Genomic DNA, 57,671 nt, shown 5'->3' with positions numbered 1-57,671 from the left:
GCGGTACGCCCCTGGGCGATGTCCTGCCGGATCTCGTCCACCGTGAGCGCGTAACCGGTGTCGGCGTCGTCGAGGGACTTGGCGAACACCACGCCGTACACCTTGCCGTCGGGCGTGAGCAGCGGGCCGCCGGAGTTGCCCTGACGGACGGTCGCGTACAGCGAGTAGACGTCACGGCGGATGGTGCCGCGGTGGTAGATGTCCGGGCCGTTGGCCGCGATGCGCCCGCGTACCCGTGCGGCACGGACGTCGTAGGGCCCGTTCTCCGGGAAGCCGGCGACGATGGCGCTGTCACCGCTGTGCGCGTCCGTGTCCGTGAACTGCAGGGCGGGCGCCTTGAGGTCCGGCACGTCGAGCACGGCGATGTCGCGGCGCCAGTCGTACAGGACGACGGTGGCGTCGTACTTCCTGCCCTCGCCGCCTATCTGGACGGTGGGCTCGTCGACGCCCCCGACGACGTGCGCGTTGGTCATGACACGGCGTTCTCCGAAGACGAAGCCGGTGCCCTCGAGGACCTTGCCGCAGCTGCGCGCGGTGCCCATGACCTTGACGACGGACTGCTTGGCGCGCAGGGCGACGGCGCTGTCGGCCAGGGCCGGGTCCGGGGGCCGTACGTCGGTGATGGGCTCGTCGGCGAACGGGCTGAAGACCTGTGGGAAGCCGTTCTGCTCGAGGGCCGAGGTGAAGTGCGTGAACCAGTTGTCGGCCTGGTCGGGCAGCACGTCGGAGATCCCGATGAGCACCTTGGAGTTGCGGACCTCCTTGCCGATGGTCGGTATCGTCGTACGGCCCAGGAGGGAGCCGATCAGCCAGGCGACGAAGAGCAGGGCGGCGACGTTGACCAGGACGCCGCCGGTGGCGTCCAGGGCGCGGGCCGGGGACCAGGTGATGTAGACCCGCAGCTTGCTGCCGAGATGCGTGGTCAGGGCCTGGCCGACCGAGGCGCAGACGACCACGACGATGACCGCGACGGCCGCCGCGGCGGTGCCGACGGGTGTGTTGTCCGTCAGGACGTCCCAGATGACTGGGAGCGCGTACACGGCGACGAGTCCGCCGCCCAGGAAGCCGACCACCGACAGGACGCCGACGACGAATCCCTGACGGAAGCCCACGACCGCGAACCACGCGGCGGCGATCAGCAGCAGGATGTCCAGCACGTTCACCGCGTCGAGCCTCGCCTCATCATGTTCCGATCGCCGCAGGCCGGCCGGGGACCCGGCGGCGGTGCCCACCCTGTCATGACCGCCAGTCGAGCGGGACCTGCTTGGCGCGGTCCCAGGGCCGCTCCCAGCCGGCGTAGTGGAGGAGACGGTCGATGACCCCGGCGGTGAACCCCCACACCAGGGCCGATTCGACCAGGAATGCCGGACCCCGGTGGCCGCTGGGGTGGACGGTCGTGGCCCGGTTGTCCGGGTCCGTGAGATCCGCCACCGGGACGGTGAAGACGCGGGCGGTCTCCGCCGGGTCGACGACGCCGACCGGGCTGGGCTCGCGCCACCAGCCGAGCACGGGGGTGACTACGAATTCGCTGACCGGGATGTACAGCCGGGGCAGCGCGCCGAACAGCTGGACGCCGCCCGGGTCGAGCCCGGTCTCCTCCTCGGCCTCGCGCAGCGCGGCCCGCAGCGGGCCCTCGCCCTGCGGGTCGCCGTCCTCCGGGTCGAGGGCACCGCCGGGGAAGGACGGCTGGCCGGCGTGTGAGCGCAGGGAGCTCGCACGCTCCATGAGCAGCAGCTCGGGCCCACACTCGCCCTGCCCGAAGAGGACCAGGACGGCGGACTGGCGCCCCGCGCCGTTCTCCGGTGGCAGGAAGCGGCTCAGCTGGACGGGCTGGACCGTCTCGACGACCCGCACAACCGGCTGCAGCCAGCCCGGCAGCCCCTCCGTACTGAGCCCCGCGGAGCCGCCCCGCGTGCCGCTCGCCGTCTCACTCGCCCGCGTCATCGCCACCCCCGTACCCGTCGCCGTCGTCCGGTCCCGTGGTCCGCACTCGTCGCCGTCCACCCGCCGTCCTGTCGTGTCCAACGCCCGACGGCACCGAGATCATTCCGCCCGCCGCGGGTCCGTGCGGGCCCCGTCGGCGTCATCCCGCCCCCAGCGGCGGTGCCGGCCTGCCGCCCGCGTCCAGGTAGGACTGCGGGGGCTTGAGGCGCTGGCCCGGGAAGCCACCCTTCTCGTACTTGAGCAGTTTCTTCGCCTTCTCCGGGTCCGTCTCGCCCTCGCCGTACGCAGGGCACAACGGGGCGATCGGGCAGGCGCCGCACGCGGGCTTGCGGGCGTGGCAGATACGGCGGCCGTGGAAGATCACGTGGTGCGAGAGCATCGTCCAGTCGCTCTTGGGGAAGAGCGCGCCGACAGCGGCCTCGATCTTGTCGGGATCGGTCTCCTCGGTCCACTGCCAGCGCCGCACCAGCCGCTGGAAGTGCGTGTCCACGGTGATGCCGGGGCGGCCGAAGGCGTTGCCGAGGACCACGAAGGCGGTCTTGCGGCCGACGCCGGGCAGCTTGACGAGGTCCTCGAGCCGGCCCGGGACCTCGCCGCCGAACTCCTCCACCAGCACCTTGGACAGGCCCATGACCGACTTGGTCTTGGCCCGGAAGAAGCCGGTGGGCCGCAGGATCTCCTCGACCTCCTCCGGGTTGGCGGTGGCGAGGTCTTCGGGGGTGGGGTACTTGGCGAACAGCGCGGGTGTCGTCTGGTTGACCCTCAGGTCCGTGGTCTGGGCGGACAGGACCGTGGCGACCAGCAGCTGGAAGGGGTTCTCGAAGTCCAGTTCGGGGTGGGCGTAGGGGTACACCTCGGCGAGCTCGCGGTTGATCCGGCGGGCGCGGCGGACCAGGGCGGTGCGCGACTCGTTCCGCGGCGGCTTCGGGGCGACGGTCTTCGCGGACGGAGCCTTCTTGACGGTGGCAGTGGCCTTCTTCGGCGCGACGGTCACCTTCTTGGGAGGCGCGGCCTTCTCCGCGGAGGCCTTCTGCGCGGAGGCCTTCTTCGCGGAGGCCTTTTTCACAGGAGCCCTTTCCGCCGCTTCTGCCGCATTCGTTCCATCGTCGGGCTCTTGTTCGCCCAAGGCGGAACTTTGATGTACAACCACCCGCGCAGCCCCCTCGACCTGTGCTCTCACCGGCGACTTGGACACCCGGCCAGCCTAGAGCCCGGCACCGACATCCGCCCCGGAGCCCGGGGATCGGGCCCCGATTGGCCCCCTGCCGCGTACCCCGGGACACCTGTGCGGCATCCTTGTGACAGATCACACTGTTTGGACCGTCCGGCAAAATGGGGAACACGGACCCCTGGCACACAGGGGTGCAGACTCCCCTGAGCAGGTCGACAAGGAGAGAACTCGTGGACGACGTTCTGCGGCGCAATCCGCTCTTCGCGGCGCTCGACGACGAGCAGGCCGCGGAGCTCCGCGCCTCCATGACGGAGGTGACCCTCGCACGTGGCGACTCGTTGTTCCACGAGGGCGACCCGGGCGACCGTCTCTACGTGGTCACCGAGGGCAAGGTCAAGCTGCACCGCACGTCCCCGGACGGACGCGAGAACATGCTGGCCGTCGTGGGCCCCGGCGAGCTCATCGGCGAGCTGTCGCTGTTCGATCCGGGCCCGCGCACCGCGACCGCGACCGCGCTGACCGAGGTCAAGCTGCTGGCCCTGGGCCACGGCGACCTCCAGCCCTGGCTCAACGCCCGGCCCGAGGTGGCCGGCGCCCTGCTGCGCGCCGTCGCCCGGCGCCTGCGCAAGACCAACGACCAGATGTCCGACCTGGTCTTCTCCGATGTGCCGGGCCGTGTCGCCCGCGCCCTGCTGGATCTCTCCCGCCGCTTCGGCGTGCAGTCCGAGGAGGGCATCCACGTCGTCCACGACCTCACCCAGGAGGAGCTGGCCCAGCTGGTCGGCGCCTCCCGCGAGACCGTGAACAAGGCCCTGGCCGACTTCGCCCAGCGCGGCTGGCTCCGCCTGGAGGCCCGCGCGGTGATCCTGCTGGACGTGGAGCGCCTCGCGAAGCGCTCGCGCTGACGGCGGCCGTACGGCGTACTTCGACGGGCCCCGTCCCCTTGGTGGGACGGGGCCCGTTTCCGTGCCGCCGGAGGAGCCCGTGCTCCTCCGGATCAGCCCGTCAGATGAGCCCGTGCTCCTCCAGGTAGTCCAGCTGGGCCCGTACCGACAGCTCCGCCGCCGGCCACAGGGTGCGGTCCACGTCGGCGTACACGTGGGCGACGACCTCGGACGGGGTGCGGTGGCCGTTCTCGACGGCCGTTTCGATCTGGGCGAGCCGGTGGGCGCGGTGGGCGAGGTAGTACTCGACGGCGCCCTGGGCGTCCTCCAGGACGGGGCCGTGGCCTGGCAGGACCGTATGGACGCCGTCGTCGACCGTGAGGGACCTCAGGCGCCGCAGGGAGTCCAGGTAGTCGCCCAGGCGGCCGTCGGGGTGCGCCACGACCGTCGTGCCGCGGCCCAGGATCGTGTCGCCGGTGAGGACCGCCCGGTCGGCCGGGAGGTGGAAGCAGAGGGAGTCGGAGGTGTGCCCGGGGGTCGGTACGACCCTCAGCTCCAGACCGCCCACCTTGATCACGTCCCCGGCGCCCAGGCCCTCGTCGCCCAGCCGCAGGGCCGGATCGAGCGCACGCACACGCGTGCGGGTCAGCTCGGCGAAGCGGGCGGCGCCCTCCGCGTGGTCGGGGTGGCCGTGCGTCAGCAGGGTCAGCGCGACGCGCTTGCCCGCCCTCTCCGCCATGTCGACCACGTTGGTCAGATGGCCCTCGTCCAGCGGCCCCGGGTCGATCACCACGGCCAGGTCGGAGTCCGGCTCCGAGACGATCCAGGTGTTGGTGCCGTCCAGGGTCATGGGGGACGCGTTGGGCGCGAGGACGTTGACGGCCCGCGCGGTGGCGGGACCGGTGAGGACACTGCCCCGGGGCTGCCCGGGGAGCGCTGCTGCGTCCGTCATGCGAAGAGACCTTCCTGGACGTCTGCCGTGCGGGATCCGCGGCTCACGCGGGAGCCGCCCCGATCGGGATGTGCTGGGTGAACTCGTCGTGGCCCGGCCAGGACAGGACGATCCCGTCGTCCGCCAGGCGGGCCTGCGCGAGGACGGGGGCAAGGTCGCGTTCCCGCGCGGCCGTGAGCGCCCCGGCCGGGCTGCCGCAGGGGATCAGCTGGCGCAGGGTGGCGATGGTGGGCGGCATCATCAGCAGCTCACCCTTGTCGTACGCGGCCGCCGCGTCCTCGGGGCGGATCCACACCGTACGGTCGGCCTCCGTGGAGGCGTTCCGGGTGCGCTGGCCCTCGGGGAGCGCGGCCACGAAGAACCAGGTGTCGTAGCGGCGGGCCTCGAACTCCGGGGTGATCCAGCGTGTCCAGGCGCCCAGCAGGTCCGAGCGCAGCACCAGGCCCCGGCGGTCCAGGAAGTCCGCGAAGGACAGCTCACGGGCGACCAGGGCGGCACGGTCGGCCTCCCAGTTTGCGCCCGTGGTGTCGCCGACGACCGAGTCGGCGTCGGGTCCGGCGAGCAGGACGCCGGCCTCCTCGTACGTCTCCCGGACGGCCGCGCAGACGATCGCCTGGGCCGCGCTCTCGTCGACGCCGAGCCGGCCGGCCCACCACGCGCGCGTGGGACCCGCCCAGCGGACCAGGTGGTCGTCGTCACGGGGGTCGACGCCACCGCCCGGGTAGGCGTACGCGCCTCCGGCGAAGGCCATGGAGGCGCGTCTGCGCAGCATGTGCACGGCGGGACCGGCGTCGGTGTCCTTCAGGAGCATCACGGTGGCCGCGCGCTTCGGCGTGACCGGGACGAGGGTGCCGTCCGCGAACGCGCGGATGCGTTCCGGCCAGTCCGGGGGAAACCACTGCCCATTCGCCATGGGCGGAGGCTATCCCGTGGTGGGCGAATGTTCGAGAGGGGTCCCGAGGTCAGGGCCTGTTCCGGGCCCTGCCGAGCCTCGCCGGTCCCTGCCGGGTCCTGACGGCGGGGCCTACGGCTCCAGCTCGACCTGGATCTCCACCTCCACGGGCGCGTCCAGCGGCAGTACCGCCACGCCGACCGCACTGCGCGCGTGCACGCCCTTGTCGCCGAGGACCTCGGCCAGCAGCTCGCTGGCACCGTTGACGACACCCGGCTGGCCGGTGAAGTCCGGGGCGGAGGCGACGAAGCCCACGACCTTCACCACACGCGCGACACGGTCCAGGTCGCCCGCGGCGGACTTGACGGCGGCGAGGGCGTTCAGCGCGCAGATACGCGCCAGGTCCTTGGCCTCCTCCGGGGTGACCTCGTGGCCGACCTTGCCGGTGACCTGCAGCTTGCCGTCCACCATCGGCAGCTGGCCGGCGGTGTAGACGTACACGCCGGAGCGCACGGCCGGCTGGTAGGCGGCCAGCGGCGGCACGACCTCCGGCAGCGTCAGGCCCAGTTCGGCCAGCTTCGCCTCGACCGCGCTCATCCCTGCTTCTCCCGCTTCAGGTAGGCCACCAGCTGCTCCTGGTTCGGCCCGGGCACGACCTGGACGAGCTCCCAGCCGTCCTCGCCCCAGGTGTCCAGGATCTGCTTCGTGGCGTGGATGAGCAGCGGCACGGTCGCGTATTCCCACTTCTTGGTCATGTGGCCGACTGTAGCCCCTGCCGGACGCCCGGCATGCGGCCGACCACGACAGCGGTTGTCCACAGCCTCCCGCGTGTGAGGAGGGCGGACTGGTTAGGCTCGAAGACGTGAGCAGGCTCCAGGTCGTCAGCGGCAAGGGCGGGACCGGAAAGACGACGGTCGCCGCCGCTCTCGCGCTGGCCCTGGCCACGGCGGGGAAGCGGACGCTCCTCGTCGAGGTCGAGGGCCGGCAGGGCATCGCACAACTCTTCGAAACGGAGGCGCTGCCCTATGAAGAACGGAAGATCGCGGTCGCTCCCGGGGGCGGGGAGGTGTACGCGCTCGCCATCGACCCCGAGCAGGCCTTGCTGGACTACCTTCAGATGTTCTACAAGCTGGGCAGTGCCGGCCGGGCCCTGAAGAAGCTCGGCGCCATCGACTTCGCCACCACCATCGCGCCCGGACTCAGGGACGTCCTGCTGACCGGCAAGGCGTGCGAGGCGGTACGGCGCAAGGACCGCGGCGGACGGTTCGTCTACGACTACGTCGTCATGGACGCGCCGCCCACCGGGCGCATCACCCGCTTCCTCAACGTCAACGACGAGGTGGCGGGCCTGGCGAAGATCGGCCCGATACACAATCAGGCCCAGGCGGTGATGCGGGTGCTGAAGTCGGCCGAGACGGCCGTGCACCTGGTGACGCTGCTGGAGGAGATGCCCGTCCAGGAGACGGTCGACGGCATCGCCGAACTGCGCGCCGCCCGGCTGCCGGTGGGCCGGGCCATCGTCAACATGGTGCGTCCGCAGGTGTTGGACGCGGAAGACCTGGAACTCGTACGGACCGTTCCGCGCACCGCCCTCGCCCGGTCGCTGTCCTCCGCCGGACTCGGCGGCGCGCGGCGCGGCGGGAACGCCGAGCGGCTGGTGGAACCGCTGCTGGAGCAGGCCGAGGAGTACGCCGAGCGGTACGCGCTGGAGCAGGAGCAGCGGTCCGTGCTGGGCGAGCTGGGTCTGCCGCTGCACGAACTGCCACTGCTCGCCGAGGGCATGGACCTGGCGGGCCTGTACGAACTGGCGACCGAGCTGCGGAAGCAGGGGATGTCATGAGCCCGGACCCGGCACAGGCACATGAGACGTCACGCACGCACGACGGCTCCCGTGCGCACGACGGCCCACGCGCGCACGAGAGCGCCCGTCGCCTCGCACCCGCGCGCATGCTCGACATCGACCCGCTGCTCGACGACCCCAAGACCCGGATCGTGGTGTGCTGCGGCTCGGGCGGGGTCGGCAAGACGACCACCGCCGCCGCACTCGGACTGCGCGCCGCCGAACGGGGCCGCAAGGTGGTCGTCCTGACCATCGACCCGGCCCGCCGGCTCGCCCAGTCCATGGGCATCGACTCGCTCGACAACGTGCCGCGCCGGGTCAAGGGAACAGAGGGTGATGGCGAGCTGCACGCCATGATGCTCGACATGAAGCGCACCTTCGACGAGGTCGTCGAGGCGCACGCGGACTCCGAGCGGGCGGCCGCGATCCTGGCCAACCCCTTCTACCAGTCGCTCTCCGCGGGCTTCGCCGGCACGCAGGAGTACATGGCCATGGAGAAGCTGGGCCAGCTGCGGGCCAAGGACGAGTGGGACCTCATCGTCGTCGACACCCCGCCGTCCCGCTCCGCACTGGACTTCCTGGACGCCCCCAAGCGGCTCGGCTCCTTCCTCGACGGCCGGCTGATCCGGCTGCTGACGGCCCCGGCGAAGCTGGGCGGGCGCGCGGGCATGGCGTTCCTGAACGTCGGGATGTCGATGATGACCGGCACGCTCGGCAAGCTGCTGGGCGGTCAGCTGCTCAAGGACGTCCAGACGTTCGTGGCCGCGATGGACACCACCTTCGGCGGTTTCCGCACGCGCGCGGACGCCACGTACAAGCTGCTGCAGGCGCCCGGGACAGCGTTCCTGGTGGTCGCGGCCCCGGAGCGCGACGCGCTGCGCGAGGCCGCGTACTTCGTGGAGCGACTGGCCGCGGAGAGGATGCCCCTGGCCGGTCTGGTGCTCAACCGGGTGCACGGCAGCGGCGCCGGCCAGCTGTCGGCCGAGCGGGCGCTGGCCGCCGCGGAAAATCTTGAGGAATCCCGCATTGTGGATCAGGAGGACGGGAAAGGATTTCGTAACTCTCCCGACACGTACGGCAGTTCAGACTCTCCCGCTTCTCATCCCGATCCCGGTGCGCCTCGCGTCGACACCGACGCGCCCACCGGCACCGATGCACCCGCTTCCGACGGCTCCCCTGACTCCGACCCTGGCCCGGACGCCCCTGGCCCGGACCCGGACCCGTCCGTCGACCAGGTCACCGCGGGTCTGCTGAGGCTGCACGCCGAGCGCATGCGGCTGCTCTTCCGCGAGCAGCGCACGCGTGACCGCTTCACCGCCCTGCACCCCGAGGTGGCGGTGGCCGAAGTGGCCGCGCTCCCCGGCGATGTGCACGACCTCGCGGGGCTGCGGGACATCGGAAACCGGCTCGCGGACAACCGCCGCGAGCTACCCGAGCCGGGTGCCTGACGCACGCAGCCCAGGAGAATGCCTCAGCCCGCCCAGCCCGGCCCAGGGGGACGTCTCAGCCCACCGCCGCGTAGTTCTCGTACACCTGGTCACCTTCGAGGGGCACCATGCCCGCCCCACGCTCGTACTCCATGCGCGCCGTCTCCAGCAACCGGCGCCAGGACGTGACGGTCGGCCGCCGACGCAGCAGCGCACGGCGTTCACGCTCCGTCATGCCTCCCCAGACACCGAACTCCACGCGGTTGTCGAGCGCGTCGGCGAGACATTCAGTGCGAACCGGACACCCGGTGCACACCGCCTTGGCCCTGTTCTGCGCTGCTCCTTGAACGAACAGTTCATCCGGATCGGCAGTGCGGCAGGCCGCCTGCGCACTCCAGTCGGTTACCCAGCCCATACCGGCGCCGTCCTCTCCCGAATCGAGGCTCCCCCACGGCGACAGCGGCATATTCACCGCCGCCAGTTGAGGACGTTACGGAAGGTGGGCACGGCGCAACACCCCCAACGGGCCCAATCTTGAATGGTCCGAACGGACTATGGGGAAGCGGCAGATCACCCGGGGGAGTGAGCCGGCGACATATGCGACTTCACCGGCACCACGGGGCAATTACGGTGCTCCACAACGGACGCCAGGTGGCACACAAGGCGAATTCGGACACGCACCCCACACATCCTCGCAGCGCGCCCCGACACACCCCGGGACCACCTCGCCCAAAAAATCGAGCGGATCCGGAACGTTCCGAGGCCGCCGGACGTATTGATACGTAGCCGCACAGCTGTGACAGTGAGAGCAGCTTAGGCCAAGGCATATACGCGTGTCCGGCGAATGAGAACGTAGGCTGCCCTCATGCCAAAGAAGCGCTCGGGTGGAGGCCTGTCGCCCACGCAGCAGGCCGCCAAGTTCCTCGGTGTCAGTGTGCTCGCGGGAGTTGTGATGGCCGGTATCGCGCTGCCCGCGGCCGGCGCGCTGGGCCTTGCGGCCAAGGGATCGGTCGAGGGGTTCGACGAGATCCCGGCCAACCTCAAGCGTCCGCCGCTCAGCCAGCGCACCACGATCCTGGACAACCGCGGCGGCCAGATCGCCCAGGTCTACTCCCGCGACCGTACGGTGGTGGAGCTGAAGGACATCTCGCCGTACATGCAGAAGGCGATCGTCGCGATCGAGGACTCGCGCTTCTACGAGCACGGCGCGATCGACCTGAAGGGCGTGCTGCGCGCGCTCAACAAGAACGCGCAGAGCGGCGAAGTCACCCAGGGCGCCTCCACCCTCACCCAGCAGTACGTGAAGAACGTCTTCGTGGAGGAGGCCGGCGACGACCCGACGAAGGTCGCCCAGGCCACCCAGCAGACCCTCGGCCGCAAGATCAAGGAACTGAAGTACGCGATCCAGGTCGAGCAGGACCTGGGCAAGAAGAAGATCCTCGAGAACTACCTCAACATCACCTTCTTCGGCCAGCAGGCCTACGGCGTCGAGGCCGCCTCCCAGCGCTACTTCTCCAAGCACGCCAAGGACCTGACCCTCCCGGAGGCGGCGCTGCTGGCCGGCATCGTCCAGTCGCCGAGCCGCTACGCCCCGGCCAACGACACGGCGGAGGCCACCAAGCGGCGCAACGTCGTGCTGCAGCGGATGGCCGACGTCGGCGACGTCTCCCAGGCGGAGGCCGACAAGGCCAAGAAGGAGCCGCTGGGTCTGAAGATCACCCCGCCGCGCAACGGCTGCATCACGGCGGTCAAGGGCGCGGGCTTCTTCTGCGACTACGTCCGCAACGTGTTCCTGAACGACCCCGTCTTCGGCAAGACCAGGGCGGACCGGGCGAAGATCTGGAACCAGGGCGGTCTGACCATCCGTACGACGCTCGACCCGCGGGCGCAGCAGTCGGTGCAGAAGTCGATCCAGGACCACGTCAACCAGGGCGACGACGTGGCCACCGCCGCCACCATCGTCGAGCCCGGTACCGGCAAGATCCTCGCCATGGGCCAGTCCCGCCCGTACGGCTTCGGCAAGAACGAGACGCAGATCAACCTCTCCGTCGACCAGGCCATGGGCGGCGGCGCCGGCTACCAGCCCGGTTCGACGTTCAAGCCGATCGTCGCGGCCGCGGCCCTCGAGCGCGGGATGCCCCCGACGAAGACGTACGCCTCGCCGTACGAGATGGACTACCCGACCCCGGTCGCGGCCTGCGACGGCAAGACGTGGAACGAGCCGGGTGTCTCGCTCACGAACGAGAACGAGGCGGAGGTCGGCCCCTACGGCATGAAGGAGGCGACCGCGAAGTCGGTCAACACCTACTTCGTGGAGATGATCAGCGAGATCGGCATCTGCCCGGTGACGGAGATGGCCAAGAAGATGGGCGTCGAGCGGGCGGACGGCGAGAAGATGACCCAGTCTCCGGCCATCTCCCTCGGCTCCGAGGAGATGTCTCCGCTCACCATGGCGAACGGCTACGCCACCTTCGCCTCGCGCGGCACGCACTGCACTCCGGTCGCCATCGAGTCGATCAGCCGGCGCATCGGCGGCAAGACCAAGTCACTCGCGGTCCCGAAGACGACCTGCTCGCGCGCGATGTCGGAGAAGACCGCCGACACCATCAACACGCTCCTCAGGGGCGTGGTCGAGGACGGTACGGGCACGCAGGCCGGCCTCGGCAGCCGCCCCAGCGCCGGCAAGACCGGTACGACGGACTTCCGCTTCGCAGCCTGGTTCGTGGGCTACACGCCGAACATGGCCGGCGCGGTCTGGGTCGGCGACCCCGCGCACAAGCGGAAGATGATCAACATCTCGATCGGCGGTGTCTGGCACTCCAAGGTCTTCGGTGGCCAGGTCCCCGGCCCGATCTGGCGCGACATGATGAGCGGCGCGCTCGAGGGCAAGGACGCCCCGTCCTTCCACCTCGTGGACATCCCGGACCCGGAGAAGGACAAGAAGAAGGGCGACAGGGACCGGAACAAGAACAGGGGAAGGGACCGCGGGAACGGCGGTGACAACGGCGGGCTCATCGGCGGCCTGATCGGCGGCCCCGGCGGGAACGGCGGAAACAACGGCGGCGACCCCGCCCCGAACCCGTCCTTCTCCGTCCCGGAGGGCTTCCTCCAGGGCCAGGACGGCGGCCCGCGGGGCACCGGCAACGGGGGCCAGCGCGGCTGACGGGCCTGCCGGCCACCACGGCGGAAACAACTGCGAAGGGGCGCACGGCTGAAAGCCGGCGCCCCTTTCGTTGATCTGATCAGTTGCTGATCAGATGCTGCTCAGTCGCTTCTCAGCCGGCCAACAGCTTCTTGACCGCCGCGGCGACCCGGCCGCCCTCGGCCTGCCCCGCGACCTTGGGGTTCACGATCTTCATGACCGCCCCCATGGCCCGCGGCCCCTCGGCACCGGCCGCCCTGGCCTCCTCGACGGCCTGGGCGACGATCGCGTTCAGCTCCTCGTCGGACAGCTGCTTGGGCAGATAGGCGGCGAGCACCTCGCCCTCGGCCTTCTCCCGCTCGGCCGACTCCGTACGACCGCCCTGCGCGAAGGCCTCGGCCGCCTCCCGGCGCTTCTTGGCCTCCCTGGTGATCACCTTGAGGACCTCGTCGTCGGAGAGCTCGCGCTTCTCCTTGCCCGCGACCTCCTCCTTGGTGATCGCGGCAAGCGTCAGCCGGAGCGTCGAGGAGCGGAGCTCGTCGCGCTCCTTGATCGCGGCGTTGAGGTCATCGTGCAGCTTCGACTTGAGCGTGGTCATGAAGGTGATTGTCGCAGCTACGGCCCCGTACCCGCGCGTCAATTCACGGAGCGCGCCGGTACTCCGACTGCCGGGCCGGGCCCACGGGTTGGCTCCGCGGCCGGACCTCTGCTGATTTCGCTGCGGAGCACGGGCCTGAGACGATGGGCACATGCGCGCACGTTACGGAGTTCCCTTGGGCATCACGGCGGTTGCGGCCGCCGGCCTCCTCTACTCGGCGGGTTTCGAGGCCCGCTCCTTCCGCCTGCGACGGGTGACGGTCCCGGTCCTGCCCTCCGGCATGCGCCCCTTGCGCGTCCTGCAGATCTCCGACATCCACATGGTGAGCGGCCAGCGCAAGAAGCAGCGCTGGCTCCGCTCGCTGGCCGGCCTGCGCCCCGATTTCGTGATCAACACCGGCGACAACCTGTCGGACCCGGAGGGCGTACCGGAGGTCCTGGACGCCCTCGGCCCCCTGATGGAGTTCCCGGGCGCGTACGTCTTCGGCTCCAACGACTACTACGGCCCCAAGCTGCGCAACCCCGCCCGCTACCTGGTGGAGAAGGCGACCGGCCGCCACGGGCTGAACGGCAACCCGCCGGCCGTGGGGGCGATCCACAACCCGTGGGAGGACCTGCGCGACAACTTCGACGAGGCCGGCTGGCTCAACCTGACGAACACGCGCGGCACCCTCAAGGTCGAAGGCGTCTCGGTGGAGCTGACCGGCCTGGACGACCCGCACATCAAGCGGGACCGCTACGCGCAGGTCGCGGGCGGCCCCTCCGACACGGCGGACTTCTCGATGGGCGTGGTCCACGCCCCGTACCTGCGCGCCCTGGACGCCTTCACGGCCGACGCCTACCCCCTGATCCTGGCCGGCCACACCCACGGCGGCCAGCTCTGCATCCCCTTCTACGGCGCCCTGGTCACCAACTGCGACCTGGACACCGACCGGGTGAAGGGCCTGTCCACCCACACCTCCGAGGGCCGTACCTCCTACCTCCACGTCTCAGCCGGCTGCGGCACCAACCGCTACACCCCGGTCCGCTTCGCCTGCCCCCCGGAGGCGACACTGCTGACGCTGGTGGGCCGGGAGTAACCCCACACCTCCACTGCCCGTCCCACCCCGGTTCGCCGCCACCCCACCAAAACCGGATTTCGCCTCCAGCCGCCAGTGGGCTAAAGTAATCGTCGTCGCCGCGACAAGCAGCGACACCGGGGTGTGGCGCAGCTTGGCAGCGCGCTTCGTTCGGGACGAAGAGGTCGTGGGTTCAAATCCCGCCACCCCGACAGTGAAGTACCCGGTCAGGGGCCTGATCCAGTGAGTGGATCAGGCCCCTGAGTGGTTCCTGGAGATCGTTTGGGAGAAATCTGGGAGAAGATCTTGGACGGGGTCTCCCCGCGGGCAGCAGCCGCACCCACCTGATCGCCGCGTCACCGCACCCCTCTCATGTGCGCGTTCGTGAACTGGGCGCCATGCGCTCCAGGTCTCCGTGGGCACTGTGCCCCAGGGGCTGTGCCCCAGGGCCGGCCAGACTCCCTCGAACAGGGCCCTGCGCCGGCTTGGGTCGCCGCGCGGGACGTCGTACGCCCCGGACCTGGGCATCTCGGCCCCCTGTGCGAGGAAGCGACGGCTCTTCCAGCCACTGTCCGCCTTCTGCTGCGCACGCCCCGTCCGGATGAGGCCATAACCGGCCTGGCGGTCCAGGTGGTTGTCGGTGAGGAAGTACGTCCAGCGGGGCTCTTCTTGGCGGCCGTCCCGGCTTGCGATCAGTTCGCGGGCGGAGTCGCGGGTGTGGGCGAAGTCGTTGTCACGGCCGACGGCGGCGTACGCGTGGGCGGGGCGTCACGGAAGACACCGTCAGAAACGTGTGAGCTCGTAGAGCTTCTGGCCGTTGGTCGAGTAGACGAGTGCGTGGTCGGCCGAGGTGAACTCGACCTTGTAGCTCGCCTCATTGGGAGTCTGGATCACCGTGAGGTCGTAACGGTTGTCGGAGTCCGGCCGGGCCGAGATGGCGCACTGCATCGGGCCGCCGATGTCGAGCGGAGCGCCGTTGTCGTAGTAGAAGCCCTTGCACTGACCATTTTCACCAAAGATCTTGGTGCTGGTGCCGTCCGACGAAGTCCAAGTGCCGACCATCTTTGATGAAGCAACCTGAGCACTGTCCGAATGGCTGATGAAGTACCAGACAGCGGCGCCGGCGATGAGTAAAACCGCGAGGGCAGCGAACACTGCTGCCGGACTCCGCCGGATGTTCTTGACCACATTTTTGATCTTGTTGTTGTTTCCTACGTTCGCGAATCCGTTGCCGGTGAAGTTCCCCAGGTAGTTACCCGAGTTGTTTCCCGAGCTGTAGTTCGACACCGAATGCACCCCCTCCTTCTCCGCGTCCGTCAGGATCTCCCGCAGTTCTGTCGCGAACGCCACATCGCGGTCGGCCCTCGCCCGGAGAGCGGCCTCGGCACGCGACCGGGTGTCGGGGGAAGCATCCCCCTCACGCTGCGCTTCCAGCACCAGCTGCCGGATCGCCGGATCCGCACCGAGTGTGGAGTTCACCAACAGATAGAGTCGCTGCACGATCAACTTTCCCGCGTAGTCGGCCAGCCCGTCGACCTCTTTGCCTGCCTGCCGAGCTTTGTTCACGGCCCACATGACCAACATGCCGACTACGACTTCCATCTCCATGCGCTGCCCTTCTGTGCCTGTCCTGTCCTCGGGGCTGGCCGACCGCTCGTGGCAGGGGTGGGTCGCCGGTCGACGGGGTGATCCGTGGGTGAACTCTTGGCGGGGAGAAACGCTTACCGGTTCTGTTCCCGGTCGCTGATCTTCTTTCCCAGGATTGCGGCCAGGACGCCGGCCATCGCCAGCACGCCGTAGGTGAGGAACAGGGCTGCACTGGTGGTGCCGACGGCCAGCAGTATGGCCATGATCACGAAGAGGACCGTTCCCACTGCTGTGAGCGCTTTACCGTTCTCCATGCCGTCCCCCTCGTTGGACTGTTCCGACGCCTTCTTCGAAGACGTCGAAGTGTTGGACAAGCTAGCAACCCCGGTTCGACGCGCGAGTGGTTTTCCCGATATAACGCCAGTAGTTGCCATGTTGTGACCCGGCTCCCAGGCCGGATTCCCGGAATCACCGCGCGGAGCGGCGACGATGGGTAACCGGCACCTTCCCCGCACTCACTCCACAGGCCGCAGTTCCAGCCCGGATCCACCGGCTTACTTCGCGAGTGATCGTTTTCGGTGGTCGGGGTAACACGTCTGGCGGCGGGCACGGAGTGGCCGCTGGTCTGCCCAGCTTTTCCACATGTCCGCAGCTCTCGGGCCTCGGCGGGCGGGTTGGATACGACCTGGTCAGGCCGGTTGGGGCGGGGTGTGCGCGGTGCCGAAGAGGGCTTCGAAGACGTCGCGCGGGAGTGGATGGTGCCGGCAATCATTCCGCAGGCGCGGGTCGGGCCGAAGGCGAGAGCGGCCGGCGCGAGCCAGGCGGAGTTCGCCTGGAAGCTGCCCGAGGGGGCGTGCACGAACGGCCCGTTCTTCAGTTCCACGGATCATCTGTTCCACGATCGCGTGCTGCGGGTGACCACGCTCGGCGGCGATCAGGGCGACGCCCTCGACGTCACCGGCCTCCAGCTCCGCCGTGATCGCGGCCGACAGAGCGGTGAGATCCTCGAACGTCAGGGAGGCGCCGGGCAGACGTCGGAAATCCCGCACCTTCAGGCTGACGCCGCTCATGGCCAGGACAGTCACCGCGACCAGCAAGCTCGTGGCCCGACAGCGCGGGTACGACGCCTCCGGTGGTGGGATCCGTGGTCATGACGATCGTGCCACCGAGGGAGCCGAGGGAGAAGACCGCCACGTTCCTGACCGACGTCTTCATGTTCCTGCCCCTGTCCGGACCTCGCCGAGCACGGCCTTCCGAGTGGTTCACGCGGGCTATCGGGTCGGCTCCGTCCGAGCGTGAGGAACGGCTGCCGGCTGCATGAGGATTCCAGGAGCGCGGAGGCGAGGAAAAGCAGTACGCGCTCGTACGCCGGCAAAGAGGCGACCGCCCTCTCGGGTACGCAGAAACCCCGGCCGCCGACCCGGAGCGCGGCATCGCCTTCGGCTACGTGATGAACCACATCATCGGCGGCCCCGACGATGTGCGTGCGGCTTCGCCGGTCGCCACGGCCGGATCAACCGGTCCCGACAGCTCTACGCGCTCCCCTCTTGCCCAGGCCCTGTCAGACACGCAAGGGCCCGGGGAATCTGCGCAGGAGCGTCGCACGGGCTGCACACAGCCTTTCGAATTCCTCGTTAGCGTGACTGACCACTCGATCCCACGTGTGAACGTGACCAGGCCGTGGCCCCGGTGGGCCGACGGCGCAAGCAACCCAGGAAGATCGCAGATGGACTACTGCTCCTCGTGTCGTCGGCATCTCAACGGCGCCCTGGTGTGTCCCGGGTGCGGCGCCTACGCCCCGGACATCGCGCCGCCCGCCACCGGCACGCGCACCGGCTCTCCCTGGGGCGCCGCCCCGACGACGACCTGCGACGCACCCGGCGTCACGCATGCCGAAGGGTCCGGAGGGTCCGGAGGGTCCGGAGGGTCCGGAGGGTCCGGAGGGTCCGGAGGGTCCGGAGGGTCCGGAGGGTTCGAGGCCCTCGACGCATGGCACGACGGTCCCCTGCATGGCGCAGCAGATCCCGGGCCCGGCACAAGCACGGCCGCGGCCGCGGCCCCGGCCACAGGTGTCGAGGACATGCCGCCCGCGCAGCAGGGACGGGCGGCACGGCGTCGCCAGCTGGCGCGCTGGAAGAAGAACAAGCGCCGGGCCGCGGTCGCGACCGCCGTCGCACTCGTCGGAGGCGGCCTGACCATCGCCACGATGGGCCGTGACGCCACTGACCGGGCACAGGCGGCCACAGCCCCGGACAACCACAGAGGCATGGGCTTCGCGGAGGAGGAGCAGACGTCCCAGCACCCTCCTCCGGCGCCGACACCGCCCACCACTCACCGGGAGTCATACACCGCTCCCGAGCACACCGTTCCCGAACACATCACTCCCGAGACCCAGTCACCGGCAGTCCACGCCCCGCGGCAGCAATCCCTCCCGGCCCCCCAGCACACCACGCCGCCGATCGCCCGGCCGCACGACACCGCCTCTCCCCGCCCGGCCGCGCCGTCGGCCCCGCAGCCGCAGAACACCGCCCCGTCCTCGGGCGACACGGCCCCTGACCGCACCGGTACGACAACGGAGCGGCCCTCGGCCCCCGCGGCCCCCGGCGGCACGAGCTCCGGCACGTCCCGGACCGACCCCGCACCGGCATCGACGTCACCGGCACAGCTCTGCCTGCTCGTGGTGTGCCTGGGCTGACTGTGGTGACGACAACCGGGCAACGGGTTTCAGCGGCACCGACCGAATCCGTGTCCCGGCATCCGTCACGGCGGCCGTCACGGCAGGGGCTGTTCCGCCCAGATGACCTTTCCGTCGGTGGTGTAGCGGGTGCCCCACCGTTCGGTGAGCTGGGCGACGAGGAAGAGCCCGCGGCCGCCCTCGTCCTCGCTCCTGGCGCGGCGCAGCCTGGGTGAGGTGCTGCTGCCGTCGGAGACCTCGCAGACGAGCGCGCGGTCGCGGAGCAGCCGTAGCCGGACCGGGCCGGTGGCGTACCGGATGGCGTTGGTGACCAGTTCGCTGGCGACGAGTTCGGTGGTGAAGACCAGGTCGTCCAGCTCCCAGGCGGTGAGCTGCGCGGCGATCTCCGCGCGGGAGCGGGAGACGACCGTCGGGTCGCTGGGCAGGTCCCACTGGGCGACCTGTTCCGGGCCGAGCGCGTGGGTACGGGCGACGAGCAGGGCGACGTCGTCGCCCGGCCGGGCCGGGAGCAGTGCGTCGAGGACCGCCTCGCAGGTGTCCTCCGGAGCGCGGCCGGTGCAGGAGAGCACGGCGCGCAGCATGTCCAGGCCGACGTCGACGTCCTGGGACCGTTTCTCGATCAGGCCGTCGGTGTACAGCACCAGTTGGCTGCTCTCGGCCAGCTCCACCTCGACGGTCTCGAAAGGCATCCCGCCGAGCCCGAGCGGCGGCGTCGGCGGCAGGTCGACGAACTCCACCGTGCCGTCGGGCGCGACCACCGCGGGCTGGGGGTGCCCGGCGTGGGTGAAGGTGCAGCACCGGGACACCGGGTCGTACACGGCGAACAGGCACGTGGCGCCGATGATCCCGGCATCCGGGTACGTGGGTTCCACCGCCCAGCCCTCGCCCCGGTCGAGCCGGCTCACCAGGTCGTCCAGGTGGGTGAGGAGGTCGTCGGCCGGCAGGTCCAGCGAGCAGAAGTTGTGCACGGCGGTGCGCAGCCGGCCCATGGTGGCGGCGGCGTGCAGTCCGTGGCCGACCACGTCGCCCACCACCAGCGCCACCCGGGCGCCGGACAGCGGGATCACGTCGAACCAGTCGCCGCCCACTCCGGCCTGTGCGGGCAGGTAGCGGCAGGCGACCTCGACGGCGCTCGGCTCGGGCCGGCCCCGGGGCAGCAGGCTGCGCTGCAGGGCGAGAGCGGTGTTGTGCTCGCGTGTGTAGCGGCGGGCGTTGTCGATGCAGATCGCCGCGCGGGCGGCCAGTTCCTGGGCCAGGGACAGGTCGTCGTCCTCGAAGGGGGCCGGTTTGCCGGAGCGGTAGAAGCTCACCACGCCGAGGGTCGCGCCGCGGGCCTGCAGCGGCACCGTGATCAGGGAGTGGATGCCCGCCGCGAGGATCCGTTCGCCCCGCGCCGGATCCTGGGCGAACCAGCCGTGGGCCTCGGCCAGGACGGGTTCGAGCACGGACTGCCGGCTGTCCAGGCTGCAGGCCTGCGGTGTCGACGGCGTGAACCGTATCTCTTCGCCGACGCCGTACAGGGGGGAGTCCTCGTCCACGGTCCCCAGCGCCACCCGGCGCAACGCGGTGCCGTCGCGGAACGGCTCGGGCTCCTCGCCGCGCAGCACGGCACCGGGCAGGTCGACGGCGGTGAAGTCGGCGAACCGGGGGACGGTCACCTCTGCCAGCTCCTCCGCGGTCCGGGTGACGTCCAGCGTGCTGCCGATCCGCAGGCCGGCCTCGTGCAGCAGCTCCAGGCGCCGGCGGGCCTGCAGCGCCAGCCGGCCGACGCCGGTCTCACCGACGAGCAGCGGCCAGCTTCCTCCTCCGTCGCCGTGGTCGTCCGCTCCGGTCCGGACTCGCGGGGGCGGCTCGTCGGTCGCGGGTGCCGGAGGGGGTGCGGTCGCTGCCGTACGCAGCAGGGCGGCCAGGGGTGTTCCGTCCGGCTTCGGTGCGACGAGGGATGGCGCGGGAGGGACTGCGGGAGAGGCGGGAGAGGCGGGAGGGACTGCGGGAGAGGCGGGAGAGGCGGGAGGGACTGCGGGAGGGATGCTGACGACGGCCGTCGAGGACGCCCGCAACGGCTCCGCCGAAGCCCCGGGTCCGACGGCGTTCAGGCCCGGACCACCGAGTATGCGGGCCTCGACGACCACGCCGGTCTCGCCCGCCGCTCCGGTGACCGGGCGACGCCGTAGCGTGGCGATCCGCCCGCCGGAGAGGACCACCTCGTCCAGGGTGCGCTGCGGGAAGGCGATGAGCGCCTCGGCCTTCTCCCGCAGCAGGGCCAGGTCGATCCGGCCGAGTCCCGCGCTCTCGTGTCCGGTCTCCTGGCCCGGCGGCGTGCGCTCGGGCCAGGACCATCCGGGTGCGCCGTGGCGTGCCCGCCGGTAGGCGGCGAGCAGGGCCCGTTCGCGTTCCGTGGCCTGCTCCAGCAGCCGCGTCTCGATGGCGTGAACGGCTTCGCGGGCCAGTCGCAGCATGACGGGGTCGCCGTGGTCGCGCAGGCTGGTGAGGTCGACGACGGCCTCGATGCGCCCGCTGAGCGGGTTGCGGACGGGCGCACCCGCACACGCGAAGGGCTGCAGACAGTCGGCGAAGTGCTCGCGGCCCACGACATAGAACGGGCCGCGTCCGGCCAGCGCGGTGCCCACGCCGTTGGTGCCCGAGGCCGGCTCGGAGGCGTCGCATCCGGGGGCGAACCGCACCTCGTCGAGGCTCTGGAGGAGCTTCCGGTCGCCTCCGAGCCGCTGGACCATGTGGCCCTGCTCGTCGCACAGTACGACCGTCACGCCCATGTCGGCGAGCGAGGCGGACAAATCCCTGAGCACCGGCTCGGCGGCGTGCAGCAGCCGGTCGTCCAGCCCCAGGTCGGACACGCGGGGGAACGCCATCCGGTCCGGCTCGAAGCCCGCGATCCGGCACCGCTTCCAGGAGTCGAGCACCGAGCCGCGTATGTCCGCTTCGACCAGTGCACCGGACAGGAAACGTTCATGAGCATCGACAAGGCCGCCGATGTCGTCCCACGCGATGGGCACCGGGATCACTTCCTCGCGCGGAAGCGCCCCGGCCGTGCCGCCGCTCGGCCGGTTCGGGGCCTTTCCGCACAAATTTCACCGTAGGCCCCTTATTGTATGAACCACAACACATGCCGTGTGAGGGCCGACTGGTCGCTCACGCCGTTCCGGGAAGGTTCGCGAGGGCCTCCGGTGCCCTGTCGGCTGCCGCCGGCAGGCCTGTCGGCGGTGCTGGACGACCTCCTCGGTGTCGTCGCACCGGCCGCGGTCGTGCAGACGTTCCACCACGACGGGTTCCGGGCACGGATGGCCGGACGGCCACTGACCGGTGAACAGCGCCTCCGGTGCCGCGGCACCGGCGAACCGCTTGCCGGCCCGCCCGGTCATTGGTCCGCCCGGGTCGCCCGAACCACCCGGTCGCGCCCGCGGCGGTGCGCCCCTACGGCCGCCGACCGCTCGATGGGTCATGTTGCTGACCACCGAACCGGTCGGCACCGGCTGATGCGAAGGAGGCCACGCAGTGGGCGAGCTGTACATCGACGGCGAGTGGACGCAGGCGGCGGCCGGCGGACGGCGGGATGTGGTCAACCCGTACGACGCCTCGGTCATCACCACCGTCGCAGAGGCCGACTCCACCGATGTGGACCGCGCGGTGCGCGCCGCCCGGCGTGCCTTCGACGAGGAGGACTGGGCGAACACCCCCACCCGCCACCGCGCCGACCTGCTGCTCCGTGTCCACGACCTGCTGCTGCGGGACAAGGAGGAGATCGCCCGCACCGAGACCCTCGACACCGGCAAGACGCTGGCCGAGGGCCGCTTCGACGTGGAGGACGTGGCGAACGCCTTCCGCTACTACGCCGAACTCGCGGGCAAGGACGGCGGCCGGGTCGTGGACGTCGGCCCGGACGTCCTCAGCCGTGTCGTCTACCAGCCGGTCGGGGTGTGCGCGCTCATCGCCCCCTGGAACTACCCGCTGCTGCAGGCCTCGTGGAAGGTGGCGCCGGCGCTGGCCGCCGGCAACACCTTCGTCCTCAAACCCAGCGAGACCCGCCGCACCACCCCCGAGTCCCGCCCCGTCGTCGACAAACAGCTCGCCACGGCCGCGACCAGGCCCCGCCACGGCGAGCCCCTCGCCGCCCGCGCGCTGCGCGCCGTCCGCCGTACCGTGTCCGCCTCCGCCGCGCGCGAGGTCGCCGAGGCCACCGCCACCGCCGAGGTGCTGCAGCAGGCGGTGACCACCGGGCGGCAGATCGCCGTGACCTCCATCCGCGGCGGCTCCGGCAAGACCACGGTCACCGCACTGCTCGGCACCACCTACGCGCACTACCGCCAGGACCCGGTGCTCGTCGTCGAGGCGGACCCGGCGCTCGGCTCACTGCCCCTCCGGCTCGGCGCGGAGAGCCTGCGCTGGACCACCGGCGACCTCGCCGAGGTCGTCGAACCGCAGATGTCCCTGCTCGACGTCACCGGCTACCTCGTCCAACTGCCCGACAACGCCTGGCTGCTGCCCGGCAGCCAGGGCCAGGTCGGGGCGATGCTCGACACCAAGGGCTACGAGCGGGTCATGGTGTCGCTGCGCCGCTACTTCGGGGTGACCGTCGTCGACTGCGAGACCCTGCCCGCCGAGGTCGCCCGCACCGCGCTGTCCGCCGCCCAGGCGCGGGTGCTCACCACGCCCGCGACCCTGGAGGGCGTCGCCAGCACCCACGCCGTACTGGAGTGGATGCGCGCCCTGCCCCGGGACATCACCGCCTCCACCGTCGTCGTGCTCATCGAGACCGCGCCGCACACCGGACTCGACCTCGACAAGGCCACCGAGCGGCTGAAAACCAGCGGGGTGAGCGTGCGCGTCCTGCCGTACGACCGGCACCTGGCGGCCGGCGGCCCGATCCGCACCGACCTCCTCGCCCGGCCCACCCGGCAGGCCGCGACGAGGCTCGCCGCCGAGGTCTTCCAGCTCTCCCAGAAACGCCGCTGACACCCCGTAGACGGAAAGGAAACCCGAGGACGAGGCACACACGATGAGCACCCGACTGATCCACCGCCCGGCCCGCACCACCCGGCCCCCGGCCGCACCCGAGCCGCGCACCATCGAGGCGCCGCCCAACCTGCCCGAGGGCAAGGCCGGTTCCGTCGCCACCTCACTGCTGCCGGTCGCCGGCGTGATGTCGTCCGTCGTGATGATGACGGTCATCCGCAACACCCAGTTCGCGGGACTGGGCGCGATCATCCTCGTGGTGACCCTGGTCGGCTCCCTCGCCCTGCTGCTCTCCCAGCGCGGCAAGGCCCAGCGCACCCGCCGCACCCAGCGCGAGGCCTACCTCGCCTACCTGGAGGACCTGCGGGAGGAGCTGTCCGCCGAGGAGCGGGAGCGGCGCGAGCGGGCCCAGGTGCTCAATCCGCCGCCGGACGCCCTGTACGACATCGTGCGCGACCCCGCCCGGCTGTGGGAGCGGCGCAGGCTCGACGCGGACTTCCTGCGGGTGCGGGTCGGCACCGGTGAGATGCCGGTACGGGACCTGAAGGTGGGCCGGCAGGGCTCCTCCGTGCTCACCCCGCCCGACGAGTTCATGCTGAACGAGGCCTCCGCGCTGATGGCCCGCTTCAGCACCGGCACCGAACTGCCGCTCACCGTCCCGCTCGACCGCGTCGGCAACGTCAGCGTCATCGGCCGCCGCGAGGACACCCTCCGCGTCGTCCGCGCCCTGATGGTGCAGGCCGCCGCCACGCACGCCCCCGACGACGTGGGCCTGGCACTCGCGGCCCCCGGCGACCGGATCGCCGATTGGGAGTGGGCCAAGTGGCTGCCGCACCTGCTCGACAGTGAGCAGTTCGACGGCCCCGTCGCCGCCCGCCGCATCGCGCCCTCCCTGCCCCAACTGGCCCGGCAGATCGGCCCCGAACTGCGCCGCCGCGCCTCCTACGCCGCCGAGGTGCGCCGCGGCCTGTCCGGCAAGGACGCCCTCGCCCTGACCTCCCGGCTGCTCGTCGTCGCCGACGGACACGGGGACGATGCCGTCGAACTGCCCACTCCCGACGACGCGTTGAGCCTGCGCGACCTGGGCGTCACCGTGCTGCACCTGCTCGACGAACGCGTCCAGGAGCCCGGCAGCGTGGGCGTGCGCATCACCGTGGAGGACGAGCGGGTCGTCATCGAGGACCTGCGCGAGAGCGAGCCGATCAGCGCCCACGGCACGGTCGACGAGGCCGGCGCGCCCTTCGCCGAGGGCCTGGCCCGCATGCTCGCCCCGCTGCGGCTGTCCGCCGACTCCGCGGGCGCCGCCGACGCCCCGCTGGCCGGCCCGGTCGACTTCGCCGGCCTGCTCGGCATCGACGACGTGGCCCGCCCCGACCTGGACCGGCTGTGGGCGCCGCGCGGCGAACGCGCCTTCCTGCGCGTGCCCATCGGCGTCAGCGACTCCCGCGAACCGGTCCTGCTCGACCTCAAGGAGTCCTCCGAGCTCGGCATGGGCCCGCACGGCCTGTGCGTCGGCGCCACCGGCTCCGGCAAGTCCGAACTGCTGCGCACCCTGGTCCTCGCCCTGGTCGCCACCCACCCGCCGGAGGACCTCGCCCTCGTCCTCGTCGACTACAAGGGCGGCGCCACCTTCGCCCCGTTCGCGGGCCTGCCGCACGTCGCCGGCGTGATCACCAACCTGGAGAACCAGGCCGGCCTCGTCGAACGCGTCCACGCCTCGCTCGCCGGCGAGGTCAAGCGCCGCCAGCAGGTACTCAAGGACGCCGGCAACGTCGCCGACATCGGCCACTACGCCGCGCTGCGCGCGGAGAAACGCCCCGACCTCGAACCGCTGCCGCACCTGTTCGTGGTCATCGACGAGTTCGGCGAACTCCTCACCGCCAAACCGGACTTCATCGACCTGTTCCTGTCCATCGGCCGCATCGGCCGGTCCATCGGCGTGCACCTGCTGCTGTCCAGCCAGCGCATCGAGGGCGGCAAGCTGAAGGGCCTGGACACCTACCTGTCGTACCGGCTGGGCCTGCGCACCTTCTCCGCCGACGAGTCCCGTACGGTCCTGGACACCACCGACGCCTTCCACCTGCCGCCGCTGCCCGGCTTCGGCTACCTCAAGGTCGACACCAGCCACTACGAGCGGTTCAAGGCCGGCTACGTCTCCGGTGCCTACCGCGGCCCGGTACGGCACGAGACGGAGGAGACCGGGCCGCTCGCCCTGGAGTACGAGGCGTACAACACCCTCGGCCAGGAGGAGACCACGGGAGCCGAGGAGCCGCAGGTGCGGCGCCGGGAGACCGGGCCGACCGAGATGGGTGTCCTCGTCGAGCGGATCGAGAGCGCCGGCGCCCGCACCGTACGCCGGATCTGGCTGCCCCCGCTGCCCGAGGCCGTCTCCCTCGACAAGGTCGCGGGACCGGTGGAGGTGGGCGCGCGCGGCATGCAGCTGGCGGGGCGCCGCGGCCCGCTCCGGGTTCCGCTGGGCATCCTCGACGACCCGACCAGACAGTGGCAGGGCAAGTGGTACCTGGACCTCACGGTCGCCGGCGGCCACGCGGCCGTCATCGGCGGCCCCCAGTCCGGCAAGACCACCCTGCTGCGCACGCTCGCCCTGTCCCTGGCCCTGACACACACCCCGCAGGAGGTCGGCGTCTACGGCCTGGACCTGGTCGGCGGCGGTCTGCAGGCCCTCGCCGGGCTGCCGCACGTCGGCGGGGTCGCCGGCCGCGCCGACCGCGAGCGCGCCGCCCGCACCGTCGACTCCGTGCGCGACATGCTCGACCAGCGCGAGGAACTGTTCCGCGTCCACAACATCGACTCCCTGGAACAGCTGCGCACCTTGCGCGCCGCGGGCCGGCTGCCCGAACTGGCCTCCACGGAGATCGTGCTGCTCATCGACGGCTTCGGCGCGCTGCGCGACGACTTCGAGGAACTGGACGACACGGTCGTCGACATCCTCAAGCGCGGCAGCGGCTACGGCATCCACGTCGTCGCCTCCATGCTGCGCTGGAACGACGTGCGCATCGCCACCCAGTCCCAGTTCGGCACCCGCGTCGAACTGCGGCTGAACGACCCCAGCGAGTCCAGCATCGACCGCAAGCTCGCCGAGACGCTCTCGCCCGAGGAGAAGGGCCGCGTCCTCACCGACGGCAAGCTGTTCGCGCAGGTCGCCCTGGGCCGCACCGACGGCCTCGCCGACACCGCCGACCTCGGCGCGGTCCTGGAGCGCACGGCCCGTACCGTCCGCGCCACCTGGACCGGCGAGGTCGCCCAGCCGGTCCGGGTGCTGCCGCACGTCCTGGAGCCGCACCTGCTGCCCGGCCCGGCGGCCGAGCCGCGCCGGGTGCCCATCGGCCTGGACCAGACGAGGCTGGCGCCCGTCCTGCTCGACCTGTTCGCACACGACCAGCACCTGCTGATCATGGGTGACAGCGAGTGCGGCAAGACCAGCCTGCTCAAGGCGATCGCCGAGGGCCTGATCGAGCGCTACGGCGACGACGAACTGGTCTTCGGCATCATGGACCCCCGCCGCGGACTGCGCGGTGCCGTCCCCGAGGAGTACCGCGGCGGCTACGCCTACAACGCCAGACTGTGCGGGGCCCTGGCCACCGGCATCGCCGCCGAACTGGAGAAGCGGCTGCCGGACGAGACCGCCGACCCCGCCGACCTGGAACCCGGCAGCTGGGGCTCGGGCCCGCGCATCGTGATCCTCGTCGACGACTACGACGTCCTCACCACCGCGGGCCAGCAGCCGCTCGCGCCCTTCGTGCCGTACATCCCCTCCGCCGTCGACATCGGCCTGCACTTCGTCCTCACCCGCCGGGTCGCCGGCGCCTCGCGCGGCCTGTACGAGCCGCTGCTGCAGGGCCTGCGCGAGTCCGGCGCCTCGGCGCTGGTGATGTCCGGGGACCGCAGCGAGGGCCAGCTCTTCCCCGGCGTGTACCCCAGCCACCAGCCGCCCGGGCGCGGCGTGCTGGTCCGCAGGGGAGAGCCCAGCCGACTGATCCAGACCGTCCACGCCGGGAACAGGTGAACCCCTCATGACCAAGGACGTCATCGCCCTGACCCAGAGGATGCCAGACCCGCTGAGCGTGCTCGCGGGCCTGCTCTCCGGCGGCCCCGACAAGCTGGTGGACGCCGAGGGCGACGGCGCGGTGGTGCGGCTCTGCGACGAGCGGGGACGGCCCCTCGTCTCCATCGAGGCACCGCTGCTCGTGCAGGTCAGGGGCGAGGCCCGGCGGCTGCTCGGGGCGAGTGAGCCGGAGGTGCCGTACTGGTGGACCGAGGCCCGCGCCACCACCGGCGTCAAGGAGGGCGAGGAACTCGCCGGCACTTTCGCGGCCCGGCTGGCCACGCTCGTCGGCGGCACCGCCTGGCCCCCGCGGGCCGCGCGGTCGCTGGCCGTGGTGCGGACGGACGGGGTGAGCGCGGTGCCCGCGCCGGCCGCCGCACAGCCCGCCGTGGACGTGCTCACCGACAAGGTCGCCGTCGTCATCCAGGACCGCCCGGTGGTCGCGATGACCGCCTGGCTCGCGGACGCCTTCCGGGCGGCGGCCGACGCCGAACTCGGCCTGCAGATCGTCACGCCGCCCGGCACCCTTCTCTCCCCGGCGGTGCGCGCCAACCTGCCGGGCTGGCCCTCGCGGTGGGTCGTGCAGGACGACAAGGACGGTTACTACGACGGCCTGTCCGGGGCCGTACTGGATTGGAACAACGGCCTGTTCGCGGCCGTCCAGTCGCCCGAGGCCACCGCCGACGACCCGCGCACCCCGGTCGCCGGGGCCTTCACCCGGGACATCGCGGACACGGGCGAACGCCAGCTCGCCGTCTCCTACCGCGCCGTCCACCCCGCCGACGAGCGCCTGGTCCTCGGCGGCGCCCTGGAGGCCGTGTGGCGCGAGCTCACCGGCGAGCCGCCGGCCGGCTGGGGCACGGAGGAGCCCGTCAACCTGCCCTGGTCGCCGCGGCAGCTCACGGACGTGGCCCGCGAGCGGGCACCCGAGCCGACCTGGCTGGTGGTCGTCGGCAGTCCGGAGCGCCCGGGGCTGGCCACGGTCCGTGTCTCCCGCACGAAGGGCGGCGTGGAGGAGGACGTCACGCTGGCGTTCGGCTACGGCCCCGGGGAGGAGGTACCGGCGGACGCGGTGCCCCGGGCCGCGGAGGCCCTCGCCACCCGGCACGACCTGCAGTCCATGCTGGTGCAGATCCGCAGGGCCCGCCGCGACCTGTCGGTGCCGCCGCGCTTCGAGGGCCCGGGCGTCCCGTACGCCTTCGTCCTGGGCGCCGAGGAGGTCCGCGCCCTGCCCGGCGACCGGGCCCGGCGCACCCCGCTCGCGCAGCCGCCACGCGAACTGGGCCCGCGCACCCGCCCGGCGCTGTACTACGCCTTCCCCGGCGACCCGTCCGACCTGTCGGGCTGGCAGCACTTCGAGCAGCTGATGCGACATCTCAGGGGCGACCGGCCCGCCTGAGGCGCCACACATCGGGCGGGCCGGGGCACTAGGAGCCGACGGCGACGGCCCCGGTCTTCCCGTGCTCCGGCCGCTGCCCCGCCTGTTGGCGTGCGCGGGCCTGTTCGCCCGGGTCCTGCTTGAAGGCCCACTTCATCTCGGGCTCCATCACACAGCGGAAGACCCGCCGCACGGGCTGCGTGCACAGCAGCGTGACGGCCACCGCCGTGAGAGTGGAGACGAGGAGCCAGCCGAGCGGGCCGTGCAGCCAGGTGTGGTCCACCCAGCCCCGGTAGTCGGCGCTCTTGGTGAGGAAGCCGTGCAACAGATAGCCGTAGAGCGTGCCCGCGCCGAGTGCCGTGAACCAGGTCCGGCGGCCCGGCACCCAGGCGAAGAAGCAGGCGGTCAGCACCAGCGAGCATCCGAACAGAGCGAGCGTCATGACCGGGCCGGCCCACCAGGGCGCACCCAGCTCCTGCGCGGAGGAACGGTGGTAGAACCAGGCGGTGTTCATCCGCGGCACCGCCCACCAGCCGACGAACAGCGCCGCCGCGACCACCGGCACCGACGCGATCCGCACCGAGCGGCGGCGTACGAGCGTGAAGTGCTCGGGCCCCAGCCCCAGGCCCAGCACGAAGAACGGCAGGAACTGCAGGACCCGCTGCAGGTCCAGGTCGTTGCCGATGTCCGGGCTGAGCGACGCCAGCATGGCGATGCCGAGCGCGATCGGCAGTGGCCAACGGACCAGCTTCCACAGGGGGGTGGTCAGCCGCCAGATGAACAGGGCGCACAGGAACCAGGTCAGGAACCACGGGTCGAGGAGGCTGATCTCCTGGTCCGGGCTGTGGCCGACGTAGCGCCTGAAGAGCGTGTAGACGGTCTCGAAGACGATGTACGGCACGACGACGCCGGTGACCAGCCGCTTGAGCCGGTCGGGCCGGGTGTCGAAACTGCGGGAGAAGAAGCCGGAGACGATGATGAACGCCGGCATGTGGAAGGCGTACACGAACAAGTAGAGGGCCGACAGGACCCGGCTGTCCTCTTTCAGCGGCTCCCAGGCATGCGCCACCGCCACCAGCACGATCGCCACGTACTTGACGTTGTCGAAGAACGCGTCGCGCTGCGTGCCGGATCCTCCGTTCACCTTGCCGGATCTCCCACCGGTCTCAACGGATCCGCGCGGACTCGGCACCCCGGGGGCCGGCGACTGGGCCGGGGGGAGCGGCGTTCTGTTCTGTCCGGAAGACGAAGCAGCGGCAAACATCTCAGGCACCCTAGCGTTGTCTGTGGGATTCGGTAAAACCGGGGTGACGGCCAAAAGATCGTGAAAGACCGCGGGTGCCGTTCCCGGGCACCATCTGACCAACCTCACCCCCGATGTCAGGATTGATCCTGATTAGTTGATGCGCCGGAACGCGCCCGGGCACCCCTGCCGCAACGATTTGAATTCCCTGCGAACGTGATGTGTGGACATGGAAACGATGTCTCCGAATTTCCTGTGAGGACGGAGTGGAGACCGGCGCCGAATTGCCATATGCGGCACGGTCGGAGAAGAGCCCGGAGGGGAGCCGGGAGAAGAGCGCCGACCCCGGGGTTCCCGGTGCTTGTGCCCCGGTCGTGACCGATGATGCGTCAGTCCCCGCATACCGGAGCCGTGTTGGTGGCACGATGGTTTCAGCGGGGTGCGCGGGGCTGGTGTCCCCGGGCCGGCAGAGCGGACCGACCGAGGGTGTGATCAGTTGTGGCCATTTCACTGTCCGTGGTGCTGCTGTTGGCGATCATCCTGGTGGTGTTGCTCCGAGGGGGCTCCCTCAAGGCGGGGCCGGCCATCGTCGCCGTGCTCTTCGGCTTCTTCCTCGCCTCCACGGGCATGGCCCAGCCGATCAGTCGCTTCCTGGACTCGATAGCGCAAACGATCAACTCGATCAGCTTCTGAGCGGCGTCGGTGCACCCGAAAACGATCAGGGCCGGGCAGGAGTCCTCACTCCGACCCGGCCCTGAGCCGTACAGAGCGGGCGACGGGAATCGAACCCGCGTAGCCAGTTTGGAAGACTGGGGCTCTACCATTGAGCTACGCCCGCACACAGTGTGCGCCGCGGGTCTGCCGACCGCGGCACATCAGGCATCGTAGCGGGTCGTGGGGCGTCGCCGCACACTCCGGGGGCGTGCACCAGTCCCGTACGCCGATCGCGGGCATCCGCGAGCCGTCGGGCGCGAGCCGGTATCCGCCCCCTCCGCGACCCGTGTGCTCCCGGTGCTCGGGGAGTGCGGCGGCCGTACTGCCTGCGGGCATGTACCCTACGTGTCGCACCAGACGGGGTGTGGCGCAGCTTGGTAGCGCGTCCGCTTTGGGAGCGGAAGGCCGTGGGTTCAAATCCCGCCACCCCGACCATCCACCGGCCGCCGGCCGGTGTTACCGCACGTGATCGCCTTTTGGGGCGAAGAGTGGCTGCGGTTACTATGCAAACTGCGCGCCCGTGTGTCCGGTCCTGCTGGGGCTGCGAACGCCTCCGGGCGGCGAAACATCCGCCGGAACCGTCCGGCCCCGGCAGAGTCCAAGAAGTCAGCCACAAGGAGACCGAACCGTGAAGAGCGCCGTGGAGACCCTGAACCCGACCCGGGTTCGGCTCACTGTCGAGGTGCCCTTCGAGGAGCTCAAGGACAGCCTCGACGCGGCGTACAAGAAGATCAACCAGCAGGTCACGGTGAAGGGCTTCCGCAAGGGCAAGGTCCCGGCCCGGGTCATCGACCAGCGGTTCGGCCGCGGTGCGGTTCTGGAGGAGGCCGTCAACGACGCGCTTCCGCGGTTCTACACCGACGCGGTCAACGAGGCCGAGCTGAACCCGCTGGGCCAGCCCGAGGTCGACATCACCGAGCTGAAGGACGGCGAGACGCTGAACTTCACCGCCGAGGTCGACGTCCGCCCGACCATCGAGATCCCGGACTACTCCGGCATCGAGGTCGAGGTCGACGCCGTCGAGGTGACCGAGGACGACGTCGAGAAGGCGGTCGAGCAGCTGCGCGAGCGCTTCGCCTCCACGACCCCGGTCGAGCGCGCCGCCGAGGACGGCGACGTGGTGACCATCGACCTGGAGGCCAAGGTCGACGGCGAGGTCCTCGAGGACGGCGTCGCGAGCGGCGTCTCCTACACCATCGGCTCCGGTGAGCTGCTGGAAGGCATCGACGACGCCGTGAAGGGCCTGGAGGCGGGTGGCGAGGCCACCTTCACCTCCGAGCTCAAGGGCGGCTCCGCGGCCGGCAAGGAGGCCGAGGTCACCGTCAAGGTCACCCAGGTCGCCGCCCGGGAACTGCCCGAGTTGGACGACGACTTCGCACAGCTCGCCTCCGAGTTCGACACCCTCGAGGAGCTGAAGGCCGACAGCCGCAAGCGCCTGGAGGACATGAAGCAGTTCGACCAGGCCACGCAGGCCCAGGAGCGCGTCCTGGACAAGCTGCTCGAGCTGGTCGAGGTCCCCGTCCCCGAGAAGCTGCTCGAGGACGAGATCAACACCCGTAAGCACAACCTCGAGCACCACCAGCTCGCGCAGATGGGCCTCACCCTCGACAAGTACCTGGAGATCCAGGGCAAGACCGCCGAGGAGTTCGACACCGAGACCCGCGAGGCCGCGGTCAAGGGCATCAAGACCCAGTTCGTGCTCGACGAGCTCGTCAACAAGGAGGAGCTGGGCGTCGACCAGGAGGAGCTCACCGAGCACCTCATGCGGCGTGCGGCCTCCTCCGGCATGTCCCCCGACCAGTTCGCGCAGGCCGTCGTCCAGCAGAACCAGGTTCCGATGCTGGTCGGCGAGGTCGCCCGCGGCAAGGCCCTGGCCGTCGTGGTCGAGGCCGCGACCGTGAAGGACACCAACGGCGAGATCGTCGACCTGGAGGACGAGGACGAGACCGCCGAGGCCACCGAGACCGCCGAGGCCACCGAGACCGCCGAGGCCACCGAGGCCGCGGAGGCCACCGAGGCCGCTGAGGGCAAGGCCGAGAACAAGGGCGAGGGCGAGGAGAAGGCCGAGGCCTGATCCGCACAGCACCTCCCATGCACACAGGACGGGCCCCGGGTACGTTGTGACCTGGGGCCCGTTCGCCTACCCGAGGAGCGCGGGGCCCCGGCGAACACGGCGTACGCCCCCGGCGAACACTCCCAGAACCGGGATGGCACCGCAGGGCCTGCGCGTTAGGGTCCTTGAATACGAGGGCAGGGGAGTCCCCGAACATCGCCGGACGGCCCCCAAGCCCCGGCAGAACACGTAAGACGGCCCCGTGCCGTCGTAAGACGAGCAGGTGGATACGTGACGAATCTGATGCCCTCCGCCGCCGGCGAGCCCTCCATCGGTGGTGGCCTCGGCGACCAGGTCTACAACCGGCTGCTCAACGAGCGGATCATCTTCCTCGGCCAGCCGGTCGACGACGACATCGCGAACAAGATCACCGCACAGCTGCTGCTCCTTGCCGCCGACCCGGACAAGGACATCTACCTCTACATCAACAGCCCGGGCGGTTCGATCACGGCCGGCATGGCGATCTACGACACCATGCAGTACATCAAGAACGACGTGGTGACCATCGCCATGGGCCTCGCGGCCTCTATGGGCCAGTTCCTGCTCAGCGCCGGCACCCGCGGCAAGCGCTTCGCGCTGCCCAACGCCGAGATCCTGATCCACCAGCCCTCCGCCGGCCTGGCGGGCTCGGCCTCGGACATCAAGATCCACGCCGAGCGGCTGCTGCACACCAAGAAGCGCATGGCGGAACTCACCGCCTTCCACACCGGCCAGACGGTCGAGCAGATCACCCGCGACTCCGACCGCGACCGCTGGTTCGACGCCCACGAGGCCAAGGAGTACGGCCTCATCGACGACGTCATCACCTCGGCCGCCGGCATGCCGGGCGGCGGCGGCACCGGGGCCTGAGCCGCCCACGGGGGTCGCACGGCCCCCTGAGCCGCTCCCGCGGAGTCCCCGGCCCCCGCGGCCCCGGGAGACGTCCGAGACGTCCGAAGGCCTCCGTGAAGCCCAGCCAGCCCCCAGCCGACCGCCCAGCCCCCTTCCAGGAGAGACACCGTGAACGACTTCCCCGGCAGCGGCCTCTACGACCGTACACGCGCCGAGTACACCGGCCCCGCGGCCGAGTCCCGCTACGTCATCCCGCGCTTCGTGGAGCGCACCTCCCAGGGCGTCCGCGAGTACGACCCGTACGCGAAGCTCTTCGAGGAGCGTGTGATCTTCCTCGGCGTCCAGATCGACGACGCCTCCGCCAACGACGTCATGGCGCAGCTGCTGTGCCTGGAGTCGATGGACCCCGACCGGGACATCTCGGTCTACATCAACAGCCCCGGCGGCTCCTTCACGGCGCTGACGGCCATCTACGACACGATGCAGTTCGTGAAGCCCGACATCCAGACGGTCTGCATGGGCCAGGCGGCCTCCGCCGCCGCCGTCCTGCTGGCCGCCGGCACACCGGGCAAGCGCATGGCGCTGCCGAACGCCCGTGTGCTGATCCACCAGCCGTACAGCGAGACCGGCCGCGGCCAGGTCTCCGACCTGGAGATCGCCGCCAACGAGATCCTGCGGATGCGCTCGCAGCTGGAGGAGATGCTGTCCAAGCACTCCACCCAGCCGATCGAGAAGATCCGCGAGGACATCGAGCGCGACAAGATCCTCACGGCCGAGGAAGCGCTGTCGTACGGGCTGATCGACCAGATCATTTCCACTCGGAAGATGAACAACGCCTCCGTCGCCTGACGCGAAGGCAGGAACGCCTGCCGCTCCTTGGCACGGTGCACGTCGAAGTGAACCGTGCCAAGGGGGGCCCGAACGGGGGGCCCGGCAAGGTACCGTCGACATAAGGCAGCACCAGGAGTCGCTGGACTCAAAGCGTCCAGGAGTCTCCCAGGCGAAGGGGAAGCACACCGTGGCACGCATCGGTGACGGCGGCGATCTGCTCAAGTGCTCGTTCTGCGGCAAGAGCCAGAAGCAGGTCAAGAAGCTCATCGCAGGGCCCGGTGTGTACATCTGCGACGAGTGCATCGATCTCTGCAACGAGATCATCGAGGAGGAGCTCGCCGAGAGCAGCGAGGTGCGCTGGGAGGAGCTTCCCAAGCCCCGCGAGATCTACGAGTTCCTGGACGGGTACGTCGTCGGCCAGGAGGCCGCGAAGAAATCCCTGTCCGTCGCGGTGTACAACCACTACAAGCGCGTCCAGGCCGGTGAGAACGGCGGCGGTCAGGGCCGCGAGGACGCCATCGAGCTCGCCAAGTCCAACATCCTCCTGCTGGGCCCCACGGGCTCCGGCAAGACCCTGCTGGCCCAGACGCTGGCCCGCATGCTGAACGTCCCGTTCGCCATCGCCGACGCCACGGCGCTGACCGAGGCGGGGTACGTGGGCGAGGACGTCGAGAACATCCTGCTGAAGCTGATCCAGGCGGCCGACTACGACGTCAAGAAGGCCGAGAACGGGATCATCTACATCGACGAGATCGACAAAGTCGCGCGGAAGAGTGAAAACCCCTCCATCACGCGCGACGTGTCCGGCGAGGGCGTCCAGCAGGCCCTGCTGAAGATCCTCGAGGGCACCACGGCCTCCGTCCCGCCCCAGGGCGGCCGCAAGCACCCGCACCAGGAGTTCATCCAGATCGACACGACGAACGTCCTGTTCATCGTGGGCGGTGCCTTCGCGGGCCTGGAGAAGATCATCGAGGGACGCGCGGGTGCCAAGGGCATCGGCTTCGGCGCGACGATCCGTTCCAAGCGGGAGCTGGAGGACAAGGACCAGTTCGAGGACGTCATGCCCGAGGACCTGGTCAAGTTCGGCATGATCCCGGAGTTCATCGGCCGCCTGCCGGTGATCACCTCCGTCCACAACCTGGACCGCGAAGCACTGCTCAAGATCCTGGTCGAACCGCGCAACGCCCTGGTCAAGCAGTACCAGCGCCTGTTCGAGCTCGACGGCGTGGAACTCGACTTCGAACGCGCGGCCCTGGAGGCCATCGCCGACCAGGCCATCCTCCGCCAGACCGGCGCCCGCGGCCTGCGCGCCATCATGGAGGAGGTCCTGATGTCGGTGATGTACGAGGTGCCGTCGCGCAAGGACGTGGCGAGGGTCGTCATCACCGCCGACGTCGTCCGCTCCAACGTCAACCCGACCCTGATCCCGAGGGACGTACGCGGCCGGGGACCGGGCGAGCAGAAGACGGCGTAGCCGCCCGCGGTACGGAGACAGCCAGAAGGGCCCCGGTCGGTCGACCGGGGCCCTTCTGCCGTGCGGGTGCGCCTCAGAGCTTGACGCGGATCTCCTTGCGGAACTTGGCGGTGAGCTCGGCGTCGACCGCCGGGTCGCTGCTCTTGCCCGACGCGATGTTGGCGACGTCCATCGGCATGACGAAGCCGAGCGTGCTGTGGTCGCCCCAGATGCAGATGGTCATGTTGATCTCCTTCGGCTCACCCGCGCCACCGGTGGAGTTGTCGAGCTTGGCCTGCTGGCACTTGAGGACCGCGCCGTCGAGCGAGGCCGGCTCGTAGGCCTTCGGCTCGCCGACCAGCGTGACGTCTTCGTCGTTGCCGCCCTTCTTGGTCTCGTTCTTCATGTGCGCGAACATCGCGTCGATGGCCTTCTCGGGGTCGTCGATCGTGCCGTAGACGCCGCCGAAATGAATCAGCCTGCCGCTCAGGGGGTTGTCCTTGTCCCCGGCCTGGTACTGGGCGCTGACGTCCTTGGGGTCGTGCACGCCCCACTTCTTGGCGTCCTTCATGTCACCCTTCGACAGGGTGCCGCTCTCGCCGTCGGCCTTCTTGTACTCCGTCAGCACCGTCGCCGGCGTCGTCAGCTTGTGCGGGCCGTCGTCCTTCACCGAGCTGCCGCCGCCTCCGCCGATCAGGAGGTACGCGCCCACCGCGATCGCCGTCACGACCGCCACCGCGCCGACGATCAGGGCCGCCGTCCTGCCGCCCTTGCCGCCACCCGAGGCCGGAGGCGGGGGAACGGCGCCGTGCGGGGGCTGGCCGTGCGGGGGCTGGCCGTACGGCGGCTGCTGGCCGTAGGGGCCCGGCTGGGGCGGGACGCCCGGGGCGGCGGGCTGCTGCGGGTAGCCGTAACCGGGCTGCGGCTGGGGCGGAGGGGCCTGCTGGGGGTAGCCGTAGCCGGGCTGTGCGGGCGGAGCCTGCGGCGGCTGCTGGCCGTAGGGACCCGGCTGGCCGTACGGCCCGGGCTGCTGGGGCTGCCCGCCGTACGGGCCCGGCTGGTTGCTGCTCATGACGGGGTTCCCCTCCAGGTGCTTATGTGTTCCTGACATCCTGACCCAGGCGCGCCAGGCACAGGGCGGCGGGGTCCCGCACCGTTACAGAACAAACGCGTTTCGGGACCGCGCCGTGACACCTCTAAACTGACCCCCGTGACCGAGAACGCTCAGCAGCAGCCACCCGCGCCCGACACCGAACTGCCGACCCAGTACGCGCCGGCCGACGTAGAGGGGCCGCTGTACGAGCACTGGGTGGAGCGGGGGTATTTCGAGGCGGACGCGAAGAGTGACAAACCGCCGTACACCATCGTCATCCCACCACCGAACGTCACCGGCTCGCTCCACCTGGGGCACGCCTTCGAGCACACGCTCATCGACGCCCTCACCCGCCGCAAGCGCATGCAGGGGTACGAGACGCTGTGGCAGCCCGGCATGGACCACGCCGGCATCGCCACCCAGAACGTCGTCGAGCGCGAACTCGCCAAGGAGGGCAAGTCCCGGCACGACCTGGGCCGCGAGGCCTTCGTCGAGCGCGTCTGGCAGTGGAAGAACGAGTCCGGCGGACAGATCTCCGGCCAGATGCGCCGCCTCGGCGACGGCGTCGCCTGGACGCGTGAGCGCTTCACCATGGACGAGGGCCTCTCCCGGGCCGTCCAGACCATCTTCAAGCGGCTCCACGACGACGAGCTGATCTACCGCGCCGAGCGCATCATCAACTGGTGCCCCCGGTGCCTGACCGCGATCTCCGACATCGAGGTCGAGTACCAGGACGACGACGGCGAGCTCGTCTCGATGAAGTACGGCGACGGCGACGACACCATCGTGGTCGCCACCACCCGCGCCGAGACCATGCTCGGCGACACCGCCGTCGCCGTTCACCCCGACGACGAGCGCTACCGGCACCTCGTCGGCAAGCTCATCAAGCTGCCGCTGACGGACCGGTCCATCCCCGTCGTCGCCGACGAGCACGTCGACCCCGAGTTCGGCACCGGAGCCGTCAAGGTCACCCCGGCGCACGACCCCAACGACTTCGAGATCGGCCGGCGCCACGACCTGCCCGCCATCACCGTGATGGACGAGCACGCCATCATCACCGTGCACGGCCCCTTCCAGGGCCTGGACCGCTTCGAGGCCCGCTCCGCCATCGTCGGCGCGCTGCGCGCCGAGGGCCGGATCGTCGCCGAGAAGCGGCCCTACGTCCACTCCGTCGGCCACTGCTCGCGCTGCAAGACCACCGTCGAGCCGCGCCTGTCCATGCAGTGGTGGGTCAAGGTCGGCCCGCTGGCCAAGGCCGCCGGTGACGCCGTCCGCGACGGCCGTGTCACGATCCATCCGCAGGAGATGGAGAAGCGGTACTTCGACTGGGTCGACAACCTCCACGACTGGTGCATCTCGCGGCAGTTGTGGTGGGGCCACCGGATTCCCGTCTGGTACGGGCCCAACGGGGAAGTCGTCTGCGTCGGCCCGGACGAGGAACCGCCCAGCGGCGAGGGCTGGCACCAGGACACCGACGTCCTCGACACCTGGTTCTCCTCCGGCCTGTGGCCGTTCTCCACCCTCGGCTGGCCCGAACAGACCGAGAGCCTGGCGAAGTTCTACCCGAACTCCGTCCTGGTCACCGGCTACGACATCCTCTTCTTCTGGGTCGCCCGGATGATGATGTTCGGCCTGTACGCGATGGACGGCACCCCGCCGTTCCACACCATCGCCCTGCACGGCATGGTCCGCGACCAGTTCGGCAAGAAGATGTCGAAGTCCTTCGGCAACGCGGTCAACCCGCTGGACTGGATGGACAAGTACGGCAGCGACGCGCTCCGGTTCACGCTCGCACGCGGCGCCAACCCGGGCGTGGACGTCCCGATCGGCGAGGACTGGGTCCAGGGCTCGCGCAACTTCGCCAACAAGATCTGGAACGCGACCCGCTTCGCGCTGATGAACGGCGCGACGGTGGACGGTCCGCTGCCGGACGCCTCGAAGATGTCGGCGACCGACCGCTGGATCCTGTCCCGGCTGAACTCGGTCGTCGCCGAAGTCGACGCGTACTACGACGACTTCCAGTTCGCCAAGCTGTCCGACGTGCTGTTCCACTTCGCCTGGGACGAGGTCTTCGACTGGTACGTCGAGCTGTCCAAGACCACCTTCCAGGCGGGCGGCGAGGCGGCCGAGGTCGCCCAGCGGGTGCTGGGCGAGGTCCTGGACGTCACGCTGAGGCTGCTGCACCCGGTGGTTCCGTTCGTCACGGAGACACTGTGGACCACTCTTACGGGTGGTGAGTCGGTCGTCGTCGCCGAGTGGCCGACCGACAGCGGCTTCCGGGACGCGGCGGCGGAGAAGGAGATCGAGACGCTGCAGTCGCTCGTCACCGAGGTGCGCCGGTTCCGCGCCGACCAGGGCCTGCAGCCGGGCCAGCGCGTCCCGGCGCGGCTGACACTGGACGGTACGGCGCTGGTGCCGCACGAGGCCGCCATCCGGCAGTTGCTGCGGCTCCAGCCGGAGGGCGACGGGTTCGCCGCCACGGCGACGCTGCCGGTCGCGGGCGTCGAGGTCGCGCTGGACCTGTCGGGCGCGATCGACGTGGCCGCGGAGCGGAAGCGGCTGGCGAAGGACCTGGCCGCCGCGCAGAAGGAGCGGCAGCAGGCCGAGGCCAAGCTCGGCAACGAGGCGTTCCTGGCGAAGGCGCCCGACCACGTGGTCGAGAAGATCCGGGGGCGGCTGGCCAAGGCCGAGGAGGACATCACGCGGATCGCCGCGCAGTTGGAGCGGTTGCCGCAGGCGTAGGCGTTCGTACGTGGGCGAAGGCCCCCGGAACCGCTCCGGGGGCCTTCGCCCACGTCTGTCAGCGACGCTCCGTACACTGGGCACCGTGAGTGAGCTCCCCCCGGACCCCAGCGGTCAGCACGACCCCCTCGACTCCTTCGACGAGATCATCGAGGCGGAGACGAACCGCGACCCCGACCTCGCCGTGATCGAGGCCGGCAGCCGTACCCTGCGGACGCAGGGCGGGCCACCGCAGGCGGACGTCCCCGCGCGGCCGGAGGACCCCGAGCTCGACAAGGCGCTGCGCGAGGTCGAGGAGGAGCTGGCCACCCGCTGGGGCGAGACCAAGCTGGAGCCCTCGGTCAGCAGGATCTCCGCGCTGATGGACGTCCTGGGCGAGCCGCAGCGGTCGTACCCCTCCATCCACCTCACCGGCACCAACGGCAAGACCTCCACCGCCCGCATGATCGAGGCCCTGCTCGGCGCCTTCGAGCTGCGCACCGGCCGGTACACCTCCCCGCACGTGCAGTCGGTCACCGAGCGGATCAGCCTGGACGGCGCGCCGATCTCCGCCGAGCGGTTCATCGAGACGTACCACGACATCAAGCCGTACGTGGAGATGGTCGACGCCTCGCAGGAGTACCGCCTGTCCTTCTTCGAGGTGCTGACCGGAATGGCGTACGCCGCCTTCGCCGACGCGCCGGTGGACGTGGCCGTCGTCGAGGTGGGCATGGGCGGCAGCTGGGACGCCACCAACGTCATCGACGCGGGCGTCGCCGTCGTCACCCCCGTCGCCCTCGACCACACCGACCGGCTCGGCGCCACCACGGGCGAGATCGCCGGGGAGAAGGCCGGCGTCATCAAGCAGGACGCCACGGTGATCATGGCGCAGCAGCCGGTGGACGCCGCCCAGGTGCTGCTGAAGAAGGCCGTGCAGGTCAACGCGACCGTGGCCCGCGAGGGGCTGGAGTTCGGCGTCCTGGCGCGGCAGGTGGCCGTCGGCGGGCAGCTGCTCACCCTGCGCGGCCTGGGCGGCGAGTACACCGAGGTGTACCTGCCGCTGCACGGTGCCCACCAGGCGCACAACGCCGCCGTGGCGCTCGCCGCCGTGGAGGCGTTCTTCGGCGTCGGCGCCCAGCGCGCCGAGCCGCTGGACGTGGAGACCGTCCGCAAGGCGTTCGCCTCCGTCGCCTCGCCGGGCCGGCTGGAGGTCGTACGGCGCTCGCCGACCGTGGTGCTGGACGCCGCGCACAACCCGGCGGGCGCGCGGGTCACCGCCGAGGCGGTGCGGGAGGCGTTCGACTTCAGCCGGCTGATCGGCGTGGTCGGCGCCAGCGGCGACAAGAACGTGCGCGGTCTGCTGGAGGCCTTCGAGCCGATCTTCGCGGAGGTCGTGGTCACGCAGAACTCCAGCCACCGCGCGATGGACGCCGACGAGCTGGCCGCGATCGCCGTCGAGGTGTTCGGCGAGGACCGGGTCCAGGTCGAGCCGCGGCTGCCGGACGCGCTGGAGGCCGCGATCACGCTCGCCGAGGAGGAAGGCGAGTTCGCCGGTGGCGGTGTACTGGTCACCGGTTCCGTCATCACCGTCGGTGAGGCCCGACTGCTCCTCGGGAGGGGCTGACTTCTCGTGCGTACGCTGTGTTCCTCGACCTTGCTGGGCGAGTTCTTCGTCGTGGGTTTCGCCGCGCTGGTTGCGATGAAGGACCCCAGCCTGTCCATGACGACCGTGTGGACGGTCAGCGGCATCGCCATGCTGCTGTGCCTGCTGCTGTGCGGCCTGGTGACCCGGCCCGGCGGCGTGGCCCTCGGCTGGGCGCTGCAGGTCGGGCTGATCGCCTCCGGCTTCGTGGTGCCGACGATGTTCTTCCTGGGCGCGGTGTTCGCGGCCCTGTGGTGGGCGTCGGTGCACTACGGGCGGAAGATCGACGAGGCGAAGGCCAGGTTCGCCGCGCAGGCCGCCGAACCCGCCGAGACCTCCTCCCCTGACGCTGCGTGACAGCGCCCTGTACTCTCGTCCCACCGCGTACCCGCAGGCAAGAAGGAGCCCCGTCGTGACCCAGCGCACCCTCGTCATCCTCAAGCCCGACGCCGTCCGTCGTGGCTTGACCGGCGAGATCATCAGCCGTATCGAGCGCAAGGCCGGCTGGCAGATCACCGCGCTGGAGCTGCGTACCCTGGACCGCGCCACCCTTGAGCAGCACTACGCCGAGCACGTGGGCCGCCCCTTCTACGAGCCGCTCGTCGAGTTCATGCAAGCCGGTCCGGTTGTCGCCATGATCGTCGAGGGTGAGCGGGTCATCGAGGGTGTGCGCGCGCTCGCCGGCCCCACCGACCCGATCGCCGCCGCTCCGGGTTCGATCCGCGGGGACTACGGCGTGATCGTCCGGGAGAACCTGATCCACGCCTCCGACTCCGAGGAGTCCGCCGAGCGCGAGGTCAAGATCTTCTTCCCGGACCGCGGCTGACACCCGGAAGAACCGGCCCCGTCCACTCTTTCTGACGTTTCGTCAGTTCGGCTGACCGTCTGACCTGGGCGGCGGTGCACATCCCCGGCCGCCTCGCCGCATGAGGATGCCGATCGGGGGAACGAGTGCCTCCGATGGGCCGTCTCCACAAGCGAGGCGGTACGCCATCCGCTGACAATGGCGGAGACCCTCGCGCAGTGTTCGTGCAGGCGCGTCTACCATGTAAGCCTTCACGCCACAGCACCCACCTCGCCCTACCTGAAAAGCCCTCAGAAGCTCCCAGGGAAGGCCAGACGAATCCTGATGGGGAACTCAATGTCGTTCATCGGCCGTGACATGGCTGTCGACCTCGGGACCGCCAACACGCTGGTGTACGTCAGGGGTCGCGGGATCGTACTCAGCGAGCCGTCCGTCGTCGCGATCAACACGAACACCGGTGGCATCCTCGCGGTCGGCGCCGAGGCGAAGAAGATGATCGGGCGCACGCCCGGCAACATCGTTGCCGTGCGTCCGCTGAAGGACGGCGTCATCGCGGACTTCGAGATCACCGAGCGGATGCTCCGCTACTTCATCCTGAAGATCCACAAGCGGCGGTATCTGGCGCGTCCGCGGGTCGTGGTCTGTGTGCCCTCCGGTATCACCGGGGTCGAGCGCCGCGCCGTCATCGAGGCCTCCTCCCAGGCCGGCGCCCGCCAGGTGCACATCATCGAGGAGCCGATGGCCGCGGCCATCGGCTCCGGCCTGCCGGTCCACGAGGCCACGGGCAACATGGTGGTGGACATCGGCGGCGGCACCACGGAGGTCGCGGTCATCTCGCTCGGCGGCATCGTCACCGCCCAGTCCATCCGCGTCGGCGGCGACGAGCTGGACAACGCGATCATCCAGTACGTCAAGAAGGAGTACTCCCTCCTGCTGGGCGAGCGGACGGCGGAACAGATCAAGCTCACGATCGGCTCGGCGTACGACCTCGAAACCGACGAGCACACCGAGATCCGCGGCCGGGACCTCGTCTCCGGGCTGCCGAAGACCGTCGTCATCTCGGCCGCCGAGGTGCGCAAGGCGATCGAGGAGCCGGTCAACGCGATCGTCGACGCGGTCAAGACGACACTCGACAAGTGTCCGCCGGAGCTGTCCGGCGACATCATGGACCGGGGAATCGTTCTGACCGGCGGCGGAGCGCTGCTGCGCGGCCTGGACGAGCGGCTGCGCCGGGAGACCGGCATGCCGATCCACATCGCCGAGGATCCGCTGGACAGCGTGGCGCTCGGATCGGGCAAGTGCGTCGAGGAGTTCGAGGCACTCCAGCAGGTCCTCGACGCCCAGCCGCGCCGATGACACAACTTTCCGATTCCGCCGTACGGGCTGATCCCCTCTCGTACGGCGGATCGTTGATATAGAGGCACAAGCTCCCGCAAACGGGCCCCTTGGGATCGCGCTCAGGGTCAGCGCTTCCGGGGGGCCACCCAGTTCCTATGAGGAAGGGCACGGCCGCCGCACGTGAGGGACACGAAAGAGAGCCGGCTGCTCCTGGTGCTGTTGATCGCCATCGCGTTCGCGCTGATCACAGTGGACATCCGTGGTGGGGAGAACTCCCCGGTGGACGGTGCCCGGCACGCCGCCGCCACTGTCTTCGGCCCGATCGAGAACGGCATGTCGGCCGTGGTGAACCCGGTCGGCAACGCGGTCTCCGCGGTCCGCGACTCCGGTGAGCGCCGCGACCGGCTCGCCGCGCTGGAGAAGGAGAACGCCGCCCTGAAGGCCGAGCTCGGCAGCGACGACCGCAACCGCAGCCGGCTGAACCAGCTGAACAGGATGCTGAAGCTGGCCGGCGACGGCCAGTACGGCATCAAGGGCGCCCAGGTCGTCGCCGTAGGAGCCACACAGGGCTTCTCCTGGACCATCACCATCGACGCGGGCGCCAACGACGGCATCAAGCGCGACATGACCGTCCTCAACGCCGACGGCCTGGTCGGCCGCGTCACCACCGTCGGCCCCGGCACCGCCACCGTGCTGCTCGCCAACGACCCCGACTTCACCGTCGGCACCCGTATGGAGGGCAGCGACGAACTCGGCTTCGCCTCCGGCCAGGGCGACCGCCCGCTGCGGGTGCAACTGCTCAACGCCAAGGCGAACGTGAAGAAGGGCGACCGCCTGGTCACCTTCGGCTCACAGGCCGACCGGCCGTTCGTGCCCGGCGTCCCGGTCGGCGTGGTCTCCCGCGTCGACCCCTCCGGCGGCGACCTGACCCGCACCGTGTACGTCACGCCGTACGTCTCCTTCACCAAGCTCGACATCGTCGGCGTCGTCGTACGGGCCCCGCAGAAGGACCCGCGCGACGAGGTGCTGCCGCCCAAGCCCAGGCCGACCCCGACGCCCACGGTGACCGTGACGGTCACCCCGTCCGCCGACGCCCCCGCCACCGGCCGGCCGCAGCAGTAGGAGCCTGAATTCCATGCGTTTCAACCGGATCCTGCTCTCCACCTCGCTGGTCGTCGTCGCCCTGGTGATCCAGGTGAGCGTCCTGGCCCGGCTGCACCTGCCCGGTGCCGTCCCCGACCTGCTGCTGCTCACCGTCCTGGGCCTGGCCATGGTCTACGGCCATGTCGGTGGTGCCCTCGTCGGCTTCGGCGCCGGACTGCTCGCCGACATCGCCCCGCCCGCCGACCACGCCGCCGGCCGCTACGCCCTGGTGCTGTGCGTCATCGGCTACCTCGCCGGGCTCATCAAGCCCGAGACCGGCCAGGTCAGGTCGGCCACCGGCCCCATGGCCGTGGTGGTCGGCGCCGCCATCGGCTCCACGCTGCTGTACGCCGGCGTCGGCGCCCTCGTCGGCGACACCGCCGCCCGTCACGTCGGCCTGCCCGGCCTGCTGCTCACGGCCGCCGTGTACGACCTGCTGCTCGCCCCCTTCGTGGTCCCCGGCATCATGGCGCTGGCCCGGCGTGCGGAGAGCGATCCGCTCACCGAGACCAACTCCGCCTCCAGGAAGGCGGCCGACATCTCCTCCGGCTGGCTCTCCTCCGGCACCGGCCTGCACATCGGCGGCCAGCGCGGCGCGTTCGGCGGTCTGAAGACCAAGGCCCGCACCCGCACCACCCGGGTCGGCCGCATCAAGGGGGTCAAGCGGCCTTGAGGAAAAGGACGCTGACGGGCCGTCGGCCCCGCAGCTTCGTCGTACACGACTCGTCCACACACTGAGAGGGGGAGGCAGCAGCAGTGACCGCCCACCCGTCTCCCGCCACCACCCTTCCAAGGAATGGGCTTCGCCCATGACAAATATTCCCGAGACCGGCCGGACCCCACGGGTCCAGACCCGGCTCGTCGTCGTCCAGATCCTCGTCCTCTCCCTGCTCGGCACCCTCGGCGGCCGGCTGTGGTACCTCCAGATCCGCGAGGGCGCCCACTACCAGAAGCAGGCGTCCGGCAACCACGTCCAGCAGGTCGTCCAGCCCGCCGTACGCGGCTCCATCCTGGACGCGCGCGGGGTGCCGCTCGCCGACAACGAGACCCGGCTGGTGGTCTCCGCCTCCCGCACCGACCTGCTCAAGCAGAAGGACGACGGCAAGGCGGTCCTGACCAAACTCGCCGGCATGCTCGGCATGGACGTCAAGGACGTCATGCAGAAGGTCCGGCTGTGCGACGCCAAGACCCCGCAGCCCTGCTGGAACGGCTCGCCGTACCAGCCCATCCCCATCACCGACGAGGCCACCCCCAAGCAGGCCCTGCAGATCCGCGAGCGCGCCGAGGAATTCCCCGGCATCACCGCCGAGCCCGCGGCCGTACGCCGCTACCCCGGCCCCGGCAAGTCCAACACCGCCCAGGTCCTCGGCTACCTCTCGCCGGTCACCGACGAGGAGATCCAGCGGGCCAAGGACACCGACTCGCCCTACCTGCGCTCCGACATGGTCGGCCGCTCCGGCCTGGAGCGGCAGTACGACCGGGAGCTGCGCGGCAAGGCCGGCGTCACCCGCTACGAGGTCGACAACCTCGGCCGCGTCATCGGCAAGGCCAGGTCCGACGCCGCCGAACCCGGCTCCAGTCTGGTCACCAGCATCGACTCCCGGGTCCAGCGGATCGCCGAGCACGAGCTGGACAAGGCGATGAAGGAAGCCCGGACCCAGTGGGACCGGAACACCAACAGGAACTACAAGGCGGACTCCGGCGCCGTCGTCGTGATGGAGTCCAGGACCGGCCGTGTCGTCGCCATGGCGTCCGCGCCGACGTACGACCCGAACGTCTGGATCGGCGGCATCTCGGCCAAGGACTACAAGGCACTCACCGGCAAGGACTCCGACTACCCGCTGCTCAACCGGGCCATCCAGGGCCAGTCCGCGCCCGGTTCGACCTTCAAGGTGGTCTCGACGGCCGCCGCCGTCGCGGCCGGCTACGACTTCAACGGCACCTACCCCTGCACCAGCTCCTACTCGGTCGGCGGCCAGGTCTTCAAGAACTTCGAGGAGGAGAGCTTCGGCCCGATCTCGCTCGGCCGGGCCCTGGAGGTCTCCTGCGACACCGTCTACTACTACCTCGCCCACAGCGAGTGGAAGAGGGACGGTGGCATCAACCCCAAGAAGAAGCCCAAGGACCACTTCTACAAGGCAGCCCACCAGTTCGGCCTCGGCAAGGAGACCGGCATCGACCTGCCCAACGAGGTCACCGGCCGCGTCCCCGACCGCCAGTGGAAGGAGGACTACTGGAAGGCCAACAAGGACGCCTGGTGCAAGACCGGCAAGAAGGACGGCAGTTACGTCGAGATGATCGCGTACGAGAACTGCCTCGAGGGCAACAAGATGCGCGCCGGTGACGAGATCAACTACTCCATCGGCCAGGGCGACACCCTCGTCACCCCCGTCCAGATGGCCGTCATCTACGGGGCGATCTCCAACGGCGGCACCATGTACACCCCGACCGTCGGCAAGGCCGTCATCAGCCCCGACGGCAAGGACATCACCGAGGTCAAGCCCAGGTCCCACGGCAAGCTGCCCGTCACCAAGGCCACCCTGGACATGATGGACCAGGCCCTGGCCGGCGTGGCCACCCGCGGTACCGCCGCCTGGAAGTTCTCCGGCTGGCCGCAGGACAAGATCCCGCTGCACGCCAAGACCGGTACCGCCGAGGTCTACGGCAAGCAGACCACCTCCTATCTCACCACCTACACCAGGGACTACACGGTCGTCATGACCATCGCCCAGGCCGGTACCGGCTCCGGCGCCTCCGGTGCGGCCGTGCGCAACATCTACAGCGCGATGTACGGCGTCCAGGCCGACGGCTCCGTCGACAGCAAGAAGGCCCTGCTGCCCACCCCGCAGAAGAGCCTGCCGAAGATCCAGCCGGACGGCTCGATCACCGCTCCGAAGATCTCCGCCGACCCCGCCGAGGACCAGGAGAAGGCCACCCAGCAGCCCACCCAGCAGCCCACCCGGCCGGGTGACGCCACGCCGAACGGGCAGCAGACGCCCGCGACCACCACCACGCCCCCCACAGGCAACCGCGACACCCGCAGGCGCCCGCGCGGGAGGGGAAGCCGGAGGACGACCGCATGACCGGCGCGAACAGTTTCTCCGTCTCCGGATACGGACCCGAACAGGCCCGCTGGGCCCGGCTCTTCGCCCGCGACTCACTGGCCCGCCGGCTTGACTGGCCGATACTGCTGTCCGCGCTCGCGCTGTCCATGATCGGCGCCGCCCTGGTCTACTCGGCCACCCGCAACCGCACCGACATCAACAAGGGCGACCCGTACTACTTCCTGGTCCGGCACGTCCTGAACACCGGCATCGGGTTCGCCCTGATGATCGCCACCGTCTGGCTCGGCCACCGCGCCCTGCGCAACGCCGTGCCGGTCCTGTACGGGGTCTCGGTGCTCGGGGTGCTGCTGGTGCTCACCCCGCTCGGCGCCACCATCAACGGCAACCGCAACTGGATCCGCCTCGCCGGCGGCTTCTCCCTGCAGCCCTCCGAGTTCGTGAAGGTCACGATCATCCTGGGCATGGCGATGCTGCTCGCGGCCCGGGTCGACGCCGGCGACAAGATGTACCCCGACCACCGCACGGTCCTGCAGTCGCTGGGCCTGGCCGCCGTACCGATCATGGTCGTGCTGCTCATGCCCGACCTCGGCACGGTCCTGGTCCTGCTGACCATCGTCCTGGGCGTGCTGCTCGCCTCCGGCGCCTCCAACCGATGGATCTTCGGCCTGCTCACGGCCGGCGTCGTCGGCTGCGTCGCCATCTGGCAGCTGCACATCCTGGACGAGTACCAGATCAACCGGTTCGCCGCCTTCGCCAACCCCAGCCTCGACCCGGCCGGCGTCGGCTACAACACCAACCAGGCCCGCATCGCCATCGGCTCCGGCGGTCTGACCGGCGCGGGCCTCTTCCAGGGCTCGCAGACCACCGGCCAGTTCGTGCCCGAACAGCAGACCGACTTCGTCTTCACGGTCGCGGGCGAGGAACTCGGCTTCGTCGGCGCCGGTCTGATCATCGTCCTGCTCGGGATCGTGCTGTGGCGCGCCTGCCGCATCGCCCGCGAGACGACCGAGCTGTACGGCACGATCGTCGCCGCCGGAATCGTCGCCTGGTTCGCCTTCCAGAGCTTCGAGAACATCGGCATGACCCTCGGCATCATGCCGGTCACCGGACTGCCCCTGCCGTTCGTGTCCTACGGCGGCTCGGCGATGTTCGCGGTGTGGGTGGCGGTGGGGCTGCTGCAGTCGATCAGGGTGCAGCGGCCGATGTCGGCGTAGGCCTCCGGCGGTCGAGCCGTTCCCGGGTGCGGGGGCGGCTCTCCCGTACCCTCCGGTGCCGGTCGGCATTAGATTCGGGTCATGGCGGACACCAAGCGCGAAATCGAGCGCAAGTACGAGTCCGACGTCGGCGGTCTGCCCGACCTGACCGGCGCCGGCGGAGTCGCGGCCGTCCTCGACAAGGGCGTCGCCGACCTGGACGCCGTCTACTACGACACCGCCGACGAACGCCTCGCCGCCGCCGGACTCACCCTGCGCCGCCGCACCGGAGGCACCGACGCGGGCTGGCACCTGAAGTTCCCGGTCGCCCCCGGTGTGCGCGACGAGATCCACGCACCCCTGTCCGGCACCGTGCCGCCCGCCCTCGCCGCACTCGTCCGCTCCCGCGTCCGCCGCAGCGAACTGCTGCCCCTGGTCCGCATCCGCACCCGGCGCGACCTCAGCCACCTCGTCGACGCGGACGGCGCGCTGCTCGCCGAGGTCGCCGTCGACGACGTACGGGCCGAACGGCCGGCCGGCGACGGACGCGCCGCCCAGTGGACCGAGATCGAGGTGGAACTGGCCGACGGCGGCGACCCGGCCCTCCTCGACACGGTGGAGAAACGGTTGCGCGGGGCGGGCGTACGGCCCTCCTCGTCCCCCTCCAAACTGGCCCGCGCCCTGACCGCGACCGCCGGACCGGACCGCCGCCCCGAGCCGCCCGAGGAGCGGACCCCCACGACGGCCGGCGACCACGTCCTCGCCTACCTGCGCACCCAGCGCGACGCCCTCGTCACCCTCGACCCCGCCGTGCGACGGGACGTGCACGACTCCGTCCACCGCATGCGCGTCGCCACCCGCCGCCTGCGCAGCGCCCTGCGCACCTACCGCACGGTCCTGGACCGGGCCGCCACCGACCCCCTCCGCGAGGAACTGCGATGGCTCGGCGGCGAACTCGGCCTCGCCCGCGACCAGGAGGTCCTCACCGAACGCCTCACCGCCGACCTGGACGACCTCCCCGACACCCTGGTGACCGGCCCCGTCCACGCCCGTCTGCGCACCTGGTCCCAGGCCCGCCGCAGCGGCTCGCGCCGCCGGCTCCTCGCCGCCCTCGACAGCGAGCGCCACCTGGACCTGCTCGACACCCTGGACGCGCTGCTGGCCGACCCGCCGCTGCGCCCGGCAGCCGCCGGGAAACCGGCCAAAGTGCTCGCCAAGGCCGTACGGAAGGAGCGCGCGACCCTCTCCACCCTGCTGGAGCAGGCCCTCGCCCTGCCGCCCGGCCACGACCGCGACCTCGCCCTGCACGAGGCCCGCAAGCAGGCCAAGGCCACCCGGTACGCGGCCGAGGCCGCCGTCCCCGCCCTCGGCGACCCGGCCGCCGGCCTGCTGAAGGCGGCGAAGCTGCTGCAGGGCCTGCTCGGCGACCACCAGGACAGCGTCATGGCCCGCCAGGCCCTGCGCGAACTGGCCGGCCAGGCGCAGGCGGCGAGGGAGAGCGCCTTCACGTACGGAGTGCTGCACGGCCGCGAGGAGCAGCGCGCGGCGGCGTACGAGGCAGAGCTGCCGGGCGCCCTCCGGGCGTGCGAGGCAGGTCCCTGACCGGGTTACGCTGAATGGTCACCCCTGTCAGCTCACAAAGGTCCGCGAGATGCCTGCCGAAGCCGTCGAGGCTGTTGAGTCTGTGTTCCCGCAGCTCGAAGCACTGCTCCCGCACGTGCAGAAGCCGATCCAGTACGTGGGCGGCGAGCTCAACTCGACCGTCAAGAACTGGGACGACTGCGACGTCCGCTGGGTGCTGATGTACCCGGACGCCTACGAGGTCGGCCTGCCCAACCAGGGCGTGCAGATCCTCTACGAGGTGCTCAACGAGCGCGAGGGCGTCCTCGCCGAGCGCACCTACAGCGTCTGGCCCGACCTGGAGGCGCTGATGCGGGAGCACGGCCTCCCGCAGTTCACGGTCGACAGCCACCGCCCGGTGCGCGCCTTCGACGTGTTCGGCCTGTCCTTCTCCACCGAGCTGGGCTACACGAACATGCTGACGGCCCTGGACCTGGCCGGCATCCCGCTTCAGGCGCGCGACCGCACGGACGCCGACCCGATCGTGATGGCCGGCGGCCACGCGGCCTTCAACCCCGAGCCGATCGCCGACTTCATCGACTGCGCGGTCATCGGCGACGGCGAGCAGGCGGTGCTGGAGATCACCGGGATCATTCGCGCCTGGAAGGCGGAGGGCCGCCCCGGCGGCCGCGAGGAACTCCTCTTCCGCCTGGCCCGCACCGGCGGGGTCTACGTCCCCGGCTTCTACGACGTCGAATACCTCCCCGACGGCCGCATCGGCCGGGTCGTCCCCAACAGGTCGGGCGTCCCGTGGCGCGTGTCCAAGCACACGGTGATGGACCTGGACGAGTGGCCGTACCCCAAGCAGCCCCTCGTCCCCCTGGCGGAGACGGTCCACGAGCGCATGTCGGTGGAGATCTTCCGCGGCTGCACGCGGGGCTGCCGCTTCTGCCAGGCCGGCATGATCACCCGCCCGGTGCGCGAGCGCTCCATCACGGGCATCGGCGAGATGGTCGAGACCGGCCTGAAGGCGACGGGCTTCGAGGAGGTGGGCCTGCTCTCCCTGTCCTCCGCGGACCACAGTGAGATCGGCGACATCGCCAAGGGCCTGGCGGACCGCTACGAGGACGACAAGATCGGCCTCTCGCTCCCCTCGACCCGGGTCGACGCCTTCAACGTCGACCTGGCGAACGAGCTGACCCGCAACGGCCGCCGCTCGGGCCTGACCTTCGCCCCGGAGGGCGGCTCGGAGCGCATCCGCAAGGTCATCAACAAGATGGTCTCGGAGGACGACCTGATCCGCACCGTCGCCACGGCGTACGGCAACGGCTGGCGCCAGGTGAAGCTGTACTTCATGTGCGGCCTGCCCACGGAGACGGACGAGGACGTCCTGCAGATCGCCGACATGGCGACCCGGGTGATCCAGAAGGGCCGCGAGGTCTCCGGCTCCAACGACATCCGCTGCACGGTCTCCATCGGCGGCTTCGTCCCCAAGCCCCACACCCCCTTCCAGTGGGCGCCCCAGCTCTCGGCGGAGGAGACGGACGCCCGGCTCGGAAAGCTCCGTGACAAGATCCGCGGCGACAAGAAGTACGGCCGCTCGATCGGCTTCCGCTACCACGACGGCAAGCCGGGCATCGTCGAGGGCCTCCTCTCCCGCGGCGACCGCCGCGTGGGCGCGGTCATCCGCGCGGTCTACGACGACGGTGGCCGCTTCGACGGCTGGCGCGAGCACTTCTCCTACGACCGCTGGATGGCCTGCGCGGACAAGGCCCTGGCCCCCTACGGCGTCGACCTCGACTGGTACACCACCCGCGAACGCTCCTACGAGGAGGTCCTCCCCTGGGACCACCTCGACTCGGGCCTCGACAAGGACTGGCTCTGGGAGGACTGGCAGGACGCCCTCGACGAGACGGAGGTCGAGGACTGCCGCTGGACGCCGTGCTTCGACTGCGGGGTATGCCCCGCCATGGACACGTCAATTCAGGTCGGCCCGACGGGCAGGAAGCTGCTGCCGCTGACGGTCAAGAAGTCCCCGGTCGGCTGAAACGCCTGCCGGCCTCGGCGACCCGTTGAGCCGCGTCGCCGAGGCCGTGGCGGGCATCCCAGGGGAAGAGGTAGTGGAGCCGCCGAGCGCGCTCGGCGGGCGCACAGCGGGGGCGGCAGCAGCCGGCACAGGGAGCGCCTGGAACGCCGCTGCCGCCGCCCGGCGGTGATGTCAGCGATGTCAGCTGGTTTCGGGGGACAGGGCCGGGTCGACGGGGTAGTCGATGGCCAGGGCTTCCTGGACGACGTCCTTGACGGAGGCCGTGGGGTTGAGGGCGGCGATCAGGGCCCGGTCAAGGGGGCGCAGGCGGTAGACGTGGCGTACGGCCTCGAGGTCGACCGCGGTCTCGTAGTAGTCCTCGGCGAATGCCTGGAAGGCTTCGGGGGCCGAGTCCGTCAGGAGCTCGAACAGCCAGGCCGAGCCGTCGGGATCGGGATGTCCTTCGGGGAAGTCGATCTCTCCGGCCTGCCAGCGCCCGGTCCCTGCCTCGTGCCACAGGCAGACCGTCACCACGGGCGTGCCGTCCTCGTCCGTGAAGGCGGGCTCGTGGACGTACTGCCGGAAGACCGCGGGCACGGAGTCCACCACCCCGGGCCAGGGCCGGGGCACGTCGTCGTGGTGGTACGGACTGAGCGGTGACTCGTGATCGAAGCCCCGTACGTAGGCGCCGGCGGGCGAGAAGACGATGGCGTACTCGTCGCCCGAGCCGTTCCACATCGCGGCCAGTTCCTCGGTCTGCGACCAGTCGGGGTCGAACGTGTGGTAGCGCTCGTCGCCCTCGGGGTTCACGATGGCTTCGGCCATCGCCAAGGAGCGGCAGAGGTTCCGCAGGGACGGGACATCGGGCAGCACGCGGGCCACGTCGTGGACGGTCATGTTGCACATCCAAGCGGACGCCACTGACAGCCTTCGACCACGAGTACAACGGCAGGACGAGTGCAGGGAGCTCCTGAGCTCTGCGGGTTGTTGTGTCCCGCCATGGAGACGAGTGTCCAAATTCACGGCCCGATGTGCGCCGGGGTCGGCCGGTCCATACGGTGGAAGGGCAAGCAACGGGCATGCGGGTGCCGTGCTGTGCGGGGGCCGCGTGCCGGTTCCGCACAGCACCGGAAGGTGGTCCCGAGATGGCTACAGCGTCGGAGGCTCCCGTCCTCGACACACTCGCCGCCATGACCATGGACTCGATCGAGCGATGCCACATGGACGAGAGCGCGCTCATCCTCACCCGCATCGCCGCGCTCGCGGCCATGGACGCACCGGCGATCTCCTACCTCGCCCACGTCGATCCCGCGGTCAAGGCCAACCTGACACTCGAGCAGGTGCAGGACGTTCTCGTGGCGATCGCTCCCGTGGTGGGCACGGCACGCGTCATGGCTGCGGCGGCCCACATCACCGAGGCGCTCGGCTTCGCCGTCGCGGTGGCCGAGTCGGACGCCCAGGCGATCGCCACGGCCGAGGCCCAGAGCCGCGGCGGCTCCTGAACACGTCCTGAAGCCGGGACCGGGCTGGGCCTGATCCGCTGTTCGGGGGAGAGAACACGGCACGCGGGCATGCATCCGGACGGCGTGCCGCCGCGTCCTTCCCGGTATGGAACTCGACAAGCCGGGGGCGGGGGAGCAGCCGCCCGAGGGCTGCCTCGTGGCGGCGGTCCGGATGCCCGTACGGATCATCGTGCTGGTACTGGTCGTGCCGGTGCGGATGGTGTGGGACGCGCTCGTCGTCGGCGGGCGGTTCCTGCGCGACACCGTGCTGTGGCCGGTCGGCCGGGCGGTCGTGCGGGTATTGGAACGGCTCGGGCGCGTGCTGGTCGTCGTACCACTGGTGTGGGTGTACCGGTGGGTGCTGACGCCTCTGGCGCACGCGCTCGTGTGGCTTGTGCGGGGGGTCGGGGCTGCGCCGGGGTGGGTGTACGCGCGCGTGCTCACGCCTGTCGGGCATGCGGTCGCACGGGTGCTCGGGTGGTTGGGGCTGGTGCTGGTCGTCGTACCGCTGGTGTGGGTGTACCGGTGGATGCTGACGCCGGTCGGTCATGTGCTCGTGCGGGTGGCGAGGGGGGTCGGGGCTGCGCTGGGATGGGTGTACACGCGCGTGCTCACGCCCGTCGGGCATGCGCTCGTGTGGCTTGTGCGAGGGGTCGGGCTCGTGCTCGCCGCTGTGGGGGCCGGGGTGCTGGCGGGGGTGGTCTGGGCCGGGCGGTGGCTGCTCGTTGTGCCCGCGGTGTGGTTGTACACGTGGGTTCTCGCGCCGGTGGGGCGGGGGATCGCCTGGTGTGCCAGGGGGCTGTGGTGGGTGCTGGGGAGGGTCGCCGTCGGGGTCGGCACCGCCCTGTACTGGGCCGGCCGGGTGCTGTTCGTTCTGCCCGCGCTCGCGCTGTGGCGGTGGGTGCTCGCGCCCCTCGGACGCGTCCTGGCCCTCGTCGGGCGGGAGGTCGCGGACGCCCTCGGACACGCCTGGCGGGTCGCGGGACGGATCTCGCTCGCCGTCGGGCGGTTCCTGGGAACCCTCTTCCGGTGGATCCTCGTGGAACCCCTGCGCTGGGTGTACCGCACGGTGCTCACGCCGGTCGGGCACCTCGTACGGGACGCCGTGCTGCGCCCCGCCGCCCGGGCCGCGCGCCGTGTGGGCCGAGCCGGCCGGGAGGCGTTCGCCGCCGCCCGTGACATCGCCCGGCAGACCCGCGCCGACCTGCGCAAGGCGCTCTTCGGGGCACCCCGGCCGCCTGCCCGGCGGGAACCTGTGGCGGCCGGGACGCGTACTCTAGACAGAAGGACCGGGCGCGAAGCGTCCCCGCCGACCCGGGGGTGATCGGAAGTCACCCCCGCGCGCCCCGGACCGTCCGCCGTACACGAGGAGAAGTTCCACTGGGCAAGCGACAGCCCGAAGGCCCGCCGCCCGCACCCGCGGTGCAGCGCATCCGACTGCGCTACACCAAGCGCGGCCGCCTCCGGTTCACCAGCCACCGTGACTTCCAGCGCGCCTTCGAGCGTGCGCTGCGCCGTGCCGAGGTGCCGATGGCGTACTCGGCGGGGTTCACTCCGCACCCGAGGGTGTCCTACGCCAATGCCGCACCCACCGGCACGGGCAGTGAGGCGGAGTACCTGGAAATCTCGCTCACCGTGCCCCGCGATCCGGAGCGCCTGCGCGTGCTGCTCGACGAGTCGCTGCCCACCGGGCTGGACATCGTCGAGGCGGTCGAGGCCCGTGCACCGGGGCTCGCCGACCGGCTGACCGCTTCCGTGTGGGAGCTGCGGCTGGACGGCGTAGACCCGGCCGAGGCCGCACGCGCGGTCGCGGCGTTCAACGGCGCCGGGACCGTCGAAGTGCAGCGCATGACCAAGAACGGCCTGCGCACCTTCGACGCCCGGTCCGCGGTCGTGGGCCTGGAGAGCGTACCCACGCATGGTTCGGCAGCCGATGGGCCGAGTGACCAGCCCTGTGCGATACTGCGGCTGGTTGTTCGGCACGTGACGCCTGCCGTACGACCCGACGACGTCCTGTCCGGTCTCCGCGCCGTGGCCGACCTGGCGCCGCCGGTCCCCGCAGCGGTGACCAGGCTGGCGCAGGGGCTGTTCGATGAAGAGACCGGCACGGTGACCGACCCGCTCGCGCCCGACCGCGAGGCAGACACGGCCGCCCCGGCCGATTCCGTGGGGGCCGCCGCTCCTGCCGCCGCGAAGGCGCCGGCGTAGGGGCGGTTCCGCGCAAGGGATGGACGCCGAAGCGCCGCCCTCGTACTCGGGAGCCACCTGGGTCGGGCAGCGCACCGACCAGAAGACTTTCGCCAGGCCGTGCACGACAAGGCGTACGGAACCGGCGAGACAAGACATAGAAAGCCCCCGTGTGGCGCCCGCGCCCCGGACGGCGGCCATCGCGCACCGCGCGGCCGTGGACGTCAGCGGTGTTCGATCGACGTGATCGGCACCGGACCAGGCGCGGCGCCCGGGGGCCTGACGGGAGATACGCCCGCATGCTCGAGCCGACCGAACCCGCCGAGGGTTCCGAAGAACTGAACACCCCCAGCGACACCCTGCCGCCGCGTCGTCGGCGCCGTGTCGCGTCCCGCCCGGCGGGCCCGCCCGCCGCCGCGTCCGCCGAGGAGCCGGCCGAGATCACGGCTCCGGCCGTTCCGGTGGCCTCCTCCACGGAGGTCGCGGAGGAGGCGGTGGAGCCCACTGAGGCCACTGAGGCCGCTGTCGCAGGTGCTGAGGCGGAGGAAGAGGCCGCTGCCGCCGTGGAGGAGCCCGTGTCCGCGCGTCGTACGCGCCGCCGGGTCTCCGCGCCCACCGGAGCTCCGAAGACCGCCCAGGGCGAGGCCGCCGAGGCCGCCGAGACCGTCGTGCCGGTGGTTGCCGCCGACGAGGCGCCGGCCGGATCCGGCGAGGCCGCCATCGAGGTTCCCGCCGGGTCCGTCGAAGTCGGCGAGGCCGCCGCTCCACGGCGTACCCGCCGACGTGCCACGCGCAGCGTGTCCACGCCCGCCGCGGCGCCCGCGTCGGCGGAAGCGACCGGGATGGCCGAGGCGGTCGTACCGGCCGCGAGCGCGGAGACGGCAGAGACCGCAGAGACCGCAGAGACTGCGGAGACCACGGAGATCACGGAGATCACGGAGATCACGGACCAGCAGGCCGCCGCCGAGACCCTCGCCGAGCCCACCGGTCCCGCGAAGCGGCGTGCGACCCGGCGCGTGTCGGCGCCCGCTGGTGCGCCGAAGCCGGACGAGACCGCGGTGAGCCCGGCTCCCGGGGCCGTCGCCGAGGCGCCCGCCGATGAGTCCGAGCCCGTTGCCGAGCCCGTTGCCGAGGTGGGGGAGGAGGCGGCTCCGCGCCGTGTGCGCCGACGCGCCACGCGCCGGGTGGCCGCGCCTGCCGGGGCGCCGGAGCCTGCCGAGGCCGCAGAGAGCCCTAGGGCTGAGAACGCTGAGGCTGCCGTGAGCCCCGAGCCCGAGGCCGTCGCCGAGGCGCCCGCCGTCGAGGGTGAGTCCGTTGCCGAGGCGGTGGAGGAGGCGGCTCCGAGCCGTGTGCGCCGGCGCGCCACGCGCCGGGTGGCCGCGCCCTCCGCCTCCCCCACGGGTGAGGCGGAGTCCGAGAGGGGCGCCCCCGTCGAAGAGCCCGCGCCGCAGACGCCCGCCGGCGTCGGTGAGCCCGCCGCTCAGGCCGCTGCCGCCGAGGAGGCCGGGACGCGGCGCACCCGGCGTCGGGTCGTGCGACGTGCCGCGACCGGGTTCTCCGAACCCGCCGCGCAGCCCGCCGCCCCGGAGACCCCGGCCGCCGAGGCC

Annotated in this window: 44 protein-coding genes, 3 tRNA genes and 1 pseudogene (1 of these 48 running past the window's edge); 32 read left to right on the top strand and 16 right to left on the bottom strand. The window is 70.8% G+C overall.

Annotated features, from left to right (window positions below; genetic code table 11):
• The 3 genes from DEP02_RS17770 to nth form a co-directional block, all read right to left on the bottom strand.
• Window positions 1–1,163 carry the 5' portion of a MarP family serine protease gene (locus tag DEP02_RS17770; RefSeq protein ID WP_112468542.1) on the bottom strand. Its footprint begins 37 nt before the window's first position, so the window shows 1,163 of its 1,200 coding nt (coding positions 1–1,163); it begins with the start codon at window positions 1,161–1,163; its stop codon lies off the left edge, out of view.
• A gap of 73 nt (window positions 1,164–1,236) precedes the next feature.
• On the bottom strand, window positions 1,237–1,944 hold the full coding sequence (locus DEP02_RS17765; protein ID WP_112468540.1) for an NUDIX hydrolase: 708 nt from the start codon (window positions 1,942–1,944) through the stop codon (window positions 1,237–1,239).
• A gap of 139 nt (window positions 1,945–2,083) precedes the next feature.
• Window positions 2,084–3,010: an endonuclease III gene (gene nth / locus DEP02_RS17760; protein WP_112468518.1), complete on the bottom strand. Its 927-nt coding sequence runs from the start codon at window positions 3,008–3,010 to the stop codon at window positions 2,084–2,086.
• Window positions 3,011–3,345: 335 nt separating this feature from the next.
• Between nth and DEP02_RS17755 the strand changes: the two genes are divergently transcribed.
• Window positions 3,346–4,020, top strand: coding sequence for a Crp/Fnr family transcriptional regulator (locus tag DEP02_RS17755; protein WP_073947085.1), 675 nt, complete (start codon window positions 3,346–3,348; stop codon window positions 4,018–4,020).
• Window positions 4,021–4,120: 100 nt separating this feature from the next.
• On the opposite strand, the gene DEP02_RS17750 is transcribed toward DEP02_RS17755, so the two are convergent.
• The 4 genes from DEP02_RS17750 to sp36 form a co-directional block, all read right to left on the bottom strand.
• On the bottom strand, window positions 4,121–4,951 hold the full coding sequence (locus tag DEP02_RS17750) for an MBL fold metallo-hydrolase (protein ID WP_112468516.1): 831 nt from the start codon (window positions 4,949–4,951) through the stop codon (window positions 4,121–4,123).
• A gap of 43 nt (window positions 4,952–4,994) precedes the next feature.
• Entirely contained in the window at window positions 4,995–5,864 is an 870-nt protein-coding gene (locus DEP02_RS17745) for an NUDIX hydrolase (RefSeq protein WP_112468513.1), read from the bottom strand.
• Between the two features lie 111 nt (window positions 5,865–5,975).
• Window positions 5,976–6,440: a RidA family protein gene (locus tag DEP02_RS17740; RefSeq protein ID WP_112468511.1), complete on the bottom strand. Its 465-nt coding sequence runs from the start codon at window positions 6,438–6,440 to the stop codon at window positions 5,976–5,978.
• Entirely contained in the window at window positions 6,437–6,598 is a 162-nt protein-coding gene (sp36, locus tag DEP02_RS33165) for a Sp36 family protein (RefSeq protein ID WP_117434527.1), read from the bottom strand. The genes DEP02_RS17740 and sp36 overlap by 4 nt, the downstream gene beginning before the upstream one ends.
• A gap of 107 nt (window positions 6,599–6,705) precedes the next feature.
• Between sp36 and bagA the strand changes: the two genes are divergently transcribed.
• Together bagA and bagB are read left to right on the top strand one after the other, a co-directional pair.
• The gene (gene bagA, locus DEP02_RS17735; protein ID WP_112468509.1) at window positions 6,706–7,683 is read left to right on the top strand and encodes an ATPase BagA; all 978 of its coding nucleotides are present in this window, start codon (window positions 6,706–6,708) and stop codon (window positions 7,681–7,683) included.
• Window positions 7,680–9,131, top strand: coding sequence for an ATPase BagB (bagB, locus tag DEP02_RS17730; protein WP_112468507.1), 1,452 nt, complete (start codon window positions 7,680–7,682; stop codon window positions 9,129–9,131). Before bagA ends, bagB begins: the two co-directional genes overlap by 4 nt.
• Window positions 9,132–9,186: 55 nt before the next feature.
• On the opposite strand, the gene DEP02_RS17725 is transcribed toward bagB, so the two are convergent.
• Window positions 9,187–9,525, bottom strand: coding sequence for a WhiB family transcriptional regulator (locus DEP02_RS17725; RefSeq protein ID WP_198668476.1), 339 nt, complete (start codon window positions 9,523–9,525; stop codon window positions 9,187–9,189).
• Between the two features lie 450 nt (window positions 9,526–9,975).
• Here DEP02_RS17725 and DEP02_RS17715 point away from each other — a divergent pair, with 450 nt between their 5' ends.
• Entirely contained in the window at window positions 9,976–12,273 is a 2,298-nt protein-coding gene (locus DEP02_RS17715) for a transglycosylase domain-containing protein (RefSeq protein WP_112468503.1), read from the top strand.
• Between the two features lie 112 nt (window positions 12,274–12,385).
• On the opposite strand, the gene DEP02_RS17710 is transcribed toward DEP02_RS17715, so the two are convergent.
• On the bottom strand, window positions 12,386–12,850 hold the full coding sequence (locus tag DEP02_RS17710) for a GatB/YqeY domain-containing protein (RefSeq protein ID WP_112468500.1): 465 nt from the start codon (window positions 12,848–12,850) through the stop codon (window positions 12,386–12,388).
• A gap of 151 nt (window positions 12,851–13,001) precedes the next feature.
• Here DEP02_RS17710 and DEP02_RS17705 point away from each other — a divergent pair, with 151 nt between their 5' ends.
• Entirely contained in the window at window positions 13,002–13,928 is a 927-nt protein-coding gene (locus tag DEP02_RS17705; protein WP_112468498.1) for a metallophosphoesterase, read from the top strand.
• A 117-nt stretch (window positions 13,929–14,045) separates the two neighbouring features.
• A tRNA-Pro gene (locus DEP02_RS17700) sits at window positions 14,046–14,119 on the top strand.
• Between the two features lie 571 nt (window positions 14,120–14,690).
• Here DEP02_RS17700 and DEP02_RS17690 read toward each other — a convergent pair.
• Together DEP02_RS17690 and DEP02_RS33530 are read right to left on the bottom strand one after the other, a co-directional pair.
• A complete protein-coding gene (locus DEP02_RS17690; RefSeq protein WP_112468496.1) occupies window positions 14,691–15,515 on the bottom strand; it encodes a hypothetical protein in 825 nt (274 codons plus the stop codon).
• A 113-nt stretch (window positions 15,516–15,628) separates the two neighbouring features.
• Window positions 15,629–15,808, bottom strand: a complete 180-nt coding sequence (locus tag DEP02_RS33530; protein WP_157977475.1) for a hypothetical protein — start codon at window positions 15,806–15,808, stop codon at window positions 15,629–15,631.
• A 396-nt stretch (window positions 15,809–16,204) separates the two neighbouring features.
• Between DEP02_RS33530 and DEP02_RS33525 the strand changes: the two genes are divergently transcribed.
• Both DEP02_RS33525 and DEP02_RS35875 read left to right on the top strand, forming a co-directional pair.
• Entirely contained in the window at window positions 16,205–16,648 is a 444-nt protein-coding gene (locus tag DEP02_RS33525) for a hypothetical protein (protein ID WP_157977474.1), read from the top strand.
• A gap of 296 nt (window positions 16,649–16,944) precedes the next feature.
• Entirely contained in the window at window positions 16,945–18,189 is a 1,245-nt protein-coding gene (locus DEP02_RS35875) for an SCO2400 family protein (RefSeq protein ID WP_438947774.1), read from the top strand.
• Between the two features lie 77 nt (window positions 18,190–18,266).
• Here the strand turns inward: DEP02_RS35875 and DEP02_RS17670 are convergent, their stop codons facing one another.
• Window positions 18,267–21,203: a SpoIIE family protein phosphatase gene (locus tag DEP02_RS17670; protein ID WP_232839171.1), complete on the bottom strand. Its 2,937-nt coding sequence runs from the start codon at window positions 21,201–21,203 to the stop codon at window positions 18,267–18,269.
• A gap of 499 nt (window positions 21,204–21,702) precedes the next feature.
• Here DEP02_RS17670 and DEP02_RS17665 point away from each other — a divergent pair, with 499 nt between their 5' ends.
• Genes DEP02_RS17665 through DEP02_RS17655 form a run of 3 tightly spaced genes read left to right on the top strand, consistent with a single transcriptional unit; the run spans window position 21,703 to window position 28,625 of the window.
• Entirely contained in the window at window positions 21,703–23,160 is a 1,458-nt protein-coding gene (locus tag DEP02_RS17665; protein ID WP_112468486.1) for an aldehyde dehydrogenase family protein, read from the top strand.
• A gap of 43 nt (window positions 23,161–23,203) precedes the next feature.
• Window positions 23,204–27,187: a type VII secretion protein EccCa gene (gene eccCa / locus DEP02_RS17660; protein WP_112468484.1), complete on the top strand. Its 3,984-nt coding sequence runs from the start codon at window positions 23,204–23,206 to the stop codon at window positions 27,185–27,187.
• A 7-nt stretch (window positions 27,188–27,194) separates the two neighbouring features.
• A complete protein-coding gene (locus DEP02_RS17655; RefSeq protein ID WP_112468482.1) occupies window positions 27,195–28,625 on the top strand; it encodes a DUF6177 family protein in 1,431 nt (476 codons plus the stop codon).
• 28 nt (window positions 28,626–28,653) lie between these two features.
• On the opposite strand, the gene DEP02_RS17650 is transcribed toward DEP02_RS17655, so the two are convergent.
• On the bottom strand, window positions 28,654–29,796 hold the full coding sequence (locus tag DEP02_RS17650) for an acyltransferase family protein (protein WP_438947773.1): 1,143 nt from the start codon (window positions 29,794–29,796) through the stop codon (window positions 28,654–28,656).
• 549 nt (window positions 29,797–30,345) lie between these two features.
• Between DEP02_RS17650 and DEP02_RS17645 the strand changes: the two genes are divergently transcribed.
• Entirely contained in the window at window positions 30,346–30,540 is a 195-nt protein-coding gene (locus DEP02_RS17645; protein WP_112468478.1) for a hypothetical protein, read from the top strand.
• A gap of 74 nt (window positions 30,541–30,614) precedes the next feature.
• Here the strand turns inward: DEP02_RS17645 and DEP02_RS17640 are convergent.
• Window positions 30,615–30,685 (bottom strand) — tRNA-Gly (locus DEP02_RS17640).
• Between the two features lie 234 nt (window positions 30,686–30,919).
• On the opposite strand from DEP02_RS17640, the gene DEP02_RS17635 reads away from it, so the two are divergent.
• The 5 genes from DEP02_RS17635 to clpX all read left to right on the top strand — a co-directional run bounded on the left by DEP02_RS17635 (window position 30,920) and on the right by clpX (window position 35,810).
• Window positions 30,920–30,996 (top strand) — tRNA-Pro (locus tag DEP02_RS17635).
• A 193-nt stretch (window positions 30,997–31,189) separates the two neighbouring features.
• Window positions 31,190–32,635, top strand: coding sequence for a trigger factor (tig, locus tag DEP02_RS17630; protein WP_112468476.1), 1,446 nt, complete (start codon window positions 31,190–31,192; stop codon window positions 32,633–32,635).
• A 282-nt stretch (window positions 32,636–32,917) separates the two neighbouring features.
• The gene (locus DEP02_RS17625; RefSeq protein WP_112468536.1) at window positions 32,918–33,523 is read left to right on the top strand and encodes an ATP-dependent Clp protease proteolytic subunit; all 606 of its coding nucleotides are present in this window, start codon (window positions 32,918–32,920) and stop codon (window positions 33,521–33,523) included.
• A gap of 150 nt (window positions 33,524–33,673) precedes the next feature.
• Complete coding sequence (locus DEP02_RS17620; RefSeq protein ID WP_112468474.1) at window positions 33,674–34,354, top strand: ATP-dependent Clp protease proteolytic subunit; 681 nt, start codon at window positions 33,674–33,676, stop codon at window positions 34,352–34,354.
• Window positions 34,355–34,523: 169 nt separating this feature from the next.
• On the top strand, window positions 34,524–35,810 hold the full coding sequence (gene clpX, locus DEP02_RS17615; protein ID WP_112468471.1) for an ATP-dependent Clp protease ATP-binding subunit ClpX: 1,287 nt from the start codon (window positions 34,524–34,526) through the stop codon (window positions 35,808–35,810).
• Window positions 35,811–35,883: 73 nt separating this feature from the next.
• Here clpX and DEP02_RS17610 read toward each other — a convergent pair whose 3' ends face one another.
• A complete protein-coding gene (locus DEP02_RS17610; RefSeq protein WP_112468469.1) occupies window positions 35,884–36,861 on the bottom strand; it encodes a hypothetical protein in 978 nt (325 codons plus the stop codon).
• A 138-nt stretch (window positions 36,862–36,999) separates the two neighbouring features.
• Here DEP02_RS17610 and DEP02_RS17605 point away from each other — a divergent pair, with 138 nt between their 5' ends.
• The 11 genes from DEP02_RS17605 (at window position 37,000) to DEP02_RS17555 (ending at window position 52,396) form a co-directional block, all read left to right on the top strand.
• Complete coding sequence (locus DEP02_RS17605; RefSeq protein WP_112468467.1) at window positions 37,000–39,624, top strand: valine--tRNA ligase; 2,625 nt, start codon at window positions 37,000–37,002, stop codon at window positions 39,622–39,624.
• Window positions 39,625–39,709: 85 nt separating this feature from the next.
• Window positions 39,710–41,227, top strand: coding sequence for a bifunctional tetrahydrofolate synthase/dihydrofolate synthase (gene folC, locus DEP02_RS17600; RefSeq protein ID WP_112468465.1), 1,518 nt, complete (start codon window positions 39,710–39,712; stop codon window positions 41,225–41,227).
• Between the two features lie 6 nt (window positions 41,228–41,233).
• The gene (locus DEP02_RS17595) at window positions 41,234–41,602 is read left to right on the top strand and encodes a DUF4233 domain-containing protein (protein WP_112468463.1); all 369 of its coding nucleotides are present in this window, start codon (window positions 41,234–41,236) and stop codon (window positions 41,600–41,602) included.
• Between the two features lie 55 nt (window positions 41,603–41,657).
• Window positions 41,658–42,071, top strand: a complete 414-nt coding sequence (gene ndk / locus DEP02_RS17590) for a nucleoside-diphosphate kinase (protein WP_112468461.1) — start codon at window positions 41,658–41,660, stop codon at window positions 42,069–42,071.
• A gap of 315 nt (window positions 42,072–42,386) precedes the next feature.
• Window positions 42,387–43,406 carry a rod shape-determining protein gene (locus tag DEP02_RS17585; RefSeq protein ID WP_112468459.1) on the top strand — a complete coding sequence of 340 codons (1,020 nt, stop codon included), beginning with the start codon at window positions 42,387–42,389 and terminating at the stop codon, window positions 43,404–43,406.
• A gap of 162 nt (window positions 43,407–43,568) precedes the next feature.
• A complete protein-coding gene (gene mreC / locus DEP02_RS17580) occupies window positions 43,569–44,510 on the top strand; it encodes a rod shape-determining protein MreC (protein WP_112468457.1) in 942 nt (313 codons plus the stop codon).
• 13 nt (window positions 44,511–44,523) lie between these two features.
• Complete coding sequence (mreD, locus tag DEP02_RS17575; protein WP_112468455.1) at window positions 44,524–45,204, top strand: rod shape-determining protein MreD; 681 nt, start codon at window positions 44,524–44,526, stop codon at window positions 45,202–45,204.
• Between the two features lie 136 nt (window positions 45,205–45,340).
• The gene (mrdA, locus tag DEP02_RS17570; protein ID WP_112468453.1) at window positions 45,341–47,614 is read left to right on the top strand and encodes a penicillin-binding protein 2; all 2,274 of its coding nucleotides are present in this window, start codon (window positions 45,341–45,343) and stop codon (window positions 47,612–47,614) included.
• The gene (rodA, locus tag DEP02_RS17565; RefSeq protein ID WP_112468451.1) at window positions 47,611–48,810 is read left to right on the top strand and encodes a rod shape-determining protein RodA; all 1,200 of its coding nucleotides are present in this window, start codon (window positions 47,611–47,613) and stop codon (window positions 48,808–48,810) included. Before mrdA ends, rodA begins: the two co-directional genes overlap by 4 nt.
• Before the next feature lie 81 nt (window positions 48,811–48,891).
• Window positions 48,892–50,391, top strand: coding sequence for a CYTH and CHAD domain-containing protein (locus tag DEP02_RS17560; protein WP_112468449.1), 1,500 nt, complete (start codon window positions 48,892–48,894; stop codon window positions 50,389–50,391).
• Between the two features lie 49 nt (window positions 50,392–50,440).
• On the top strand, window positions 50,441–52,396 hold the full coding sequence (locus DEP02_RS17555; RefSeq protein ID WP_112468447.1) for a TIGR03960 family B12-binding radical SAM protein: 1,956 nt from the start codon (window positions 50,441–50,443) through the stop codon (window positions 52,394–52,396).
• Between the two features lie 180 nt (window positions 52,397–52,576).
• On the opposite strand, the gene DEP02_RS17550 is transcribed toward DEP02_RS17555, so the two are convergent.
• Window positions 52,577–53,272 (bottom strand): hypothetical protein, encoded by a 696-nt coding sequence (locus DEP02_RS17550; RefSeq protein ID WP_112468445.1) that lies wholly within the window; start codon window positions 53,270–53,272, stop codon window positions 52,577–52,579.
• A 248-nt stretch (window positions 53,273–53,520) separates the two neighbouring features.
• Here DEP02_RS17550 and DEP02_RS17545 point away from each other — a divergent pair, with 248 nt between their 5' ends.
• From DEP02_RS17545 to DEP02_RS17530, 4 genes and pseudogenes are all read left to right on the top strand, one after another.
• Complete coding sequence (locus DEP02_RS17545) at window positions 53,521–53,877, top strand: carboxymuconolactone decarboxylase (protein WP_112468443.1); 357 nt, start codon at window positions 53,521–53,523, stop codon at window positions 53,875–53,877.
• A 106-nt stretch (window positions 53,878–53,983) separates the two neighbouring features.
• Window positions 53,984–55,201 carry a hypothetical protein gene (locus DEP02_RS17540; RefSeq protein WP_112468441.1) on the top strand — a complete coding sequence of 406 codons (1,218 nt, stop codon included), beginning with the start codon at window positions 53,984–53,986 and terminating at the stop codon, window positions 55,199–55,201.
• Window positions 55,202–55,299: 98 nt separating this feature from the next.
• Window positions 55,300–56,085, top strand: a complete 786-nt coding sequence (locus DEP02_RS17535; RefSeq protein WP_112468439.1) for a TIGR03936 family radical SAM-associated protein — start codon at window positions 55,300–55,302, stop codon at window positions 56,083–56,085.
• A gap of 278 nt (window positions 56,086–56,363) precedes the next feature.
• Window positions 56,364–57,671 (top strand): annotated as a pseudogene (locus tag DEP02_RS17530) (Rne/Rng family ribonuclease); the annotation flags it as partial.

It is taken from the genome of Streptomyces triticisoli (genome assembly GCF_003270085.1).
Taxonomy (GTDB): domain Bacteria; phylum Actinomycetota; class Actinomycetes; order Streptomycetales; family Streptomycetaceae; genus Streptomyces; species Streptomyces triticisoli.
Note: the sequence above shows the minus strand (reverse complement) of the source record. Positions and strands in the feature narration are given on the sequence as shown.

What these genes read in the sequence shown, in the direction of transcription:
- mreD (WP_112468455.1), top strand. Translation starts at nt 44,524, where the DNA reads ATGCGTTTCAACCGGATCCTGCTCTCCACCTCGCTGGTCGTCGTCGCC.
- DEP02_RS17750 (WP_112468516.1), bottom strand. Translation starts at nt 4,951, where the DNA reads ATGACGGACGCAGCAGCGCTCCCCGGGCAGCCCCGGGGCAGTGTCCTC.
- DEP02_RS17560 (WP_112468449.1), top strand. Translation starts at nt 48,892, where the DNA reads ATGGCGGACACCAAGCGCGAAATCGAGCGCAAGTACGAGTCCGACGTC.
- DEP02_RS17585 (WP_112468459.1), top strand. Translation starts at nt 42,387, where the DNA reads ATGTCGTTCATCGGCCGTGACATGGCTGTCGACCTCGGGACCGCCAAC.
- sp36 (WP_117434527.1), bottom strand. Translation starts at nt 6,598, where the DNA reads ATGACCAAGAAGTGGGAATACGCGACCGTGCCGCTGCTCATCCACGCC.
- mrdA (WP_112468453.1), top strand. Translation starts at nt 45,341, where the DNA reads ATGACAAATATTCCCGAGACCGGCCGGACCCCACGGGTCCAGACCCGG.
- DEP02_RS17610 (WP_112468469.1), bottom strand. Translation starts at nt 36,861, where the DNA reads ATGAGCAGCAACCAGCCGGGCCCGTACGGCGGGCAGCCCCAGCAGCCC.
- bagB (WP_112468507.1), top strand. Translation starts at nt 7,680, where the DNA reads ATGAGCCCGGACCCGGCACAGGCACATGAGACGTCACGCACGCACGAC.
- rodA (WP_112468451.1), top strand. Translation starts at nt 47,611, where the DNA reads ATGACCGGCGCGAACAGTTTCTCCGTCTCCGGATACGGACCCGAACAG.
- DEP02_RS17725 (WP_198668476.1), bottom strand. Translation starts at nt 9,525, where the DNA reads ATGGGCTGGGTAACCGACTGGAGTGCGCAGGCGGCCTGCCGCACTGCC.
- DEP02_RS17690 (WP_112468496.1), bottom strand. Translation starts at nt 15,515, where the DNA reads ATGGAGATGGAAGTCGTAGTCGGCATGTTGGTCATGTGGGCCGTGAAC.
- DEP02_RS17715 (WP_112468503.1), top strand. Translation starts at nt 9,976, where the DNA reads ATGCCAAAGAAGCGCTCGGGTGGAGGCCTGTCGCCCACGCAGCAGGCC.
- DEP02_RS17540 (WP_112468441.1), top strand. Translation starts at nt 53,984, where the DNA reads ATGGAACTCGACAAGCCGGGGGCGGGGGAGCAGCCGCCCGAGGGCTGC.
- DEP02_RS17765 (WP_112468540.1), bottom strand. Translation starts at nt 1,944, where the DNA reads ATGACGCGGGCGAGTGAGACGGCGAGCGGCACGCGGGGCGGCTCCGCG.
- DEP02_RS17550 (WP_112468445.1), bottom strand. Translation starts at nt 53,272, where the DNA reads ATGACCGTCCACGACGTGGCCCGCGTGCTGCCCGATGTCCCGTCCCTG.
- DEP02_RS35875 (WP_438947774.1), top strand. Translation starts at nt 16,945, where the DNA reads ATGAACCACATCATCGGCGGCCCCGACGATGTGCGTGCGGCTTCGCCG.
- DEP02_RS17545 (WP_112468443.1), top strand. Translation starts at nt 53,521, where the DNA reads ATGGCTACAGCGTCGGAGGCTCCCGTCCTCGACACACTCGCCGCCATG.
- DEP02_RS33530 (WP_157977475.1), bottom strand. Translation starts at nt 15,808, where the DNA reads ATGGAGAACGGTAAAGCGCTCACAGCAGTGGGAACGGTCCTCTTCGTG.
- DEP02_RS17745 (WP_112468513.1), bottom strand. Translation starts at nt 5,864, where the DNA reads ATGGCGAATGGGCAGTGGTTTCCCCCGGACTGGCCGGAACGCATCCGC.
- DEP02_RS17625 (WP_112468536.1), top strand. Translation starts at nt 32,918, where the DNA reads ATGCCCTCCGCCGCCGGCGAGCCCTCCATCGGTGGTGGCCTCGGCGAC.
- DEP02_RS17740 (WP_112468511.1), bottom strand. Translation starts at nt 6,440, where the DNA reads ATGAGCGCGGTCGAGGCGAAGCTGGCCGAACTGGGCCTGACGCTGCCG.
- DEP02_RS17655 (WP_112468482.1), top strand. Translation starts at nt 27,195, where the DNA reads ATGACCAAGGACGTCATCGCCCTGACCCAGAGGATGCCAGACCCGCTG.
- DEP02_RS17705 (WP_112468498.1), top strand. Translation starts at nt 13,002, where the DNA reads ATGCGCGCACGTTACGGAGTTCCCTTGGGCATCACGGCGGTTGCGGCC.
- DEP02_RS17555 (WP_112468447.1), top strand. Translation starts at nt 50,441, where the DNA reads ATGCCTGCCGAAGCCGTCGAGGCTGTTGAGTCTGTGTTCCCGCAGCTC.
- DEP02_RS17710 (WP_112468500.1), bottom strand. Translation starts at nt 12,850, where the DNA reads ATGACCACGCTCAAGTCGAAGCTGCACGATGACCTCAACGCCGCGATC.
- eccCa (WP_112468484.1), top strand. Translation starts at nt 23,204, where the DNA reads ATGAGCACCCGACTGATCCACCGCCCGGCCCGCACCACCCGGCCCCCG.